Origin of the sequence: Streptomyces sp. NPDC051636 (assembly GCF_044453765.1) — a bacterium.
In the GTDB taxonomy this organism is placed as follows: domain Bacteria; phylum Actinomycetota; class Actinomycetes; order Streptomycetales; family Streptomycetaceae; genus Streptomyces.
The window spans coordinates 608,778-665,335 of the sequence record NZ_JBITDA010000002.1; the positions used below are offsets into that span (position 1 = coordinate 608,778).

48 protein-coding genes and 5 pseudogenes (1 of these 53 only partly in view) are annotated in these 56,558 nt (G+C 73.1%); 19 read left to right on the plus strand and 34 right to left on the minus strand.

Features of this window, described 5'->3' with window-relative positions:
• Positions 1-232 precede the first annotated feature (232 nt).
• Positions 233-904, plus strand: coding sequence for a class F sortase (locus ACIBBH_RS06580; RefSeq protein WP_399402545.1), 672 nt, complete (start codon positions 233-235; stop codon positions 902-904).
• Positions 905-916: 12 nt separating this feature from the next.
• Here ACIBBH_RS06580 and ACIBBH_RS06585 read toward each other — a convergent pair whose 3' ends face one another.
• Positions 917-1,759: a polysaccharide deacetylase family protein gene (locus ACIBBH_RS06585; RefSeq protein WP_399402547.1), complete on the minus strand. Its 843-nt coding sequence runs from the start codon at positions 1,757-1,759 to the stop codon at positions 917-919.
• A gap of 230 nt (positions 1,760-1,989) precedes the next feature.
• Between ACIBBH_RS06585 and ACIBBH_RS06590 the strand changes: the two genes are divergently transcribed.
• Both ACIBBH_RS06590 and ACIBBH_RS06595 read left to right on the plus strand, forming a co-directional pair.
• Positions 1,990-2,451: a universal stress protein gene (locus ACIBBH_RS06590; protein WP_399402549.1), complete on the plus strand. Its 462-nt coding sequence runs from the start codon at positions 1,990-1,992 to the stop codon at positions 2,449-2,451.
• Positions 2,452-2,601: 150 nt separating this feature from the next.
• Positions 2,602-4,014 (plus strand): amino acid permease, encoded by a 1,413-nt coding sequence (locus ACIBBH_RS06595; protein ID WP_399402551.1) that lies wholly within the window; start codon positions 2,602-2,604, stop codon positions 4,012-4,014.
• A 79-nt stretch (positions 4,015-4,093) separates the two neighbouring features.
• On the opposite strand, the gene ACIBBH_RS06600 is transcribed toward ACIBBH_RS06595, so the two are convergent.
• The gene (locus ACIBBH_RS06600; RefSeq protein ID WP_399402553.1) at positions 4,094-5,221 is read right to left on the minus strand and encodes a CapA family protein; all 1,128 of its coding nucleotides are present in this window, start codon (positions 5,219-5,221) and stop codon (positions 4,094-4,096) included.
• A 213-nt stretch (positions 5,222-5,434) separates the two neighbouring features.
• Between ACIBBH_RS06600 and ACIBBH_RS06605 the strand changes: the two genes are divergently transcribed.
• From ACIBBH_RS06605 to ACIBBH_RS06615, 3 genes are all read left to right on the plus strand, one after another.
• Positions 5,435-5,983: a sigma-70 family RNA polymerase sigma factor gene (locus ACIBBH_RS06605; protein ID WP_399402729.1), complete on the plus strand. Its 549-nt coding sequence runs from the start codon at positions 5,435-5,437 to the stop codon at positions 5,981-5,983.
• Positions 5,984-6,124: 141 nt separating this feature from the next.
• On the plus strand, positions 6,125-6,637 hold the full coding sequence (locus ACIBBH_RS06610; protein ID WP_399402555.1) for a hypothetical protein: 513 nt from the start codon (positions 6,125-6,127) through the stop codon (positions 6,635-6,637).
• Positions 6,638-6,787: 150 nt separating this feature from the next.
• On the plus strand, positions 6,788-7,453 hold the full coding sequence (locus ACIBBH_RS06615; protein WP_399402557.1) for an anti-sigma factor family protein: 666 nt from the start codon (positions 6,788-6,790) through the stop codon (positions 7,451-7,453).
• A gap of 24 nt (positions 7,454-7,477) precedes the next feature.
• On the opposite strand, the gene ACIBBH_RS06620 is transcribed toward ACIBBH_RS06615, so the two are convergent.
• Positions 7,478-8,341 carry an Fpg/Nei family DNA glycosylase gene (locus ACIBBH_RS06620; RefSeq protein WP_399402559.1) on the minus strand — a complete coding sequence of 288 codons (864 nt, stop codon included), beginning with the start codon at positions 8,339-8,341 and terminating at the stop codon, positions 7,478-7,480.
• 31 nt (positions 8,342-8,372) lie between these two features.
• Positions 8,373-10,454: a SpoIIE family protein phosphatase gene (locus tag ACIBBH_RS06625; protein ID WP_399402561.1), complete on the minus strand. Its 2,082-nt coding sequence runs from the start codon at positions 10,452-10,454 to the stop codon at positions 8,373-8,375.
• A gap of 187 nt (positions 10,455-10,641) precedes the next feature.
• Between ACIBBH_RS06625 and ACIBBH_RS06630 the strand changes: the two genes are divergently transcribed.
• Together ACIBBH_RS06630 and ACIBBH_RS06635 are read left to right on the plus strand one after the other, a co-directional pair.
• Positions 10,642-12,063 (plus strand): lipase maturation factor family protein, encoded by a 1,422-nt coding sequence (locus ACIBBH_RS06630; protein ID WP_399402563.1) that lies wholly within the window; start codon positions 10,642-10,644, stop codon positions 12,061-12,063.
• A gap of 195 nt (positions 12,064-12,258) precedes the next feature.
• Positions 12,259-12,603: pseudogene (locus ACIBBH_RS06635) on the plus strand (FadR/GntR family transcriptional regulator); the annotation flags it as partial.
• Between the two features lie 3 nt (positions 12,604-12,606).
• On the opposite strand, the gene ACIBBH_RS06640 reads toward ACIBBH_RS06635, so the two are convergent.
• Genes ACIBBH_RS06640 through ACIBBH_RS06665 form a run of 6 tightly spaced genes read right to left on the minus strand, consistent with a single transcriptional unit; the run spans position 12,607 to position 22,067 of the window.
• Positions 12,607-15,627 (minus strand): alpha-mannosidase, encoded by a 3,021-nt coding sequence (locus tag ACIBBH_RS06640; protein ID WP_399402565.1) that lies wholly within the window; start codon positions 15,625-15,627, stop codon positions 12,607-12,609.
• 38 nt (positions 15,628-15,665) lie between these two features.
• Positions 15,666-17,684, minus strand: coding sequence for an endo-beta-N-acetylglucosaminidase (locus ACIBBH_RS06645; protein WP_399402567.1), 2,019 nt, complete (start codon positions 17,682-17,684; stop codon positions 15,666-15,668).
• On the minus strand, positions 17,681-18,937 hold the full coding sequence (locus ACIBBH_RS06650) for a glycosyl hydrolase (protein ID WP_399402569.1): 1,257 nt from the start codon (positions 18,935-18,937) through the stop codon (positions 17,681-17,683). The genes ACIBBH_RS06645 and ACIBBH_RS06650 overlap by 4 nt, the downstream gene beginning before the upstream one ends.
• Before the next feature lie 33 nt (positions 18,938-18,970).
• A complete protein-coding gene (locus ACIBBH_RS06655) occupies positions 18,971-19,879 on the minus strand; it encodes a carbohydrate ABC transporter permease (protein ID WP_399402571.1) in 909 nt (302 codons plus the stop codon).
• Positions 19,876-20,769 (minus strand): carbohydrate ABC transporter permease, encoded by an 894-nt coding sequence (locus ACIBBH_RS06660; protein ID WP_399402573.1) that lies wholly within the window; start codon positions 20,767-20,769, stop codon positions 19,876-19,878. The genes ACIBBH_RS06655 and ACIBBH_RS06660 overlap by 4 nt, the downstream gene beginning before the upstream one ends.
• A 5-nt stretch (positions 20,770-20,774) precedes the next feature.
• Complete coding sequence (locus tag ACIBBH_RS06665; protein WP_399402575.1) at positions 20,775-22,067, minus strand: ABC transporter substrate-binding protein; 1,293 nt, start codon at positions 22,065-22,067, stop codon at positions 20,775-20,777.
• Positions 22,068-22,295: 228 nt separating this feature from the next.
• Between ACIBBH_RS06665 and ACIBBH_RS06670 the strand changes: the two genes are divergently transcribed.
• The 3 genes from ACIBBH_RS06670 to ACIBBH_RS06680 all read left to right on the plus strand — a co-directional run bounded on the left by ACIBBH_RS06670 (position 22,296) and on the right by ACIBBH_RS06680 (position 25,098).
• A complete protein-coding gene (locus ACIBBH_RS06670) occupies positions 22,296-23,342 on the plus strand; it encodes a LacI family DNA-binding transcriptional regulator (protein ID WP_399402576.1) in 1,047 nt (348 codons plus the stop codon).
• 81 nt (positions 23,343-23,423) lie between these two features.
• On the plus strand, positions 23,424-24,005 hold the full coding sequence (locus ACIBBH_RS06675; protein ID WP_399402578.1) for a hypothetical protein: 582 nt from the start codon (positions 23,424-23,426) through the stop codon (positions 24,003-24,005).
• 91 nt (positions 24,006-24,096) lie between these two features.
• A complete protein-coding gene (locus ACIBBH_RS06680) occupies positions 24,097-25,098 on the plus strand; it encodes an NAD-dependent epimerase/dehydratase family protein (protein WP_399402580.1) in 1,002 nt (333 codons plus the stop codon).
• A 157-nt stretch (positions 25,099-25,255) separates the two neighbouring features.
• Here the strand turns inward: ACIBBH_RS06680 and ACIBBH_RS06685 are convergent, their stop codons facing one another.
• On the minus strand, positions 25,256-26,368 hold the full coding sequence (locus ACIBBH_RS06685; protein WP_399402582.1) for a sensor histidine kinase: 1,113 nt from the start codon (positions 26,366-26,368) through the stop codon (positions 25,256-25,258).
• 2 nt (positions 26,369-26,370) lie between these two features.
• The gene (locus tag ACIBBH_RS06690; protein ID WP_399402584.1) at positions 26,371-27,129 is read right to left on the minus strand and encodes a response regulator transcription factor; all 759 of its coding nucleotides are present in this window, start codon (positions 27,127-27,129) and stop codon (positions 26,371-26,373) included.
• 115 nt (positions 27,130-27,244) lie between these two features.
• Here ACIBBH_RS06690 and ACIBBH_RS06695 point away from each other — a divergent pair, with 115 nt between their 5' ends.
• The 3 genes and pseudogenes from ACIBBH_RS06695 to ACIBBH_RS06705 form a co-directional block, all read left to right on the plus strand.
• Positions 27,245-27,964, plus strand: a complete 720-nt coding sequence (locus ACIBBH_RS06695) for a glycosyltransferase family 2 protein (RefSeq protein ID WP_399402586.1) — start codon at positions 27,245-27,247, stop codon at positions 27,962-27,964.
• Positions 27,961-28,578 carry a DUF2064 domain-containing protein gene (locus ACIBBH_RS06700; RefSeq protein WP_399402588.1) on the plus strand — a complete coding sequence of 206 codons (618 nt, stop codon included), beginning with the start codon at positions 27,961-27,963 and terminating at the stop codon, positions 28,576-28,578. The genes ACIBBH_RS06695 and ACIBBH_RS06700 overlap by 4 nt, the downstream gene beginning before the upstream one ends.
• Positions 28,575-29,261, plus strand: a pseudogene (locus ACIBBH_RS06705) (class I SAM-dependent methyltransferase); the annotation flags it as partial. The gene ACIBBH_RS06700 and the pseudogene ACIBBH_RS06705, both read left to right, overlap by 4 nt.
• Positions 29,262-29,440: 179 nt before the next feature.
• Here ACIBBH_RS06705 and ACIBBH_RS06710 read toward each other — a convergent pair.
• Together ACIBBH_RS06710 and ACIBBH_RS06715 are read right to left on the minus strand one after the other, a co-directional pair.
• Positions 29,441-29,908: a hypothetical protein gene (locus ACIBBH_RS06710; RefSeq protein WP_399402590.1), complete on the minus strand. Its 468-nt coding sequence runs from the start codon at positions 29,906-29,908 to the stop codon at positions 29,441-29,443.
• Complete coding sequence (locus tag ACIBBH_RS06715; RefSeq protein ID WP_399402592.1) at positions 29,908-31,137, minus strand: molybdopterin-dependent oxidoreductase; 1,230 nt, start codon at positions 31,135-31,137, stop codon at positions 29,908-29,910. The genes ACIBBH_RS06710 and ACIBBH_RS06715 overlap by 1 nt, the downstream gene beginning before the upstream one ends.
• Positions 31,138-31,250: 113 nt before the next feature.
• Between ACIBBH_RS06715 and ACIBBH_RS06720 the strand changes: the two genes are divergently transcribed.
• Positions 31,251-32,618, plus strand: a complete 1,368-nt coding sequence (locus ACIBBH_RS06720; RefSeq protein WP_399402594.1) for a hypothetical protein — start codon at positions 31,251-31,253, stop codon at positions 32,616-32,618.
• A 119-nt stretch (positions 32,619-32,737) separates the two neighbouring features.
• Complete coding sequence (locus ACIBBH_RS06725) at positions 32,738-34,081, plus strand: amidase (RefSeq protein ID WP_399402596.1); 1,344 nt, start codon at positions 32,738-32,740, stop codon at positions 34,079-34,081.
• Between the two features lie 9 nt (positions 34,082-34,090).
• Here ACIBBH_RS06725 and ACIBBH_RS06730 read toward each other — a convergent pair whose 3' ends face one another.
• The 5 genes from ACIBBH_RS06730 to ACIBBH_RS06750 all read right to left on the minus strand — a co-directional run bounded on the left by ACIBBH_RS06730 (position 34,091) and on the right by ACIBBH_RS06750 (position 41,051).
• Positions 34,091-34,576, minus strand: a complete 486-nt coding sequence (locus ACIBBH_RS06730; protein ID WP_399402598.1) for a GNAT family N-acetyltransferase — start codon at positions 34,574-34,576, stop codon at positions 34,091-34,093.
• Between the two features lie 61 nt (positions 34,577-34,637).
• Positions 34,638-34,811 carry a hypothetical protein gene (locus tag ACIBBH_RS06735; RefSeq protein ID WP_399402600.1) on the minus strand — a complete coding sequence of 58 codons (174 nt, stop codon included), beginning with the start codon at positions 34,809-34,811 and terminating at the stop codon, positions 34,638-34,640.
• A gap of 573 nt (positions 34,812-35,384) precedes the next feature.
• Entirely contained in the window at positions 35,385-36,866 is a 1,482-nt protein-coding gene (locus tag ACIBBH_RS06740) for an SDR family NAD(P)-dependent oxidoreductase (RefSeq protein ID WP_399402602.1), read from the minus strand.
• 355 nt (positions 36,867-37,221) lie between these two features.
• Positions 37,222-38,580 (minus strand): wax ester/triacylglycerol synthase family O-acyltransferase, encoded by a 1,359-nt coding sequence (locus ACIBBH_RS06745; protein WP_399402604.1) that lies wholly within the window; start codon positions 38,578-38,580, stop codon positions 37,222-37,224.
• A gap of 149 nt (positions 38,581-38,729) precedes the next feature.
• Entirely contained in the window at positions 38,730-41,051 is a 2,322-nt protein-coding gene (locus ACIBBH_RS06750) for a GH92 family glycosyl hydrolase (protein ID WP_399402606.1), read from the minus strand.
• Positions 41,052-41,217: 166 nt separating this feature from the next.
• Here ACIBBH_RS06750 and ACIBBH_RS06755 point away from each other — a divergent pair, with 166 nt between their 5' ends.
• Positions 41,218-41,595 carry a hypothetical protein gene (locus ACIBBH_RS06755; protein ID WP_399402608.1) on the plus strand — a complete coding sequence of 126 codons (378 nt, stop codon included), beginning with the start codon at positions 41,218-41,220 and terminating at the stop codon, positions 41,593-41,595.
• A gap of 22 nt (positions 41,596-41,617) precedes the next feature.
• Here ACIBBH_RS06755 and glgC read toward each other — a convergent pair whose 3' ends face one another.
• From glgC to ACIBBH_RS06770, 3 genes are read right to left on the minus strand one after another with little or no spacing between them, the layout of a single operon-like run.
• Complete coding sequence (gene glgC / locus ACIBBH_RS06760; RefSeq protein WP_399402610.1) at positions 41,618-42,874, minus strand: glucose-1-phosphate adenylyltransferase; 1,257 nt, start codon at positions 42,872-42,874, stop codon at positions 41,618-41,620.
• 50 nt (positions 42,875-42,924) lie between these two features.
• On the minus strand, positions 42,925-44,076 hold the full coding sequence (gene glgA, locus ACIBBH_RS06765; RefSeq protein ID WP_399402612.1) for a glycogen synthase: 1,152 nt from the start codon (positions 44,074-44,076) through the stop codon (positions 42,925-42,927).
• Between the two features lie 38 nt (positions 44,077-44,114).
• On the minus strand, positions 44,115-44,861 hold the full coding sequence (locus tag ACIBBH_RS06770) for a (2Fe-2S)-binding protein (protein WP_399402614.1): 747 nt from the start codon (positions 44,859-44,861) through the stop codon (positions 44,115-44,117).
• 227 nt (positions 44,862-45,088) lie between these two features.
• Here ACIBBH_RS06770 and ACIBBH_RS06775 point away from each other — a divergent pair, with 227 nt between their 5' ends.
• A complete protein-coding gene (locus ACIBBH_RS06775) occupies positions 45,089-46,342 on the plus strand; it encodes a DMT family transporter (RefSeq protein WP_399402616.1) in 1,254 nt (417 codons plus the stop codon).
• Positions 46,343-46,357: 15 nt separating this feature from the next.
• On the opposite strand, the gene ACIBBH_RS06780 is transcribed toward ACIBBH_RS06775, so the two are convergent.
• A complete protein-coding gene (locus ACIBBH_RS06780; RefSeq protein WP_399402618.1) occupies positions 46,358-47,524 on the minus strand; it encodes a transglycosylase family protein in 1,167 nt (388 codons plus the stop codon).
• Positions 47,525-47,809: 285 nt separating this feature from the next.
• On the opposite strand from ACIBBH_RS06780, the gene gndA reads away from it, so the two are divergent.
• The gene (gndA, locus tag ACIBBH_RS06785) at positions 47,810-49,249 is read left to right on the plus strand and encodes an NADP-dependent phosphogluconate dehydrogenase (RefSeq protein WP_399402620.1); all 1,440 of its coding nucleotides are present in this window, start codon (positions 47,810-47,812) and stop codon (positions 49,247-49,249) included.
• Between the two features lie 433 nt (positions 49,250-49,682).
• Here gndA and ACIBBH_RS06790 read toward each other — a convergent pair whose 3' ends face one another.
• The 11 genes and pseudogenes from ACIBBH_RS06790 to ACIBBH_RS06840 form a co-directional block, all read right to left on the minus strand.
• On the minus strand, positions 49,683-50,027 hold the full coding sequence (locus ACIBBH_RS06790) for a GNAT family N-acetyltransferase (protein ID WP_399402622.1): 345 nt from the start codon (positions 50,025-50,027) through the stop codon (positions 49,683-49,685).
• 23 nt (positions 50,028-50,050) lie between these two features.
• Positions 50,051-50,470, minus strand: coding sequence for an aspartate 1-decarboxylase (gene panD, locus ACIBBH_RS06795; protein ID WP_399402624.1), 420 nt, complete (start codon positions 50,468-50,470; stop codon positions 50,051-50,053).
• Between the two features lie 537 nt (positions 50,471-51,007).
• The gene (locus tag ACIBBH_RS06800) at positions 51,008-51,421 is read right to left on the minus strand and encodes a hypothetical protein (RefSeq protein ID WP_399402626.1); all 414 of its coding nucleotides are present in this window, start codon (positions 51,419-51,421) and stop codon (positions 51,008-51,010) included.
• 46 nt (positions 51,422-51,467) lie between these two features.
• A complete protein-coding gene (locus ACIBBH_RS06805; protein WP_399402628.1) occupies positions 51,468-51,998 on the minus strand; it encodes a protease inhibitor I42 family protein in 531 nt (176 codons plus the stop codon).
• On the minus strand, positions 51,970-53,553 hold the full coding sequence (locus ACIBBH_RS06810; RefSeq protein WP_399402630.1) for a peptidoglycan-binding protein: 1,584 nt from the start codon (positions 53,551-53,553) through the stop codon (positions 51,970-51,972). The genes ACIBBH_RS06805 and ACIBBH_RS06810 overlap by 29 nt, the downstream gene beginning before the upstream one ends.
• Before the next feature lie 11 nt (positions 53,554-53,564).
• Entirely contained in the window at positions 53,565-53,936 is a 372-nt protein-coding gene (locus ACIBBH_RS06815; protein ID WP_399402632.1) for a hypothetical protein, read from the minus strand.
• Between the two features lie 131 nt (positions 53,937-54,067).
• Positions 54,068-54,231, minus strand: a pseudogene (locus tag ACIBBH_RS06820) (aldehyde dehydrogenase); the annotation flags it as partial.
• 472 nt (positions 54,232-54,703) lie between these two features.
• Entirely contained in the window at positions 54,704-54,928 is a 225-nt protein-coding gene (locus tag ACIBBH_RS06825) for a hypothetical protein (RefSeq protein ID WP_399402745.1), read from the minus strand.
• A 53-nt stretch (positions 54,929-54,981) separates the two neighbouring features.
• Positions 54,982-55,275: pseudogene (locus ACIBBH_RS06830) on the minus strand (MFS transporter); the annotation flags it as partial.
• Positions 55,276-55,345: 70 nt separating this feature from the next.
• Positions 55,346-55,621, minus strand: a pseudogene (locus tag ACIBBH_RS06835) (MFS transporter); the annotation flags it as partial.
• A gap of 3 nt (positions 55,622-55,624) precedes the next feature.
• Positions 55,625-56,558, minus strand: partial view of a xanthine dehydrogenase family protein molybdopterin-binding subunit gene (locus ACIBBH_RS06840; protein WP_399402731.1) — the 3' end only. The gene runs 1,169 nt beyond the window's last position; only the last 934 of its 2,103 coding nucleotides appear in the window; its start codon lies off the right edge, out of view; its stop codon occupies positions 55,625-55,627.

Here is a 56,558-nt window from a genome sequence, read left to right on the forward strand (position 1 = left end):
AGAATGGTCCGTCCAGGTGAGAGCTCACCCCCCAAGAAAAGCGCACAATCCGATAATTTCGCAGGTCATGGGCCGTCAGAAATTTCCTGGGAACGGCAACTCGGATGGCGCACGAGAAAGCCGTTCGGGCCACCCGTTCGCCCGCCGCCCCGTCGCCGCCGACGCGCGGGGGATTTAGCGTTTTCCCATGCGCGAAGGACGTGGTGACGGCCGGGTCGAGAGGGGATGGCGCATGTCTGCGTCGGAACTGGCCGGCCTGGCCGAGGAGGAGGAGCGGCGGAAGAAGCGCGCCCCCTGGGGCGTGATAGCGCTTGTTCTGCTGACCGGCCTGGCGCTCATTCGCAACGGCTCGGGAGAATTCGACACGGGTCCGCCGCAGCCCGCGTCGGCCGCCGCCGCGGACAGCGCTGCCGTCGCCGGCACGTTCGCGGCCGCTCCGGCGCCGCTGCCGTTCTCCGTGGCCGACCGGGTCAGGATCCCCGCGATCCAGGTCGACGCCCCGGTCGTACCGGTGGGCCTGGACACGGACGGCTGGGTCGGCGCGCCGCCGCCGGACAACTCCAACCTGGCCGGGTGGTTCACCGGTGCGGTCTCCCCCGGGGAGAAGGGCACCGCCGTCATCGTCGGGCACGTCGACAACGCACAGGGACCGGCCGTGTTCTACGGGCTCGGGGCCCTGAAGAAGGGAAACCGGGTCGAGGTCGCCCGCCAGGACGGAAGGACCGCGGTGTTCGAGATCTACGGCGTCGAGGTGTTCGCGAAGAACGACTTTCCCGGCGACCGCGTCTACGCGTCGAAGGGCACGCCGGAGCTGCGGGTCATCACCTGCGGCGGCGGTTTTTCCAAACAGAACGGCTACGACGGCAATGTCGTCGTCTTCGCCCGTCTGGTCGAGGTCCACTGAGCGATTTCCCGGTCAGTTGGAGCGCCGCCGCGGGACGGTGAGGTGATAGCCGGAGTCGAGAAGGTAGGGCAGGTACCTGCGTACGGCCTTGACGCTCTGTGAGCGGTCGCCCCCGGCGTCGTGGGAGAGGACCACGACGCCGGGGCCGGCGCCGCCCTCGATACGGTCGACGATGGTGCGGGTGCCGGGAGTGGTCCAGTCGAGGGAGTCGACCGTCCAGGCGAGCGGCTCCATGCCCATCTCGGCGCCCAGTTGGAAGGCGGCACGGTTCCAGGCGCCGTAGGGGGCGCGGAACCACTGGGGACGTTCGCCGTAGGCGTCCTCGATGACGTCGCTGGTGCGCTCCATCTCGTCGCGGATCTCCGCGCGGCTCAGCTGGGTGAGCAGGGGATGGGTCCAGGTGTGGTTGCCGACCACATGCCCCTCGTCGGCCATCCTCGCCAGCAGTTCCCTGTTGTCGACGGCCATCTCCCCGCAGACGAAGAACATCGCGCGGACGTCGTACTTCGCCAGCGTGTCCAGGATGTGCGGGGTGTAGCGGGGGTCGGGTCCGTCGTCGAAGGTCAGCACCATGCTCCGGCCGCGTACGGGGAACTCCAGGATCGGTTCGCTGCGCACCGCCACCGGACGGGGCCGGGCGCGTGGCGGTCCGCCTCCGGTCAGGGGCTGCAGACGATAGGTGGACGGCTTGAGCGCGGCGCGCGCCTGCGGGCCAGGGGCGGGCGCGGCACCGGTCCGTACGGGTTCCTCGTCGTCCGTCCCCGCGACGAACAGTCCGGCCGTCCCGGCGGCCCCCACGGCAGCGGCGCCGACGAGCAGGAGCCGGCGGCGCGTGAGCAACTGGTCCTTCGTCATGACTCATCAGTCGCCCGACGCGGGTCGGCGCACCGCAACGACACCGATGTGGCGGCAGGAATCCACCCGCCCGGCGTAGGCGGTGCCCGGCCGCACCCGGAACCGACCGGCGAGGCGGCGCCGCCGGGGCGCCCGAGCGGTGGCGCGCGGCAGCCCCGGAGGCGGCGGGACGGCCCCCACCGTGGTCCCGGGCCGTGGCCGGAGCCCTGGGCTCCGATAACCTCGCGGCCGTGACGGAACAGCACTCGCACCAGTTCGAGCGGGGCACCGACGGGCCGAAGGTCATCGTGGTCGGTGTGGACGGCTCCGAGTCCTCCCTCCGGGCCGCCGCGTACGCCGGCGGTCTCGCGCGGCGGCAGCACGCCCTGCTCGCCGTCGTGTACGTACAGCCGGTGATGACGACGGGCGCCGCGCTCGGGGTGCCGGTCGCGGAGACGACCGACGAGATCGCCGATGACCTGGTCGCCCAGATCCGGGACGCGGCGGAGCGCCTCAAGGGCATCTACGACATTCGCTGGGAGTTCCACACCTTCCACGGCGACCCCTACAACGGCCTGGTGAAGGCGGCGGACGACCTCAAGGCCGACGCCGTGGTCGTCGGCGCCTCCGAACAGGCCGGCCACCGCATCATCGGCTCGGTGGCGATCCGCCTGGTGAAGGCGGGACGGTGGCCGGTGACGGTGGTGCCGTAGCGTCGCCGGCGGCGGGACGCGCAGGGCACCGGATCCGGACGCCGGGCGGACGGAGCCCGAGGTGTCCGTGCGTGGCGTCTTCCGTCCCACACCGCCCTGGGCCATCATGATCCGCCGTCAGCCGTTGCCGTCGGCGAAGAGGTGAGGCGCGTGGCCAGGCTCCGCACGGGTGAGGGCATTCTCCGCCGCAAACCCATCGAACACATCGAGGAGACCGAACTCGGCGAGGGCCCTCGCCTCGACAAATCCCTCGGCCTGTGGCAGCTCACCGCGATCGGCGTGGGCGGCATCATCGGCGCGGGCATCTTCACCCTGGCCGGCACCGTGGCCAACGGCACGGCGGGGCCCGCGGTACTGGTCTCCTTCCTCATCGCCGGCGTCGCGAGTGCCGCCGCCGCGCTGTCGTACGCGGAGTTCGCGGGAATGATCCCGAAGGCGGGCTCGGCCTACACGTACGGCTACGCGGTGCTCGGCGAGTTCGCGGGCTGGTTCATCGGCTGGGACCTGCTGCTGGAGTACACCGCGATCGTGGCGGTCGTGGCGATCGGGATCTCCGGATACTTCAGCTTCCTGGTCGAGGAGATGGGCGCGAACCTGCCCGACTGGATGCTGGGCGCGCCCGGCACCGGGCACGGCCACCGGGTCGACCTGTTCGCCGCCGTGCTGTGCCTGCTGATCGCCTGGCTGCTCAACCTCGGCATCCGCAGCGCGGCCCGCTTCGAGACGTTCGTGGTCGCCCTGAAGGTCCTGGTGGTGCTGCTGGTGATCGGCGTCGGCGTCTTCCACATCACCAGCGCCAACTACCACCCCTTCTTCCCGTACGGGATCGGCGGGGCGTTCACCGGTGCGGCGACGGTGTTCTTCGCGGTCTTCGGGTACGACGCGATGTCCACGGCGGCCGAGGAGTCGAAGGACGCGCAGCGGCACATGCCGAAGGCGATCGTCTACTCCCTGGCGATCGCGATGGTCCTGTACGTGGCGGCCTGCCTGGTGCTGACGGGCATGCAGAACTACAAGGACATCGACAAGGAGAGCGGCTTCTCCACGGCGTTCAAGTCGGTCGGGCTGAGCGGGCTGGCGGACGTGATCGCGGTGGGCGCGATCATCGGCATCCTCACGGTGATGTTCACGTTCATGCTGGGCGTCACCCGGGTCTGGTTCTCCATGTCCCGCGACGGACTGCTGCCCCGGTGGTTCGCCAGGACGCACCCGACGCGGCACGTACCGACGCGGGTGACGTGGATCGTCGGGGTGGCGTCGGCCCTGATCGCCGGGTTCGTCCCGATCGGGCAGGCGGCCGAGCTGACCAACATCGGCATCCTGCTGGCGTTCGTGGTGGTGTGCACCGCGGTGATCGTGCTGCGCTACCGCCGGCCGGAGCTGCCGCGCACCTTCCGCACACCGTGGATGCCGTTCGTGCCGGCGCTGGGCGTCGTCTTCTCGATCTGGCTGATCACGTTCCTGCAGTGGCAGACGTGGGTCCGGTTCGCCGTGTGGTTCGTGATCGGCTGCGTCATCTACTTCGGCTACTCCTACAAGCGGTCGGCGCTGGCAGGGCGCTAGGCCCGGTCGGCACATTCCCGTCGTCCGCCCGGAGGGCGGGCCCTGCGGGGACGACAGGGCCCAGGTGCGCTGTCCGGCGTCACTGGCCCATCATCAGCCCGTCCCTCGCCGCGCCCCGGCTGAGCACCACATCCCGGATCTCGTCGCGCACGGCGGTCAGGTCGGCGCCCTGGGCGATCGCCTGGTTCAGGTCGACGACGCGGCCGGCGTCGAGGTCGTACATCTGCGGGACGAACTCGGCCCGGGTCACCTCCCAGCGGCCGCCGGGCCGGACGGGCGGGGCGAAGGTGAAGCGGCCGAGGGTGGACTCGTTGCCGCGCGCATCCTGGACGCCCTTGCCGTTGTACATCTCGCCGGCGATCTGGTCGCCCAGGCCGTAGACCACCCAGGTGCCGTTGACCTTCTCGTAGGCCTGCGGGACGTGGGCGTGGGCGCCGAGGAGGAGGTCGATGTCCGGGCGGCCGTCGGTGCGGGCGGCGGTGAGCCGGCCGGCGAGGGTGAGCTGACGCCGGTCGGGGGCGTCCTGCCACTCGGTGCCCCAGTGCAGGGAGACCACGACCACGTCGGCGCCGGCCTGCCGGGCGGCCCGGGCGTCGGCGAGGATGCGGCCTTCGTCGATCAGGTTGACGGCCCAGGGCTGTCCGGACGGCGGCCTGATGTCGTCGGTGCCGTACGTGTACGCCAGGTGCGCGACCTTCGCCGGGCCCGCGGGCAGGATCGTGACGGTGCGCGCCTCGCCGTCGGTGCGCGCGGTCCCGGTGTGGCGCAGGCCCGCCCTGTCCATGGCGTCCAGGGTGCGCCGGATGCCGGGGGCGCCGTCGTCCAGGGAGTGGCCGGACGCGGTGGAGCAGCCGTCGTAGCCGGTGGCGACGAGACTCCCGGCCAGCTCCGGCGTGTGGTCGCCGCTCGCGCTGTGGAGGGTCTCCAGGTGACACAGCGCCAGGTCGGCCGCCGCGACGGCGCCTTGGGCACCGGCCAGCATCGGACGGAAGTCGTGGCCGGTGCCGCCGGCGTCGAACCGGGCCCGCTGGATGACGGCGGAGTGCGGCAGGACGTCGCCGGAGGCGACCAGGGTGAAGCCACGGGCGGCGGGCGGCGCAGGCCGTCCCGGCGGGGCGGGCTCCTGCCGTGCCTGGGCCTGGCAGGCGGCGCCCGCCGCGAGGAGCGCGGTCAGCGCCAGGGCCACCTGTCGTCTGCGTGCGATCATCGACTCACCCCACAGTTGGTCGCATTTACCGACAAATAGGTATGAAGCTGGCCGCGGTCGCAAACGGCACAGGCACCCTCATTGACCCGTCCGGTGTCGGCGGCGACGGCGGGCGGACCGTTCGTCGAACCGTTCGTCGACGCGATCGACCGTCCGCCGCAGATCCCTGTGCACCCCCTGTCCCCGGCCCGCGCCCTGCGGTGCCATACGGCCATGACGGCCGGAACCACCCTCCCCGCCGGGACGACGACCGCCGAGCACGAGCTCGCCGCGCTCCAGCGCGAGCACGGCCGACCGCTCTTCGCGCTGCTGCTGAGGCTGTGCGACGGGGACCGGCAGCGCGCCGAGGACCTCGTGCAGGAGACCCTGGTACGCGCCTGGCAGCATCCCGAGGCGCTGCGCGCCGACGACTTCGCCTCCGTACGGCCCTGGCTGCTGACCGTGGGCCGGCGGCTCGCCATCGACGCGCGGCGGGCCCGGCAGGCGCGGCCGCCGGAGGTGGGGGACGCGGTGCTGGAGAACGCCCGGGTGACCGGCGATCACGCCGAGCGGGCGGCCGCGATGCTCGATGTGCGCGAGGCTGTGAAGACACTCACTCCGGAGCACCGTGAAGTCCTGGTGCTGGTGTATTTCCAAGGGGCGAGTGTGGCGGAGGCCGCTCAGACCCTGGGGATTCCGCCCGGTACCGTGAAGTCCCGCGCGTACTACGCGCTGCGCGCCCTGCGCCGAGTGCTTCCGGGTTACGCGGCCGACCTGCGCTGAAACCAACAGTCGAGTCAAACCTCCGTAAAGCGCCTTGCTGCGGACCCCGGTTGAGCAATCAGCTGTCCTCATCCGTGTTCCGGACTGGGGGTTCGGGCGACGCGCGCCCGTACCGCACGGACCGGAGGAAGGCAGGAAGGGATGCTGCACAGAGGTCAAGAGAGCACCGACGGCGGCGGCGGTGAACTGACCGTCCCCATGGCCTGGCTGTACGCCGAGTACATCGCCGACGAGCTGCTGCGGACCGGCGACCTGATGCCGCCGACGTCCTTCGAGTTCCGGGCCGGCCGGGACGCGCTGGCGCTGACCATCTTCCTCTCCGACACCGAGGGCGAGCTCTCCGGGATCCGGGTCGTCTCCCAGCTGGAGACCTGGCTGTCGCTGACGGCGTACGACCAGCCGTGGCAGGACTGGGTGCGCGAGCGCCTGGCCCAGCTCACCGCCGAGACGGCGAGGGCGGGCACCCCCTCGCCGGACCTGGAGCTGGCCGCGGAGGCCTGGCGCTGGCTGGAGGAGACCGAGCTGCTCGCGCCCGATATGGACGCGGTGCCGGGCGGCAGGCCGGTGGTCGGCGAGGACGACGGACCGAAGGTGTGGACGCCCGCCTGGCAGCTCGGGCTGCCGCTCGGACACCTCGCCATCCATCTTTTCTGACTTTTCCGGAGTCGGACCAATCCGCAGGCCCGGCCGCTCCGAATCCGTTGGTTACGATTCTGTGTGCGCCTTGAGTGATTCGACTGTCCGGTGCGTACGGGTGGGAGCAAGGAGTAACCCCACCCGCACCCACTGGCATGAGGATTCGGCATGAGGTCCCTGGAACGGCATCGCGATGTCGGCGCCTACGCGCTCGGCGTGCTCGACGAGGCGGAGGCGTTCCGCTTCGAGGACCACCTCATGGAGTGCCCCCGCTGCGCGGCACACGTGACCGAATTCGGGCCCCCGGCACGGCAGTTGATGCTGTACCGGCGAGCGACCCCGCGCTTCGTGCACCCCGTGGCGCAGCCCGGGCCCCGGATGCTGGACGGCCTGCTGGCCGCGGTGACCTCCCGGCGGCGGGCCGGCCGCCGGCGCTTCCTGTACGGCCTGGCCGCCTCGGTGGTCTTCGCCGTGGCCGGCCCCGGGATCGCCATGTACGCGGGCCACGCGAGCGGCGCCGGCGAGAGCACCGTACGGGTCACGGCGGCGACCGACGCCCACTCGAAGGTGTGGGCCCAGGTCACCACCGAGGACGAGGACACGGGCAGCATGGTCCAGCTGAAGATCAAGGACGGTGCCGGCCCCCGCTCCTGCCGGCTCGTCGCCGTCGGCCGCGACGGCTCCGAGCAGATCCTGACCAACTGGACCGTGCCCGGCCACGACGCGGGCATGAAAACCGTCGAGGGCGGCTCCACGATGCACCCCGACGAGATCGCCCGCTACGAGGTGCGCACCGCGGACGGGGACCGGCTGGTGACGCTCGAGTCCCGCTAGGGGGTGTCGTCATCCGACGGCTGTCTACTTCAGCAGCCGCGACATCCTTCGGTCCGCCAGCGGCTTCCCGCCCGTCTGGCAGGTCGGGCAGTACTGGAGCGAGGAGTCGCTGAAGGAGACCTCGCGGATGGTGTCACCGCAGACCGGGCAGGGCTCGCCGGTGCGGCCGTGGACCCTCAGGCCGCTCTTCTTCTCCGCCTTCAGGCGGCCGGCGGCCAGGCCGCGGGAGCGTTCGACCGCCTCGGTGAGGGTGGTGCGCAGGGCGGTGTGGAGGGTGCCGACCTCGTCCGGGGTGAGGGAGGCGGCCGGCTTGAAGGGGGACATCTTCGCCGTGTGCAGGATCTCGTCGCTGTAGGCGTTGCCCACGCCGGCGATCAGGCTCTGGTCGCGCAGGGCGCCTTTGAGCCGGCGCCGCTCGTCCTTCAGCAGGGCGGCGAGGCGGTCCGCGTCGAAGTCGTCGGCGAGGGGGTCGGGGCCGAGGCGGGCGATGCCCGGGACCTCCTGCGGGTCGTGCACGACGTACACCGCGAGGCGTTTCCGGGTGCCGGCCTCGGTGAGGTCGAAGCCCTCGCCGGTCTCCAGGGCCACGCGCAGGGCGAGGGGCCCCTTGCCGGGGCGGGGCGGGCCGTCCGGCAGCCGGTCCTTCCACTGCAGCCAGCCCGCGCGGGCCAGGTGCGTCACCAGGCGGGGGCCGCCGTCCGTCACGATGTCGAGAAACTTGCCGTGCCGGTGCACGGCGGTGACCTCGTGGCCCTCCAGGGCGGTGAGCGGAGGGTCGTACGTCTTCAGGACGCTGATCGCCACGGGCAGCACCCGCACCACCTCGTGGCCGGCCAGGTGTTCGGCCAGGAAGTCCTTCAGTGCCTCGACCTCGGGCAGTTCCGGCATACGTCCAGAGTGCCATCCGGGGCCGCAGTGGTCAGGCCGGCTCCGTTCCCGGCACCAGGAACTCGCACCACACGCACTTGCCGCAGCCCCGTGCCTCCACGCCCCACACGTCGGCGAGGCGGTCGACGAGGAGCAGGCCGCGGCCGGAGACGCCGCAGTCGCCCGCGTCCCGGCGGCGGGGCAGGGCGCTGGAGGAGTCCTCGACCTCGACGCGCAGGCGGCGGTCGCTGCCGCTGAGGGCTCTCAGGGTGACGATCGCGGAGCCCTCGGTGTGCATCAGGGCGTTGGTGATCAGCTCGTCGGCGACCAGCTCGATCTCGTCGGCGCGTTCGACGGCGCCCCAGGCGCCGACCGTCGCGTGGATCATGTGCCGGGCGAGTCTGAGGGCCTCGGGGTCGCCGGGGGCCACGTGCTGCTGGAGCCGGCCGCCGCTGCGCGGGGTGTCCAGGCAGCGGCGGCGGAGCAGGAGCAGGGCCACGTCGTCGTCGCCGCCGCGTTCCTCGGCCACGTCGATGAGCCGGTCGGCGAGGTCGCGCACGTCGTCCGGGCCCGTCTCGATGAGCGTGGTCAGCGTCCGCAGCCCGTCGTCGAGGTCGGTGCCGGGCTCTTCGACGAGCCCGTCGGTGCACAGCAGCAGTGTCTGGCCCGGGTCGAGCTCGACGGTGGAGACCGGGTACTCCAGGCGGCCGAACTCGGCGGACAGGCCCAGCGGCAGGCCGCCCTCGACGGATATCCGGCGGCAGGAGCCGTCGGTGTGCCGGATCAGCGGGTCGATGTGGCCGGCCCGGACCACCTGGACCACGCCGGTGGACAGGTCCGCCTCCGCGTACAGGCAGGTCGCGAAGCGGTCGGTGTCGAGTTCGTGCAGGAAGACGGAGGCGCGGGCCATCACGGTGGCCGGGGTGTGCCCTTCGGCGGCGTACGCGCGCAGCACGATGCGCAGCTGGCCCATGACGGCCGCCGCGTGCGTGTCGTGTCCCTGGACGTCGCCGATGACCGCGCCGACCCGGCCACCGGGCAGCGGGATGAGGTCGTACCAGTCGCCGCCGATGTCCCGGCCCAGGGACGCCGAGCGGTAGCGCACCGCCACGTCCGCCCCGGGCACGCTGGGGATCGTGCGGGGCAGCATCGCCTGCTGGAGGCCCTGGGCGAGGTCCTTCTCCTGCTCGTAGAGCATGGCCCGTTGCAGACTCTGCGCGATGCTGCTGCCGAGCGCGACCAGGACGGTGCGCTCCTCGTCCGAGAAGCCGCGCCGGTCGCCGTAGAGCAGGCCCATGGCGCCGATCGGCCGGGCCTGGGCGATCAGGGGCAGGTAGGCGGCGGAGGTGATCGCCAGGTCGGTGATGTGCGGCCAGAGGATGGGGTAGCCCTCGGCGAACTCCTCCGGGGACTCGATGAAGCGCGGGACGAGGGTCCGCACGACCTCGCTCATGGGGTAGGGCTCGTCGATCCGGGTGACCTTGGTGCCGGGTACGCAGCTGCCCTCCGGCCCCTCGGCGATCATCCGGATGCGGCCGGCCTCCACCAGGCCCATGACCAGGCTGGCCGCGCCGAGGTGCCGGACGCCGTGGGTGTCCAGGAGGACGTCGATGACGTCCTGGACGCTGCGGGCGTGCGAGAGGGCCGCGGTGATGACCTGCACGACGCCGGTCTGCCGCCGGACGGCCGCGTCCTGGGCGGCGCGCAGGCTGCGTGCCTCGCTCTCCGCCAGCTCCTGCGTGGCGTCCCGGACGATGCCGATGACCCGGCGCGGGCGGCCGGTCCCGTCGCGCCGGATGTAGCCCTGGGTGTGCGTCCAGCGCCGGGTGCCGTCGCGGCAGCGGATGCGGAAGTACGCCCCGTAGTTCTCGCTGCCGTCCTTGATGGCCTGGGCCACCACGGCGTCCAGCCGGCTGGCCTCCGGCGGGGGTACGCGGACGGCGAGGGTCTCGGGCCGGCCGTCGTACTCCTCCGGGAGTACGTCGAAGACCTCGTGGGCCTGGGCGTCCATGTGGAACAGACCGGTGTCCAGGTCCCAGTCGAAGGTGCCCATGCGGTTGAGCACCAGGATCGGATCCGGGTGGGCGGTCCAGTCGTCCGGGGGTGACAGGGCGCTCGCGCCCCGATCGGCCATGGAGCCACCTTGCCAGGGTTTGCCGGATTCTTCGAGTGGGGCGACGACGGCTGCCGCTCGGACGGGCCTCCCCGCCCGGCCTCGCCACATGGGCCGCCTCACTCTCCCGGGTTACGCGACCGGTGGCGTGCGGTACACAGAGTGACGGACACCTCCGGCGTCACGATGGAGGGAGGAGCACACGGCCGTGGACTGGTTCACCGCACCCGACTACTGGCTGAGCCGGCTGGTCTTCCAGCGGGCGCTGGCCGGCGTGTATCTCGTCGCGTTCCTGGTGGCGGCCCTGCAGTTCCGGGCCCTGCTGGGCGAGCGCGGCATGCTGCCGATCCCCCGCTTCGTGGCGCGGGTGCGGTTCCGGCAGGCGCCGAGCCTGTTCCACCTGCGCTACTCGGACCGCTTCTTCGCGGCCTGTGCCTGGACGGGCTGTGCGGTCTCGGTGGCGCTGCTCGCGGGCGCGGACTCCCAACTGCCGCTGTGGGGCGGCATGCTGCTGTGGCTGGTTCCCTGGGCGCTGTATCTGTCGATCGTCAACGTGGGCCAGACCTGGTACGCGTTCGGCTGGGAGTCGCTGCTGCTCGAGGTCGGTTTCCTGGCCGTGTTCCTCGGCAACGACGAGGTCGCCCCGCCGGTCGTGGTGCTCTTCCTGCTGCGCTGGGTGCTGTTCCGGGTGGAGTTCGGCGCCGGTCTGATCAAGATGCGCGGGGACGCCTGCTGGCGGAAGCTGACCTGCCTGGACTACCACCACGAGACCCAGCCGATGCCGGGCCCGCTGAGCTGGTTCTTCCACCACCTGCCGGGGCCGCTGCACCGGATGGAGGTGGCCGCCAACCACGTCACCCAGCTGGTGGTGCCGGTCCTCCTCTTCCTCCCCGAGCCCGTCGCGTCGGCCGCCGCGTCCTTGATGATCGTCACCCAGCTGTGGCTGGTGCTGTCCGGCAACTTCTCCTGGCTGAACTGGATCACCATCGTGGTGGCCCTGTCGGCGGTCCGGTTCCCCACGACCGCGCCGTCCGTGCCCGCGGCGCCCCTGTGGTACGAGATCGTGGTCCTCGCCGTCGCCGCGCTGCTGGTGTTCCTCAGCTACCACCCGGTGGTGAACATGATCTCCCGGCGCCAGGTGATGAACCGCTCCTTCGACCCGCTCCACCTGGTCAACACCTACGGTGCGTTCGGCAGCGTCAGCCGGATCCGGTACGAGGTGGTGGTGGAGGGCACACGGGACGCCGTACCGCGCGAGGACTCCGACTGGCGGGAGTACGAGTTCAAGGGAAAGCCGGGCGATCCCCGGCGCTGGCCGCGCCAGTTCGCGCCCTACCACCTGCGCCTGGACTGGCTGATGTGGTTCGCCGCGCTGTCGCCCGGGTACGCCGGCGCCTGGTTCGGCGGTCTGGTGGAACGCCTGCTGGAGAACGATCCCGACACCCTCCGGCTCCTGCGCCGCTCCCCCTTCCCGCCCGACGAGCCCCCGCGCTACCTCCGCGCCCGCCTCTTCCGCTACCGCTACACCACCTGGCGGGAGCTTCGGGAGACCGGCGCGTGCTGGGAGCGGACCTATGTGCGGGAGTACCTGCCGCCGACGCGTCTGGCGGGGGTGGCCCAGCGGTCGTGAGCGGTCAGGCGGGCGTGTACTGGTCGTTCATGTCGAGGGCGTAGCTGCCGGGCCGCGTTGCACGGACCGACCTGCGCCCAGTTGCAGCGGCGGTGCTGGAGGCCGAACCCCGCGAAGGCCGGCCCGCCACCCACCGCGACGGCAGCGCCGTTCAGAGGCGGTACACGCGCGCGGCGGTCCGCTCGAACACCTCCCCTCACCCCGGACCAGCTCGCCGAGGTCGACAAGCACCTGGCGGCGATGAACGCCACCGACGACCCGGAGGAGATCCTCGCCCACGACCTGGCCTTCCACCGCGAGATCGCGGTGGCCGCGGGCAACGAGACCATGGCGGCCATCCTGGAGGGCCTGTCCCCCCGCACGTTCCGGGCCCGCGTCTGGCGCGGCTACCAGGGGGAGGGCGCCTTCGCCCGCACCCGCCGCGAACACGCCGCCATCCACCGCGCGCTGGCCGCCCGCGACCCGGATGCGGCCCGCGCGGCGGCGGCCGCGCACGTGGGCGAGGTGGAGGAGTGGCTCAGGGCTCAGTTGGGGTCCTGAGGATCACGCCCTGCGCAGACGGAGCGTCATCAGCTCGAAGGGACGCAGCCGTACGGCGATGCGGTCACCGTCGCGCTCCGGTGCCGCCGCACCGGGCAGCGTGCGTTCCAGCAGGTCCGTCACCGCGACGTCCGCGACCTCGAACCCGGCTGTCAGGGTCGCCCCGACCCGTCCCCCGTGCGCCTCGTGGAAGCGGACCACCACGTCCCCGCTGCCGTCGTCGGCCAGTTTCACCGCCGTGATCACGACCGCGTCCCGGTCGGCCGTCACCAGCGGCGCCACCTCCCCGGCCCCGGTGAGCCGCCGCTCCGGCAGGTTGATCCGCCAGCCCTCACGGACCGCGTCCCCGATCGACGCGCCGGGGACGAGGGCGTGCCGGAAGCGGTGGACGCCCTGGTCTGTCTCGGGGTCGGGGAAGCGGGGGGCGCGCAGAAGGGAGACGCGGACCGTGGTGGTCGTACCCCGGTCGCCGTCGGTGCGCACGGTGCGGGTCACATCGTGGCCGTACGTGGAGTCGTTCACGACCGCGACGCCCCAGCCGGGCTCCTCCAGGTGGACGAAGCGGTGGTTGCAGGCCTCGAACTTGGCCGCCTCCCAGGAGGTGTTGGTGTGGGTGGGGCGGTGGACATGCCCGAACTGGGTTTCCGAGGCGTAGCGTTCGGCGTGCACGTCGAGGGGGAAGGCGAGCTTGAGGAATTTCTCCGTCTCGTGCCAGTCGATCTCGGTGTCGAGGACCAGCCGGCGCTCCCCGGGCGGCAGCGACAGCACCTGGGTGACGCGGGAGGCGCCGAAGGACCGTACGATCCGCACGGACGCGCCGTCCTCGCCCGCGGTCACCTCGTCGGCGTCGGTCAGGTCGGTGACCGTGTTGCGGTAGAACTCGTCCACGTCCCAGGCGTCCCACATGTTCGGGAAGTCGGGGTGGAGCTGGAGGAGGTTCGCCGCGCTTCCCGGGGCGATCGTCTCGCGGCCGGCCTCGGGGTCGTACGCCGACACCACCAGGCCCCGGTCGTCGATCCCGATCCGCAGCAGGCCGTTGTCCAGGACGTACCCGCCGTCCGCCCGCGGGGTGAGCGTGGTCCGGCCCTCGGTGACCGGTGCGGCGGCGCCGCCCGCCGGGACGCCCGAGCGGGAGTGCGGGGCCGCGTTGAAGACGAGCGGCGTCGTGCCCTCGCCCGCCAGGGCGCGCTGGGCCGCGTCGATGATCCCGGTCAGCTCCCCGGCGAGCCGCTCGTACGTCGCCCGCGCCTCCCGGTGCACCCAGGCGATGGACGAGCCGGGCAGGATGTCGTGGAACTGGTGCAGCAGGACCGTCTTCCAGACGCGGTCCAACTCCTCGTACGGGTAAGGGAATCCGGTGCGGACGGCGGCCGTGGCCGACCAGAGTTCGGCCTCGCGCAGGAGGTGTTCGCTGCGCCGGTTGCCCTGCTTGGTCCTGGCCTGGCTGGTGAAGGTGGCGCGGTGGAGTTCGAGGTAGAGCTCGCCGACCCAGACCGGCGGGTCGGCGTACTCGGCCTCGGCCTCGGTGAAGAACGCCTCGGGGGTCTCCCAGACGACGGTGGGCGAGCCTTCGAGGTCGCGCAGCCGGGCCGCTTTGGCGACCATCTCCCGGGTGGTGCCGCCACCCCCGTCGCCCCAGCCGGTGGGGGCGAGGGAGCGCCGGGCGCGGCCCTTGTCCTTGAAGTTGCGGGCCGCGTGGGCGAGTTCGCTGCCCTTCATGGAGCAGTTGTAGGTGTCGACGGGCGGGAAGTGGGTGAAGATCCGGGTGCCGTCGATGCCCTCCCACCAGAAGGTGTGGTGCGGGAACCTGTTCGTCCGGGACCAGGAGATCTTCTGCGTGAGCAGCCACCGGGAACCGGCCGCCCTGATGATCTGCGGCAGGCCCGCGGCGAAGCCGAAGGTGTCCGGCAGCCAGGCCTCCTGGTTCTCGATGCCGAACTCGTCGAGGAAGAACCGCTTGCCGTGCACGAACTGCCGGGCCATCGCCTCCGAGCCCGGCATGTTCGTGTCCGACTCCACCCACATCCCGCCGGCCGGCACGAACCGCCCGTCCGCCACCGCCCTCTTCACCCGCGCCCACACCTCGGGCCGGTGCTCCTTCACCCACGCCCACTGCTGGGCCTGCGACATGGCGAAGACGAAGTCCGGCTCGTCCTCGATGAGGGCGGTCATGTTGGCGGTGGTACGGGCCACCTTGCGGACCGTCTCGCGCAGCGGCCACAGCCACGCCGAGTCGATGTGCGCGTGACCGACGGCGCTGACGCGGTGGGCGGAGGGGACGGCGGGGGCGGCCAGCACGTCCGTCAGCCGTGAACGGGCAGGCTCCGCCGTCGCGCCCACGTCCTGGAGGTCGATCGCGTCCAGTGCCCTGTCCACCGCCCGCAGGATCTCCCAGCGCCGCGCGGAGTCCACCGGCAGCTCGGCCATCAGCTCGCCGAGCACCTCCAGGTCGGTCACCAGCTGCCACACGGTCTCGTCGAAGACGGCGAGGTCCATCCGGGCGAGGGTGTACTGCGGCTCGCTGCCCGCGGTCTCCTTGTCGCCGAGCCTGGTCGGCAGGAAGGGGTGGTAGTCGAGGATGACGGGGTTGGAGGCCGCCTCGATGTGCAGCCGCACCTGCTCGCCGCCCTCGACGGGCGCGCCGATGCGGACCCACTGGTTGCGCGGGTTGAGGCCCTTCACGGGGGTGCCGTCGGGCCGGTAGACCAGGCCCTCGCACTGGAAGCCGGGCATGTTCTCGTCGAAGCCGAGATCGAGCAGAGCCTCGACGGTCCTGCCCGCCCAGGCCTCGGGTACGGTCCCCGCCACCCGGAACCAGCTGGTTCCCCAGGGAGCACCCCACCGGGCGCCCACCTCGATCGGCTCGGGCTCGGCCGCGAGGCCCTCGGCGACCGGCACGGGTTCGCCGGGCGCGTGCCACACCGCGACGTCCAGCGGCACGGACTCGGGGTACACGGCGGGGCGGACACGCTCGTCGAGGACACGCTTGAGGCGGGCTTCGACCAGGCTGCGGTCGTCATGCATGCGGGTGCTCCAAGACTGGGGGCGGGACGGGGGATCGGTTACCAGGGATGGGTCACGGCCACGGGAGCCGACGAGGTGTACAGCTCCCCCACGGCACGCAACTCGAACCGTGCGGCCCGTTCGCCCTGTTCGGGCTGGAGGCCGGAGACGAAGTACGCCCGCTGGCAGGTTCCGCCGAGGAAGCGGCGGGAGCCGCCGGGCAGCAGGCGGTGCAGGGTGTAGTGGCGCACCTCGCCGGGCGCCGGGTTCCAGGCCAGGCGCAGGTCTCCTCCGGAGGCCGCGGTGATCCGCAGGCCGAAGGGGGCGGCGGGCGTGGTGACCGCGTCCCGGACGGTGAGTCCGCCGAGCCGCCAGCGGACGGGACGGCCGGTCGCGGTGAGCCGGACGCCGATCGCGTGAACCGTGCCGGTGCCGGACAGCCCCGTGAGTCGCACAGTCGAGGTCTGCCACCTGTTGACCTCGTTCACAGGCGTCACCGGCAGATACCTGTACGGCGGTGTCGCGCCGGCGCCGCTCGGCTCGGCGGTGGCGACAGCGAGCTCGACGTTCACACTCCCGGCGTCGGTCCGGTGCGTCAGCTCGACAACCGTGTCAACAGTGATCGGCAGCCGTGTCGCGTACAGGTCCAGGACCGCCGGTTCGTCCAGTTCACCGTCCACCAGCACGCTGCTCCCGCCTCGCCACGCGCCCGTGAAGTCGAGGGTGACGGCCGGCCGCTCCCCCTCCGTGCGCACCACCCATCGCCGCGACGGCAGCCGGTCCTGCAGCCCGAGGTGGCTCCACGGCGCGTCCGAGGTGGCCTCGCCGTCCTCGTACCACCTCAGACCGTGCCCGGTGTTGAAGACGCTCGCGAACGGCAGCGCGGAGACCGCCGACCGGTCCGCGACCCACACCGCCGGCGCCCGCCAGGGGTCCGTGCCGTCCGGCCGCGACGGATCCAGCGACCGCCCGGTCCAGAACCGGTCGTCGGCGGCGTGGAAGTCGCCCGGAGTGCGCCCCTCGGGCAGGTGGTTGCGGGTCCACTCGGGCCGGTAGAGGCCGATCGAGGTGACGTGCGCCTTCCCGGTCGGCACGATCGCGTCCCAGTTCACGGACGTACCCGAGCCGGCCGACTCGACGTCGACGCCCGCCCACAACTCATAGGGGCCGCGTCCGAGTTGCTTCGCCTTCTGTCCGGAGGCGGCGAGCGTGGCCGCGCTCCACCGGAAGTCGACGAACATGTCGTCGGCGGCCTGGAAGAACGCCTGGTTCTGGCTGTTCAGCGCGCCCTGCCAGCCCACCGTGCCGTTCACCGTCATCGCGTCGTACCAGGTGACCCGTTGCCCCCGCGCCGCCGCGAGGGACTTCAGCTCCCGTACGAAACCGAGCATGTCGGTGCCGAGCGCGGTGTTCCCACCGCCGGTCTCGGCGTTGACGAACCATCCGTCGAAGCCGTACGCGCCGGCCACGGCGACGAGTTGCGCGGCCAGCGGGTGGTGCCCGGCGGAGTCCTTCTGCACCAGGTCGCGGGTCCACCGCAGCTGGCCGCCGTAGGCGGTGGGCGGCAGGAAGACGGTGCCGAGGACGGGCACGCCGTGCCGGTGGGCGGCGTCCACGATCGGCGCGTTCGGGGCGAGGATCAGGCCCTCGCCCGCCGAGCCGCCCCAGAACACCAGCTCGTCCAGGTACGCCCAGTGGGTGAGCGCGTAGGTGTCGGCGGTGGCCGAGCCCTGGGACGGGTTGGCCGAGGTGGGCCCGAAGGAGACCAGCGCCTGGACACGGGCCTGCCCGGAGCGGGCCGTGGTGTTCGCCGGGGTGGGGGTGAAGCGGGGCGCGAGCGGCACGGAGGCGGCGTTGAAGGCGAGATCGGTGTCGTCGGCCGCCCGCCAGGCCTTCAGGCTGCGCCAGGTGATGCCGGTGCCCGGGGTGCCGGGGGGCAGGGAGTCCGGATACCAGTAGGAGGCGTACGGCGGAGCCGCGGCGGTGGCCTTGGGGGCCGCCGCGGCGGACGGGACGGGCAGCAGGGCCGCCGCGGCGCCGGCACCGGCGACGAGGACGGTGCGTCTGGAGGGGTTCACGAGCGGGTGCCTCCTTGCGGGGTGGGGAGTACCTGGTCCGGAGTGACGACCTCGGTGATGCCGCGGGCGGCGAGGTGCTCCTCGTCGTCCGCGCGCGCGTCGAGGACGGTGGTGGGGCGGGCGCCGTCGGCGGTCAGCCGGAAGAAGGCGTCGAAGACGTCCCCGCCGGGGGCGCAGCGGGAGCGGACGGCGGGGTCGGCGGGCACGACGAGCGCGGTACTGCGGGGCGAGGGCGCGGCTGGGCGTTCCCGGGCCGCGCGGGCCAGCGCGAGGGCGGCGTCCTTGGGCCGCCGGTCGTTGGTGAACAGGCCGAGCCCGTACTCGTGTTCGGGGAAGTCGGCGAGGCCGCGGCTGACGTCGTGGGAGCACCACCAGGTGATACCCCACAGGTCGGGGCAGTCCACGGCATGGGCGACGGTCGCCTCGGTGAAGGCGGCCGCGTGCTCGGCGGGGATGAGGGGCGCGGGCGCGCCGACCTCCTGGAGCCACACCGGCCGGTCCGGGCTGCCGGCCCAGGCCTTGCTCAGCTCGACCAGGTAGGCGGCGTGGTGCTCGGTGGGCACGGAGGTGCGGCCGTGGCGCTGGGCGGTGCCGTTGAACACCCAGGAGTGCACGGCGGTGGCGTCGCCGAGCCGGGCCGAGTGCTCGGGGGTGAAGGGCTGGTCGTCCTGGTACCAGGCGGCGTCGTAGGAGGCGTGCAGGTGGAGCCTGCCGGGCGCGCCCTCGGCGCAGGCGGCCAGCAGCCGGCTCAGCCAGCGCTCGGCCTGCGCGGAGGTGATGCGGTCGGGGTCGGGGTGCGGGCCGGCGGCGAACTGGTTGACCTCGTTGCCGACCGTCATCCCGAGGAAGTTGGGCCGGTCGGCGAGCGCGGCGGCGAGGGTGCGCAGGTAGCGGGCCTCCGCGTCGACCACGTCCGGGGCGGTGAAGAGGTTGCGCCGGTGCCAGGTCCGCGTCCAGGCGGGCAGGAAGTCGAAGCTGCTCAGGTGGCCCTGCAGGCCGTCCACGTTGACGTCCAGCCCGGACTCGGCGGCGATGTCGACCAGTTGGCCGAGCTGCTCGACGGCCCGGGGGCGGATCAGCGCGCGGTCGGGCTGGAAGTAGGGCCACAGCGGGAAGACCCGGATGTGGTCCAGGCCGAGCGCGGCGACCGGGTCGAGGTCGGAGCGCACGGAGTCCGCGTCGAAGTCGAGCCAGTGGTGGAACCAGCCTTCGCTGGGGGTGTAGTTGACGCCGAAGCGCAGGGCAGAGGGCATGGACGGAGATCCCTTGGGACTGGGCGGCGGACTTCAGCCCTTGACGGCGCCCTCCCCGACGCCGCGGAAGAAGTACCGCTGGAGGCAGGCGAAGAGGGCGATCAGCGGGGCGACGGCGATGACGGTGCCCGCGGCGACGAGCCGTTCGTCGCCCGCGAAGGTGCCGTGCAGATAGTTGAGTCCGATGGTCAGGGTGAACTTCGACGGGTCGCTGAGCACGACGAGCGGCCACAGGAAGTCGTCCCAGGCGCCCATGAAGGCGAAGATCGCGACGACGGCGAGGGTGCCCTTCACCGAGGGCAGCGCGATGCGCAGGAAACGCTGCCAGGCGTTGGCGCCGTCGACGAAGGCGGCCTCCTCGATCTCGTAGGGCAGGTCGCGGAAGGCGCCCCGCATCAGCAGCACGTTCATGGCGCCGACGCAGCCCGGCAGGACGACGCCGACGAGGGTGTTGTTGAGGCCGAGTGCCCGCATGGTCGTGAACTGGGCGATGATGATGCCCTCGACGGGCACGAGCATCGCCAGGACGAAGACGAGGGTGGCGACGCGGCGGCCCCGGTAGCGCAGCCGGGCCAGGGCGTATCCGGCGAGGGCCGAACCGACGCAGTTGGTGATGACGTTGGCGGTGGCGACCTTGAGCGAGTTGAGGGCGTAGTCCCAGACGGGGATGGTGTTCGCTACCCGCTCGTAGTTGTGCGGGGTGGGGTGGCGGGGCAGGAAGGCCGGCGGGGAGCTGTAGATGTCCTCGGTGGGGCCCTTGAGCGAGGTGGACAGCTGCCACAGGAAGGGGCCGGTGGTCAGGGCGAGGACGGCGAGCAGCAGGACGTAGCGCAGGACGAGTTCCCAGGCCCGGACGCGGCGGCCGTGCTCGTCGGTGACGCGGGGTTCGCGGACGACGGCCGGCCGCGGGGACGCGGGCCGTACCTTCTCGGCGACGCTCATGCCTCGTCCCTCCGGTCGGCGCGCAGCACGAGCAGCATCAGCGCGACGGTGACGACGAAGACGACGGCCGAGAGGGCGGAGGCGTAGCCGACGCGGCCGGTGAGGCCGGTGCCGGTGCGCTGGACGAGCATGACGAGGGTGGTGTCCTCGCCGGCCGGTCCGCCGCTCGGGCCCGCCATCAGATAGACCTCGGAGAACACCTTGAACGCGGCGACCGAGGAGAGCGCGGCGACCAGGACCATGGTGGAGCGGACGGCGGGCACGGTGACCGTGAGGAAGCGCCGGACCGCGCCGGCGCCGTCGACGGCGGCGGCCTCGTGGAGTTCGCGCGGCACGTTCGCGAGCGCCGCCAGATAGATGATCATGTAGTAGCCGAGGCCCTTCCAGACCGTGACGGCCATCGCGCTCAGCAGGAGCAGCCACTGGTCGCTGAGGAAGCCGGCCCGGCCGGCGCCGACCGTCTCCAGCAGGGAGTTCACCAGACCACGCTCGTCCAGCAGCCATACCCAGATCAGCCCGACCACGACGATCGACGCGACGACCGGGGTGTAGAAGGCGGACCGGAAGAAGGTGATGCCGGGGATGTTCTTCTGCACCAGCAGGGCGAGCAGCAGGGGCAGGACCACGAGCGCGGGGACGACCCCGAGGACGTAGAGGGTGCTGTTGCGCAGGCCGGTCCAGAACATGTCGTCGTGGAGCAGCTCGCGGAAGTTGGCGAGGCCCACGAAGTGGCCCGGGATCAGGGTACGGCGGTCGGTGAAGGCGTTGGCCAGTGTGGAGACGAAGGGGTACAGGATGAACGCGCCGGTGATCAGCAGCCCGGGGGCGGCGAACAGCCACGGGCTGATGGTGAGTTGGCGCCGCACGCGGGTGACGGTGGACGAGGTCATGCGAGTTACCCCTGCTGCTTCAGGAGCGTGTCGCAGGCCTTGACAGCGTTGTCGAGAGCCGCCTTGGGGCTCTCCTTGCCCTGGAGCGCCTTGGCGACCTCGTTGCGCAGCGCGGTCTTCATCTGCTCGCTGAACAGCACGGGCGTGTAGTTGACCGCGTTCTCCAGGGACTTGGCGGCGGCGATCCGCACCCGGGTCCCGTCGGTGCCGTCCTCCTGGGTGAAGTACGGGTCGTCCAGCGAGCCGGCGGTGCTCGGGAAGACGGCGACCTGCTTCGCGAACGACATCTGGTGCTCGGCGTCGGTGACGTAGTGCGCGAAGGCGACGGCGACGGGCGTGTGCCTGGTCCTGGAGTTGACCATCACACCCATCACGTACATGTTGACGTGGCCGGTGCTGGTGATCTGGTGCGTGATGCCGATGTTCTTGTACAGGCTCGGCGCCTGCTTCCTGAAGTTGTCCAGGTCGAGGGCGCTGCCGGGGTTCATGGCGACGGCCTGGGTGAGGAACTTCTTGCCGGACGACTCGGGGGTGGCGGTCAGCGCCTGCGGGTCGAGGGCCCTGGCGTCGTACAGCTCCTTGTACCTGCTGAGGAGTTCGGCACCCTTGGCGTCGTTGAAGGCGAAGGCGGTGCCCTCCTCGTTCATGAGCTGGACGCCGTAGCGGCCGAAGTCCTCGATGGTGGGCACGTTGGCGAGTGTGGCGACCTTGCCGTCACTCCTCTTCGCCAGTTCCAGGGCGTCGGCGAAGAGTTCACCGTACGTCTGCGGGGGCTTCGCGGGGTCGAGTCCGGCCTTCTCGAACAGGGACTTGTTGTAGAACAGCGGCCCGGTGTTCAGGTACCAGGGGAAGGCGTACGTGCCGCTCATGCCCGGTATCCGATGGCTGGCCCAGGCCCCCTCGAGGTACTCCTTCCTGTAGGTGGCGGCGGCCTTGTCGAGGTCGAGCGCGAGCCCGGCCTTGGCGAGCGGGGCGACCAGGTCGGGGGAGACGTTGACGACGTCCGGCAGGGTGCCGCCGGCCGCGTCGGCGCTGATCTTGTCGGCGTAGCCCTCGGCGGGCTGGTCCACCCACTTCACGTGGGTGCCCGGGTACTTCTTCTCGAAGCCGGCGATCAGGCCCTCGAAGTACGGCTTGAAGTTGGCGCGCAGGTTCCAGGTCTGGAAGGTGATGTCTCCCTCGACCTTGCCGGAGGCGTCCGCCGAGCCGCCGCCGTCGTCCGAGGAGCCGCACGCGGTCAGCGGCAGGACGAGGGCGGCGACGGCGGCGACGGCGAGTGCTCTGGGGGATGTGGGCACGGTGACACGGCTCCCTTGGGGCATCGGTGGCGGTGACGCGAAGGACCATGCCCGGCCGCTTCCGGGAAAGTCAATGCCTCCACCTGGAGTAAAGAAAACGGCCCTTCATCAGGCCTGGTCAGAACCCTGTGGGCGAGAATTGGCCAGTTTCGGCTAAAGCGCTTTAGACTGTCCGCGCTCAAGCGCTTTAGCCTCGGCAGCCGCCGCGGCGGAGAAAAGGGGAGGAACGTGCCAGCCAAGCGGTCCCCCGCGCGCCGGCCGACGATGAAGGACATCGCGCGGCGTGCCGGGGTCTCCGAGAGTGCGGTCTCCTTCGCGCTCAACGGCCGTCCCGGGGTGTCGGAGGTGACCCGCGACCGGGTGCGCCGGGTCGCCGAACAGCTGGGCTGGCGGCCCAGTACGGCGGCGCGCGCGCTGTCCGGGGAGGGCGCGGCGACGGTCGGCTTCGTGCTCGCCCGGCCCGCCCACACGCTGGGCGTGGACTCCTTCTTCCTCCAACTGGTCTCCGGCATCCAGGAGGTGCTGGCGCGGCGTCACCTCGGGCTGCTCTTCCAGGTGGCCGAGGACGTCGCCGACGAGTGCGCGGTCTACCGGCGCTGGTGGGCCGAGCACCGGGTGGACGGCGTGCTCGTCGTCGACCCGCGCACCGACGACCCGCGCCCTGACCTGCTCGACGAACTGGGCCTGCCCGCCGTGGTGATCGGCGGCGCGCCGGACGAGCGCCATCCGGGCCTGTCCACCGTCTGGGCGGACGACGCCGGCGCGATGGCGTCGGTGGTCGACGAGCTGACCGCCCTGGGCCACCGCCGGATCGTGCACATCGCCGGGCTGCCCGGCCTCGCCCACACCGCGCGCCGGGTGCGCACCCTGCGCGCGGAGGCCGAGCGGCGCGGTCTGACCGAGGTGCGGTCCGTGACCACCGACTGCTCGGACGCCGAGGGCGCGGCCGTCACCCGCCGGGTCCTGAGCCGCTCCCCCGCCCCGACCGCCCTGATCTACGACAACGACGTGATGGCCGTCGCCGGGGTCGCCGCCGCCGCCGAGCTCGGCTTCTCGGTGCCCGGGGACGTGTCGGTGGTCTCCTGGGAGGACTCGGCGCTGTGCCGGATGGTCAAGCCCTGGCTGTCCGCCCTGTCCCGGGACAGCGCGGAGTTCGGCCGCACGGCGGCGACGGAGCTGACCGCGCTGCTGGACGGGGGCCCGGCGCGGACCGTACGGGTGCCGGTGCCGCGGCTGATCGGGCGGGACAGCACGGGGGTGGCGCGATCCGGCTGATCCGGGGGTGCCCGAGGCCGCGTTCGGGCGGACACTGAGAGAGATGGGCCGGAGTGCCGGTGCGCGCGAGGGGGTGTGGTCATGGCCAGGACCCGAAGCGGCAGCGCGTGGGCGTGGCGGTGGCGCCGCAACCCGCTCCGGCGGCGCAGCGACGTCGTCGAGGCCTGGATCGTGCTGGCCGCGTGGCTGGTCGCCCTGGTGGGCGGCCTGCTCGCCGGGCTGGTGACGGCGGACACCGTGATGCGGGACCTCGAGCGGCAGCGGGCGGAGCGGCGTCCGGTCGCGGCCGTCCTCACCGGCCGGGCCCCCGGCCCGACCTCGGCGCGGAGCACCGACGACGGCCGTGTCTGGGTCGCCGTCCGCTGGACGACGCCGGACGGCGCGGTGCACACCGGCCGGACGAAGGTGCGTCCCGGCATGGCGTCGGGCACCCGGATCACCCTGTGGACGGACCGGCAGGGACGGCCGGCCTCGAAGCCGCTGTCGGCCGGCGAGGCGGGGTTCCGGGCGGTGTGGACGGGCATGCTGGTCGCGACGGGCACGGCCGGCACGGTGTTCGGCGGTGCCCAGCTGGCGCGCGCCGGCCTGGAGCGGCGGCGTCTGCGGCAGTGGGACGACGAGTGGGCGCGCGTCGACACCCGGAGGGGCGGGAAGACCGGCTGATACCGCACCGGCGTCCGCCGGGTCTTACGGAGTGGTGACGCGGCGGCGCCGGTCATGCGCTCGGGTGCGGCCGCGGACCTAGCCTGGCCGCATGCGCGTACTGGTCACCGGCGGTGCCGGGTTCATCGGGTCCCATGTCGTCGAGGCGCTGTCGGCGCGTGGGCACGAACCGCTCGTGTTCGACGTGCGGGAGACTCCGGGCGCCGACGTGCGCAACCCGGCGGCGGTCGCCCGCGCGCTGCCCGGCGTGGACGCCGTGTGCCACCAGGCGGCGATGGTCGGTCTCGGCACCGGGTTCGCCGACGCGGCGGAGTACGTCTCCCGCAACGACCTCGGCACGGCCGTCCTGCTCACCGCCATGGCGCAGGCGGGCGTACGGCGCCTGGTCCTGGCCGGGTCGATGGTCGTGTACGGGGAGGGGTGGTACGAGTGTCCCCGGCACGGGGTGGTGCGGCCGGGCCCGCGCGCCGTCGCCGACCTGGACGCGGGCCGCTTCGAGCCGCCCTGCCCGCGCTGCGGCACGGATCTGTCCCCCGGCCTGATCGCCGAGGACGCCCCGGCCGACCCCCGGAACGTGTACGCGACGACCAAGCTGGCCCAGGAGCACCTGGCGGCGGCGTGGGCGCGGGCCACCGGCGGCTCGGCGGTGTCGCTGCGCTACCACAACGTGTACGGACCGGGCATGCCCAGGGACACCCCGTACGCGGGCGTCGCCTCCTTCTTCCGCTCGGCGCTCGCGCGCGGCGAGGCCCCGCGGGTGTACGAGGACGGCTGCCAGCGGCGGGACTTCGTGCACGTACGGGACGTTGCCGCGGCCAACGTGGCGGCGCTGGAGGCAGGTTCGCCCCAGGGAGCGCTCACGGCGTACAACACCGGCAGCGGCGAGCCGCACACGGTCGGCGAGATGGCCCGCGCGCTGGCGGCGGCGTGCGGCGGCCCGAAGCCCGTGGTGACCGGCGAGTACCGCCTGGGCGACGTACGGCACATCACGGCGGACTCGGCACGGTTGCGGGCGGAGCTGGGCTGGAAGCCGGAGGTCGGATTCGAGACGGGGATGCGGGAGTTCGCGCGGGCCCGGCTGCGCGGGGAGTGACGGACGGGGGCACCGCCACCGGACGGGCGTCAGGGCGGTCGGGAGGCCGGACGCTCGCCGGCCGGCCACCCCGGATCGCGCCGGCGGCCCTGTTCGTGCCGCCCGCGGTTCCATGGGCGACTGCCTGAGCGACGTTCTGAACGCCGGTGAAGGCCCCTCACGCCTCGGCGGCCGGGAGCGTCACCTCGAACCGGCAGCCGCCCGGGATGTTGCGTACGGTGGCCCGTCCCTGGTGGGCTTCGACGATGCCGCGCACGATGGCGAGGCCCAGGCCCGCGCCGGCGGGGGGTGTGCGGGCGTGGGTGCCGCGCCAGCCGGTGTCGAAGACGCGGGAGAGGTCCTCGTCGGGGATGCCGCCGCAGCCGTCGGTGACCGACAGGACCACGCCCTCCCGTGAACGTTCGGCGGCGACGGCGACGGTGCCGTCGGCCGGGGTCCGGCGGATCGCGTTCACCAGCAGGTTGCCCAGGACGCGGCTCATCTCCTTGCCGTCCACCTCGACCGGCACCGGCTCGACGCGGTCGCCGACGAGGCGTACGCCGTGCTCGCGCGCGAGCGGGTCCGCGCCGGCGAGGGCGTCGCCGACGAGGTCGTACACGGAGATCCGGCTCGGGCTCAGCGCCAGCGTCCCCGCGTGGATGCGGGAGAGTTCGAAGAGGTCTCCCACCATGTCGTTCAGCCGCTCCACCTCGGTGCGGATCTGCGTGAGATAGCGCGCCGGATCGGCCGCCACGCCGTCCTCCAGCGCCTCCGACATCGCTCTGAGGCCGGCGAGCGGGGTGCGCAGGTCGTGCGAGATCCAGGCGACGAGCTCGCGCCGGGAGGCCTCCAGGGCCCGTTCGCGCTCCCGGGACTCGGCGAGCCGGGCGCTGGTCGCGGCCAGCTCCCGGCTGAGCGCGTCCAGTTCGGCGGTGGCCGGGTGGGCGGGCGCGGCGAAGGCGCCGCCGTCGCCGAAGGAGCGGGCGGCGAGGGCGAGTTCCCGGCTGCGGGCGACGACCCAGCGGCCCAGCAGCAGGGCGGTGACCAGGGACACGACGGCCGCCATCGCGGCCACGGTCGTCACCACGCTCAGGTCGTGCGCGGACAGGAACATCGCCTGCGCCACCGCCATGGTGCCCGCGAGCATCGCGAACACGCCCACCGCCGCCACCACGCCGAGCGACGCGGTCAGCGACCGCCGCCGGATCAGCCGCAGCACGGCCGCGCCGGCCAGCCCGGTGGCGGCGGCGCCGAGGAAGGCGTACAGGGCGATGAGGAGGGTGTCGCGCATGGTCACTCCTCGCCGTCGGCGGTCGTCCCGGCCGGGTCGAAGCGGTAGCCCACGCCCCACACGGTCTGGATCAGGCGGGGCCGGGCCGGGTCGTCCTCGACCTTGCCGCGCAGCCGGCGGACGTGGACGGTGACGGTCGACAGGTCGCCGAAGTCCCAGCCCCACACCTCGCGCATCAGGTCCTCCCGGCCGAAGGCCCGGCCGGGATGCCGCAGGAAGAACACGAGGAGGTCGAACTCGCGCAGGGTGAGGGCGAGTTCGGTGCCGTTCCTGGTGGCCCGGCGGGCGGCGGGGTCGACGCTCAGGCCGGCCGAGCTCAGCGTGGGCGCCTGGGCGGCGGGCCGGGTGCGGCGCAGCACGGACTCCACGCGCAGGACGAGTTCGCGGGGGCTGAAGGGCTTGGTGACGTAGTCGTCGGCGCCCACCTCCAGGCCGAGGATGCGGTCGTCCTCGTCGCCGCGGGCGGTGAGCATGATGACCGGCACGGACCCGTGGGCGCGGAGGCGGCGGCACACCTCCAGGCCGTCCATGCCGGGCAGCATCAGGTCCAGCACGACCAGATCCGGCCGGTGCGCGGCGGCGCGGGTGAGTGCCGTGGGGCCGTCGTCGGCCCGGTCCACCACGTAGCCGGCGCGGCCCAGGTACCCGGCGACCACCTCGGCGACCGTGGGGTCGTCGTCGACGACCAGGACCCGGGCGGGGGCGGGCGGCGGGGGCTCGGCGGGGGTCTCCGCCTGCGCGTACTCGTACGGCTGCTGCATGCGTCCAGCCTCGCACCGCCTCCCCCGCCCGCGCCGCCGCGGGACCCTCCGGGGGCCGTGACGTCCGCGTTTCGTAAGGAGCAGGAGTCCGGTATGCCCGTTTCGCGTTCGTAGGGTGAGAGCCGTGACGACCACTCCCACACCTACAGGGGTCGACGTGGTGCTCCCCTGTCTCGACGAGGCCGAAGCCCTGCCCTGGGTCCTGGCCCGCATCCCGCCCGGCTGGCGCGCGCTGGTCGTGGACAACGGCTCCACCGACGGTTCGGCGGAGCTCGCCCGCGAGCTCGGCGCGACCGTCGTGCACGAGCCGCGCCGCGGTTTCGGCGCCGCCTGCCACGCGGGGCTGACCGCCGCCGACGCCGGCATCGTGTGCTTCTGCGACTGCGACGCCTCGCTCGACCCGGGGCTGCTGGTCCCCTTCGTGCGGGAGGTGTACGCCGGGGAAGCCGATCTGGTGCTGGGCCGGCGGCGTCCGCAGGGCCGCGGTGCCTGGCCCGCGCACGCCCGCGCCGGCAACCTCGCGCTCGCCCGGATGCTGCGGCGCCGCACCGGAGTGCGCCTGCGGGACATCGGTCCCCTGCGCGCCGCCCGCCGCGAGCCGCTGCTCGCCCTGGACCTCACCGACCGGCGCAGCGGCTACCCCCTGCAGATGGTCGTGCGCGCCGCCGACGCCGGCTGGCGCATCACCGAGCACGACGTCCCCTACCGGCCGCGCACCGGCGCCTCGAAGGTGACCGGCACCTGGCGCGGCACCTGGCAGGCGGTACGGGACATGAGCCGCGTTCTGGCCGAACCCCCCGCCCAGGCGCCCGTCCGAGGAGGCACCTCGCGGTGATCACGCTGCTCGTCATCGCCAAGGAGCCACGGCCGGGCCGGGTCAAGACCCGGCTGACCCCGCCGTTCACCCCCCGGGAGGCGGCTCGGCTCGCCGAGGCGGCCCTCGCGGACACCCTCGACAGCGTGGCCGCGGCACCCGCCGGCCGCCGGGTCCTCGTCCTCGACGGGGAGCCCGGACCCTGGCTGCCGCCCGGCTTCGACGTCGTACCGCAGTGCGCGGGCGGGCTGGACGAACGCCTGGCCGCGGCGTTCGCCGGATGCGACGGGCCCGCCCTGCTCATCGGCATGGACACCCCGCAGGTGACGCCGGAACTGCTCACCGTCGGCTTCGACGACTGCGACGCGTGGTTCGGCCCGGCCGAGGACGGCGGCTTCTGGGCCCTCGGCCTGGCGGAACCCGACCCCCGCCTGCTGCGCGGCGTGCCCATGTCGACACCGGTGACGGGTGCCGTGCAGCGGGCCCGGCTGGTCACCGCGGGCCTGCGGGTGCGCGACCTGCCCCGGCTGCGCGACGTCGACACCGCCGCCGACGCCCACGCGGTCGCCGCCCGTGCCCCGCACGGCCGCTTCGCCGCCCACCTCGCCCGGCTCACAGCGGCGGCGGGCCGATGAGCACCGCCCACGAGATCGCCCGGCCGGGCAGGGCACGGCGGGGCGGGCAGACCACCGCGGAGGCCTGGCCGGCCGACGACGCGTACGTACCCGCGCCCGCGGGGCCGACGGAGGGCTCGTGCTCCCCCGCACCCGAGCGGCCGCCCGCCGACGCCGGTCTTGCCCCACCCATCCGATCGGCCGACGGCACCTGCCCGACCGCCCCCGCCGACGGCGCCTGCTCCCCCTCACCCGCAGCGCCGGCCCCCGTCCCCGCCGCGCCCTCGCCTCCCTGGTCCACCGACGACTCCTACTCCGCCGCCCTGCGAAGCGGCCGTGGCCCCCTGTTTCTGCGGCGGGCCGACGGGTGGCTGTTGCCGTTGGAGGTGGAGCGCTGGTGCGCCCGGGCCGACGCGGTCGACCTGGATGTGCTGGCCCGGTGTGAGGGTGCCGTGCTCGACGTGGGGTGCGGGCCCGGGCGGCTGGTGGCCGCGCTCGCGGCACAGGGGCGGCGCGTGCTCGGTATCGACGTCAGCGAGGTGGCGGTCGCGCGCACGGTCCGGCGGGGCGGGAGCGCGCTGTGCCGTTCCGTCTTCGAGCCGCTGCCCGGCGAGGGCGGCTGGGGCACGGCGCTCCTGCTGGACGGCAACGTCGGCATCGGCGGGGACCCGGGCGCGCTGCTGGACCGGCTGGCCGAAGTCCTCGCTCCCGGTGGGCTGCTGGTCGCCGAGACCGCGCCGGTCGACGTCGACGAGCGGGCCCGGGTGCAGGTCGTGGACGCGGCCGTCGCGCCGGGGCCGGCCACCCGCCCGTTTCTCTGGGCGCGGCTCGGCACGCCGGCCCTGCTGCGCCGGGCGGCGGAGGCGGGCTGGCGTGCCGAGGATCAGTGGGCGGCGGGCTCCCGCCGCTTCGTCTCCTTGCGCAACCGCACCGGCCGCAGCGCCAGCAGCACCGCCGAGCCGCCGAACAGCACGGCCGTGATCAGCAGCCAGCGGGACAGGAAGCCGTCCGCCGAGAGCCCCGCGGCCGACCGGTAGCGCTCGCTGACCTGGCCGCTGATCAGCGGGAACCACACCAGGAGCAGCAGCCCGGACAGGGCCGCCGGCACCCGGACGTACCCCGTCCGCGTACGGTGGCCGGCCGCGCCCAGCAATCGCGTGACGGCGCGGTCGGCCATCGCGTAGAGCGGCAGCAGCACCAGGTCGTGCAGCAGCGCCGCCCCGACGAACCACAGCGCCACCCCGAACCAGTCGCCGGCGAGGAGCCGCAGGCCCGCGTATCCGGCGAGCGCGAACGAGCAGGCGAGCAGCAGCAGTTGGAGGGGGCTGCCGAGCGGGATCCGGCGGGGCATCACAGGTCTCCGAAGGTCATCCGGGCCACCCACTTGGTGTTGAGCACACCGGGCGCCGCGGGCACGATGACGCGCGCGGGGTAGCCGTGGTCGGGGGTCAGGTCCTCGCCGTTGACGGACAGGGCGAGCAGGGAGCGCGGGTCGGCGACCTGGTTGGCGCGCAGGGCCGCCCGGCGGAAGGCGCCGTGCCGCTGGAGCGACTCGACGAGGACGTCGGGCGGGTCGTCGTACCCGACGAGGGCGGCGAGGTCACGCAGCCGCACGCCCCGCCACCACTGGTCGGAGGTGGACCAGCCCTCGACGCAGGCGATGGGCAGCGCCGAGCTGCGCAGCGGCATGCGCAGCAGGTCGGCGCGGGTGAGCCGGACGGTGCCGGTGCGGCCGGTGACGACCAGCCGCCACGCCTCCTCGCTGGCCTCCGCCGCGTCGATGCGCGCGTACGCGGCCGTCTTGTTGATCTGGAAGCCGCCCGGCCCGCCGCCGGGCTCCGCGCCGCCGTGCGGGGTGAGGAGGGCGGTCCGGCGCAGCGGTCCGTCGAAGCTGCGGCCCGCGCTGGTCAGGAACAGCAGCAGCGAGCCGCCGCCGACCAGCCACAGCGCCCCGCGCCGCGAGACGGTGGGCGGTCCGGGCCGCGGCGGGACCAGGTCTCCCCGCTCCTCCCGCGTGCGGCGACGTACGTTCCGTACGGCCGTGGGCAGCTTCAGCACGGCGTGGGCGACGAAGGCGGCGAAGAAGACCCAGGCGCCGTAGAAGTGCAGCGGGTAGAAGGAGCCGGGGAAGACGTAGTCGAGCTGGACGTTGAGCACACCGGTGGTGAACTCGAACAGGCCGCCGCCGACCAGCAGCAGCAGGGAGATCCGCTCCAGGGCGTGGGCGAGCGAGCGGGCCGGCGGCAGGGCGAACAGCCTCGGCACGACGGACCACAGCTTGGCCAGCAGCACCGGGACGAGGGTGATGCCCAGTGTGACGTGGACGCCCTGGGTGAGCCGGTACAGCCAGTAGGGGTTCGTCGGCCAGGCGAATAGGTAGAAGCCGAGGATTCCCTTGTCCGGGGTCTGGTCGTTGACCGCCGAGAGACCCGGGTTGTAGGCGGCGTAGGACACCAGTCCGGTCACGAACAGCACGGTGATGCCGACGAGGAGGACGAGGCCGAGTACCGAGGTGAACCAGGGGCCGCGCAGCGGGCTGCGCCAGAAGCCGGGCGAGGTGGGGAGCCGTGGATCGCTCATGTCCCGACCGTAGGCCGGTGGGGCCCCGGTGCGGGGGCCGCGACCCATGACGAAACGCTGACGTCCGCCCCGCGCACCGGACCTTGGCCCGCCGTGCGGCCTAGCGTTCCGGTGTGACCCGCACTCTCCCGCGCGACCGGTACGCCGTCGCGGCCGCCGTCCTGCTCGTGCTGACCGCCGTCGTCGTCGGCCGCCGCATCGAGGACGGCCGCCACACGCTGTTCGTCCACTGGCCCCCGCTGTTCGCCGACTGGGACCCGCACGCCGGACCGGGCACACCGGCCGCCGTCCTGGTGGCGGTCGCCGTGGTGGCGTACGGGCCCGGGCTCGCCGCACGGCTGCGGCCCGGAGCGCTGCTCGGCGCGGCCTGGGCCACGGCCATGGCCTGGATCTGGTCGCTCGCACTGATCGACGGCTGGCACCGGGGCGTCGCCGCCCGGCTGACCACCCGCAACGAGTACCTCCGGGTCGTCGACCGCTTCCACGACATCCCGGCCGCCCTGCGCGACTTCACCCACCACATCGTCAGCGGTACTCCCGGTCCCTGGCCCGCCCACATCGCCGGGCACCCTCCGGCCGCGACGCTCACGTTCGTCCTCCTCGACCGGATCGGGCTGCGCGGCGGCGGCTGGGCCGGGGTCTGGTGCATCACGGTCGGTGCCACGGCCTGCGTGGCGGTCCTGGTCGCGCTGCGCGCGCTGGCCGGGGAGGACCTGTCGCGGCGTGCGGCGCCGTTCCTGGTCCTGTCCCCGGCCGCGGTGTGGCTGGGTGCCTCGGCCGACGCGTACTTCGCGGCCGTCGCCTCCTGGGCCGTAGCCCTGCTCGCCCTCGCGGTGACCGGCCGGCCGGTGGGGTGGGCGGCGGGCTCCGGGCTGCTGTTCGGCCTGACCTGCTACCTGTCGTACGGCCTCACGCTCTTCGCGCTGATCGCGGCGGCGGTGCTGTTCCTCGGCCGGCACCGCGTCCGCGAGCGCCCCCTGCTGCCGGTGGCCCTGCTCGCCGGAGCGGCGGTGGTGCCCGCCGCCTTCACCCTCGCCGGGTTCGACTGGTGGGAGGCCTACCACCTGCTGGTCACGCGCTACTACCAGGGGGTGGGCGGCACCCGGCCCTACGGATACTGGGTCTGGGCGAACCTCGCCTGCACGGTGGTGATCACCGGCCTCGCCACGGTGGCCGGCGTGCGCCGGGCCGGCGGCGCGCTCGTCCGCGCACCCCGCGGCCTCCTCGACCGCCCGGCGCCCGGCACTCCCCCGGTGGCCGCCGCCGAGGCCCGTCTGGCCCTGCTCACCCTGGCCGCTCTGCTGGCGCTGCTCGTCGCCGACCTGTCCGGCATGAGCAAGGCCGAGACGGAACGCATCTGGCTGCCCTTCGCGATGTGGCTCCTGCCGGTCTGCGCGTTCCTGCCCCGGCCCCGGGCCTGGCTGGCCGCGCAGGCCGTGCTCGCCCTGCTGGTCAACCATCTGCTGCTGACCGGCTGGTGAGGTGTCCGCGGTGGCCTCTCGACGCCGGGCGGTCGACCGGGCACAGTTCTCCCTGCGTCCTGATCCCTACTGGCCGGTACGCGCCCGTGTCCGCACCTCGTCCCCCTCCAGGAGCCCCCGTGACCAGCTGGGCCGGCCGGACCGCCGCCGAGATCGCCGCCGCCGTACGCGAGAAGCGGGCCACGCCCCGCGAGGTGGTGGCACAGCACCTCGCCCGGATCGAGCGGCTCGACGCCCGTACCGGCGCTTTCCGCACGGTGCGCGCCGGGGCCGCCCTCGTGGAGGCGGACGAGGTGGCGGGCCGGCCCGGCCTGGCGGAACTCCCGCTCGCGGGCGTGCCCGTGGCGGTCAAGGACAACCTGGCCGTGCGCGGCGAGAGCACCCGGAACGGCTCGGCCGCGACCTCCGAGGCGCCCGCGGACGGCGACCATGTCACCGTGGCCCGGCTGCGGGCGGCGGGCGCGGTGGTCGTGGGGCTGACGAACGTGCCCGAGCTGTGCGTCTTCGGTACCACGGAGGGCGTGCACGGCACCGCGCGCAACCCGTGGGATCTCTCGCGCACGGCGGGGGGTTCCTCGGGCGGCAGCGCGGCCGCGGTGGCCGCCGGCCTGGTCCCGGTGGCCCTCGGCAACGACGGCATGGGCAGCCTGCGCATCCCGGCGGCCAACTGCGGCCTGGTCACGCTGAAGCCGGGGCCCGGGGTGGTGCCGGCGGGGATCGGCAACGGCGACTGGTTCGGCATGTCCGAGAACGGGCCGCTGGCGACCACGGTCGAGGACCTGCGGCTGGTGCTGTCGGTCCTCGCGGACACGGAGTTCGTACGCTCCCGGGACACCGCCTCCCGGAGGATCGCCGTCGCGCTGCGCAGCCCGCTGCTCGGCGTCAGCATCGGCAAGCCGTATACGAACGCGGTCCGCGAGGCGGCGGGGCTGCTGGCCGGGGCGGGGCACCGGGTGCGGCGTGCCGAGCCGCCGTATCCGGTGTCGCTGGGCGTCACCGCGCTCCAGCACTGGACGGCGGGCACCGCGGTGGACGCCGCGGGCCTGGACCCGGCGCGGCTGGCCCGGCGCACCCGGGCGCACGCGGCGGTGGGGCGCCGCTTCGTCGGGACGGTCCGCACCGGTGAGGGGCGCGCGCGGCTGCGCCGCCGCCTGGAGCCGTTCTTCGCCGAGCACGACGTGCTGCTCACCCCGGCCCTCGCCCGCCGCTCGCCCAAGGCCGGGCCCTGGCACGAACGGGGCTGGCTGCGCAACGTCCTGGCCAACACGAACCACTCGCCGCTCACCCCGCCGTGGAACCTGACCGGCTGGCCCGCGCTGTCGGTCCCGTTCGGCACGCTGCCCTCGGGCGCGCCCTGCGCCGTACAACTGGTGGCCCGTCCGGGTTCGGAGGCGGTGCTGCTGGAGCTGGCGGAGCAGTTGGAGGGCCTGCGCCCGTGGCAGCGGACCGCGCCGCTCGGCTGAGTGCCCCGCTCAGAGCAGCGATCTGTACATGATGTGCAGTCCCACCCGGCCGTGCCGGGGATGGTCGAACGCCTCCGGCACCGTGCCGAGGATCGTGAAGCCGAGTGAGGTCCACAACTGCACGGCGGGGTTGGTCTCGACGACGGCGTTGAAGACCATCGCCCGGTAGCCGGCGTCCTGCGCGGCGGCGAGGATGTGCTCGGCGAGGGCGCGGCCGATGCCGCGGCCGGCCTGGTCGGGGTCGACCATGAAGCCGGCGTTGGCGACATCGGCGGCCCGGCCGCCGTAGTTGGGGGTGAGGTAGGCCGATCCGACTACGGCTCCGCCGGGGTCCTCGGCGACGTAGACGCGTTTGGCCGGGTTCATCCACAGGGCGCGGGCCGCCTCCTCGGAGGTGTCCGGGTCCCAGGTGTAGGTCTCGGCGGCGACGACGATCGCGTGCCAGAAAGGCCAGATGCGTGGCCAGTCGTCGGCCACGGCTTCCCTGATCAGCATGGGCGTGAGTCTGGCACGCCCATGCCGTGGGCGATCGCGACGGGTCCGACCCTTCGCAGGGTCAGTCCACGCTCGGCAGGATGTGGTCTTCGGCGAGGTCGTCCTCGTAACCCGCGAGGCGGATCGGGGCGGACCGGGCCCACACGTCGAGGCTGCCGAGTTCTGCGGGCCTGCGGCCCGAGCGCTCCGTGCGTTCCTTGGGGCGCTGGTCGCGATTCGTCTTCTCCGGTGTCACCGCGCACTCCTTATGTGTCGGGTCACCCTCAGGGCGTACCGGTCAGTCTGCGATCCGCCGCCTGACGCCCGCTCGGGTCTGGATAGAAGGCCAGTTCGGACGCGGTGGCGCCGGTCACTCGTACGAGAGCAGGCCGGTGTGCACCGGCTCGCCCCGGGACGGACCGTGGGTGTGGGTGGGACCCCGTTGCTGCTGTCCGTCCGCTTCAGATTAACCAAATGAGCGGGGGTCCGCTCGATAGGGAGTGCAAACAAGGTGTAACTTTCGCGCGTCACTTGGCCGCTCACCGGCCCCGTTTCCACGCGCTTGTTACATAATGTGCGGTTTGAGATCCACCCACTCGGCCTACATGGACGAACACATCTTCGACTCGCCGATGCCGCGCCGGGTGCCCGAGGTCGGGTCGGTGACGCGGTTGCCCCCGGAGGGCCACAGACCCGAGGTGGGTGGACCTACGAAGAACGCGTGACCTGCGCACCGGGCACTCGGCGCTCGCACCTCACGGTAGGCCGCCGCGCCCGAACAGGCCAGCGGATTAACGCCGGTTGGGCCCGCTCGGACGCTCCGGCCGTGTCACCACTTGCCCGGCGCGTAGTCCTTCAGGAAGACGCCGTACAGGTCCTCGCCCGCCTCACCGCGCACGATCGGGTCGTAGACGCGGGCCGCGCCGTCGACGAGGTCGAGAGGAGCGTGGAAGCCGGCCTCGGCGAGGCGGACCTTGTCGGGGTGCGGGCGTTCGTCGGTGATCCAGCCGGTGTCGACGGCCGTCATGAGGATGCGGTCCTTGTCGAACATCTCCTGGGCGCTGGTGCGCGTGAGCATGTTCAGGGCGGCCTTGGCCATGTTGGTGTGCGGGTGGCCGGCGCCCTTGTAGCCGCGGGCGAAGACGCCCTCCATGGCGGAGACGTTCACGATGTAGGTGCGGCGGGCCTGGGACGCGGCCATCGCCGGGCGCAGACGGCTGATCAGGATGAAGGGGGCCGTCGAGTTGCACAGCTGCACTTCGAGCAGCTCGACGGGGGTGACCTCGTCCACCGTCTGGATCCAGCTGTTGGTGTCGTGCAGGTCGGGGACGAGCCCGCCCGCGTCGATCGCCGTGCCGGCGGCGATGCGCTCCAGGGACGCCGAGCCCGACACCAGCGCCAGGTCGGTCACCTCCTGCGCGGTGAGGGCGCCGCCGCCCGCGACCGGGAGCGCGGCGACCGCTCCGGAGCCGAAGGTGCCGATCACCTCGGCGGCGGGCAGCTCACCGGCGGGCAGCGGCGCCGACTCGGCGGCGACCAGCTCGCTGTAGGCCTGTGGGGAGCGCCGTACGGTCTGCGCCGCGTTGTTGATCAGGATGTCGAGGGGGCCCTCGGCGGACACCGAGTCCGCGAGGGCCACGACCTGGGCGGGGTCGCGCAGGTCGATGCCGACGATCTTCAGCCGGTCGATCCACTCCGCGCTGTCGGGCTGGGCCTTGAAGCGGCGGATGGCGTCGTTCGGGAACCGGGTCGTGATCGTGGTGTGGGCGCCGTCGCGCAGCAGCCTCAGTGCGATGTACATGCCGATCTTGGCGCGGCCACCGGTGAGCAGCGCCCGCTTGCCGGTGAGGTCGGCGCGGGCATCGCGGCGGGCCCGGTTCTCGGCGGCGCAGTTCTGGCAGAGCTGGTGGTAGAAGTAGTCGACCTCGACGTACCGCTGCTTGCAGACGTAGCAGGAGCGCGGGCGCTGGAGGATCCCCGCGATCCGCCCCTCGTCCGTGCGCGACGACGGCAGGATGCCCTCGGTCTCGTCGTCGACGCGCTGCGCGGAGCCGGTCGCGGTGGCCTCCGTGACCGCCTTGTCGTGGGCGGTCTTGGCGGCCCGGCGCTCCTGGCGGCGGCGCTGCTTGACCGTGCGGTAGATGTGCGAGGTCGCCCGGCGCACCGCGATCGCGTCCGGGTGGTCGACGTCCAGCTCGTCGAGTTCCTCGAGCACGCTGAGGCAGACGGCCAGGCGCTCCGGGTCGATCCCGGGTCCGTAGACCATCTCGTCCATGTCCATGGACGCCGAGCCGTCCTCTGTCACCGTCATCGCGCTGCCGTTTCCCTGATCACCCGCGCAGCGCTCCGACTCGCGCCCGCTTTCGAACGGGGGATTTTACGGCAGCGCCCGGCCCCACCGCCAAACCGCTCCGCTCGGGGGCGCAGACCGGGATCGGCGTCCGCGTCTCGTCCGTCCTCGCCCGGGCCGGCCGGCCGGGGTCCGGCACGCCTCAGCGCCGGCGCCCGGCCCGTAGCGGCCACGCCCGCGACAGGCCGGGACCGCCACGGCGGAGGACCGCCCGGGCGGAGCGGGGCCGTCTCCACCCGCGCGAGCCGGGCGAGGTCCGGTACCGCAAGGAACCGGCGAAGACGCGGACGACGGACGCGCCCCGCCCCGCTGACCGTCAGGGATCACAGACCGCGATCAGCGTCTCCACCTCCGCCGTCACCGCCCGGGCAAGCCGGTCCAGGTCCGGCACGGCCTCGGCATCCGCGACGAGACCGTAGTGAACGCGACCGCGGTACGTCGAGACCGCCACGGCGAGGGACTGGCCGGGAGCGAGGGGGGCGAAGGGGTAGACCGCGGTGAGGGAGTGACCGCCGAGCCTGAGGCCGAGGCCGGGGAGCGGCACGCTGGTGACCAGGATGTCGAACCACAGCCGGGCGGCCTGCCCGACCAGCGGTCCGCCGAGCCGGTGGCCGAGCGCGGGCACGTGGTCGGCGAGCAGGGCGACGGCTCCCGCGCCCCGGTTGGGGCCGGCGTCCTTGTTGCGGTCCATCGCCGTACGGACCCGGTCGAGGCGCGCGAGCGGGTCGGGGTCGCCCACCGGGAGCCGTATCAGGTAGCCGGAGAGCCGGTTGCCCTGTGGGTGCGCGGTGCGCGGACGGCGCCGGGAGACCGGGATCAGGGCGCGGGGCGCCACGCCCTCGCTGCCGTCGCCGCGCTCGTCGAGCCAGCGGCGCAGGGCGCCCGCGACGACGGCGATGAGGACGTCGTTGACGGTGCCGCCGACGGCCTTGCGGACCCGGTGCACGTCGTCGATGTCCAGGACGACCCCGGCGGTGCGGCGGGTGCCGCTGGAGCCGGCGGTCAGCGCGGCGGAGGAGCGCACGCCCAGGGTGGACAGGGCGACGGAGGCGCCGATGTCCAGGGCCCGGCCCATGTCGGACAGCGCGCCGCGCAGCAGTCCGGGCAGCCGGCCGGGCAGTCTGCGCACGTCGGCCAGCAGCCCGCGGGGCGGCTCGATGGGCGCGGGGCGGCGCTCCGGCATGTCCATCGGGTCCAGGACGGCGGCGGCGAGCGTCAGCGCCTTCAGGCCGTCGGCCAGCGCGTGGTGGAACTTGAACAGGACGGCGAAGGAGACCCCGTCCTCGCCCGGCAGGACGTGCGCCTCCCAGGGCGGCCGGTCACGGTGCAGCGGGCGCTCCATGAGCCGTCCGGCGACGGTGTGGAAGTCGTCGGTCGGGGCGTGCAGCCGGACGTGGTTGAGCGGGTCGAAGCCGGGGTCGGCCTCGCGGGTCGCGCCGCCGAAGGAGCCGAGCGACAGGGGCCGGCGCAGGTCGAGCGGCTGCCAGACGTTCCGGATGCGCATCCGGAGGCCGGGCACGGCGACGGCACGGGCGGCGAGCAGGTCGGCGGCGTGGGCGCCGGCGGTGGGCGAGTGCGCGGCGAAGACGCCGAGGGCGCCCAGGTGCATCGGGTGCCGGTCGGACTCGATGTTCCAGAACGCGAGATCGAGAGGTGCGAGCGGGTCACTTGTCAATGGCTTGCCTCGCGTCGACGACGGACGGGGGTGAGCAAGCAGTCAATCCCGTACCGACGATTACGGTCAAGTACGATCAGGCTACGTACAGTTAACAGCAGATTAAGCCCGCCCCTCCGAAAGAGGCGGGACACATGGGACACCTGAGGTCACTTCAGTGCCGGGGGCGCCGCCTGGGGTGATGTACCCCACTCTGACGGGCGCGGGCCGACCGTGAACGCGAGCGAGCGCAGGGAACGCAGCTCACGGGTCGTCAGGTACGTCCGGTCGTGGCGCGCCGCGTCCGTGTGGACCGCCTGGACGTAGCGGTCGGTGGCCGAGGTGCCGGGCGCGGTGACCGTCAGGCCGCCGCCGGGCCAGAAGCGGCGGTCCAGGATGAGGTCGACGCGGTCGAAGACGGGCGTGGACAGGCCCCACGTGCCGTAGCCGGGCTGCACCGGGAAGATCCCGATCGACGACAGCACGTGCCAGGCGGACATCGTGCCCAGGTCGTCGTTGCCGGTCATGCCGGTCGGCCCGTCGGTGAACAGGGTCAGCGCGGCGTGCACCACGTCGGTGGTCTTCCAGGGCTGCCCGGTCGACAGGTAGGTGTACGGGGCGATGAGGTCGGGCTCGTTCTGCGGGTTGTAGACGGCGGCGTCGTAGTAGGCGTACGGGTCGCCGTGCACCCACACCTCGCGCGCGGTGCGCGCCGGGTCCGCGCGCAGCCGGTCGTATGCGAAGAAGGCGTCGAGCCGGTCGTCGGCCGCACGCTCGCCGCCGATCAGGCCCACCATGCCGGGCACGTCCTGCGGCACCAGCCACTGGTACTGCCAGGCGGTGCCCTCGTGGAAGCCGGCGCTGCGGGCCGGGTCGGCCGGCCCGGTGAAGGCGCCGGACGCGTCACGGGCGCGGAAGAAGCCGGTCGAGGGGTCGAAGACGTTGCGGTAACTGCGCGACCGGGCGGCATAGCGGGCCGCGTCCTCCTCGTGACCGAGCCCGCGGGCCATCTGGGCGAGCATCGCGTCCGACAGGGCGTACTCCAGGGTCACGGAGGCGCCCTGGTGGTAGTCCGAGTCGCCCGTCTTGGTCTGCGGGCGGCCCTTGACGTAGGGCGCGAAGCCGTGGGCGATGTACTCCGCGTTGGCCTCCCGGCCCACCCCGGGATAACCGGCGGGCGGCACCCCGTCGGCGTTCTTCCTCAGCGCGCGGTACGCCCGCTCCTCGTACCCGCCGAGCAGGCCCAGCTGGTAGGCGGTGGTCAGGAAGGGGGTCACCGGGTCGCCGGTCATGATGTTCGTCTCGACCGGACCGTAACCCCACTTGGGCAGCCAGCCCCCGTCCTCGTCGACCTTGATCACCGAGATCGCCATGTCGCGGGCCTCTCGGGGCGCGAGCAGGGCGAGGAGCTGGCACTGGGTGCGGTAGGTGTCCCACAGCGACCAGTTCTGGTAGTACGTGAAGCCCCGCGCGCGGTGCACACGGCGGTCCCAGCCGGTGTAGCGGCCGTCGGCGTCGCTGCCGGTGTTGGGCGCCAGGAACGAGCGGTACAGGGACGAGTAGAAGGTGCGGCGCAGGCCGGTGTCGCCGCCCCGGACGCGGACGGCGGCCAGGCGGCGCTCCCAGGCCCGCCGGGCGGCGTCCCGGACCTGCCGGAAGGAACGGCCGCCCTCGGCGCGCAGGTTGACCTCGGCGCCGTGCGCGTCGACGTACGACAGGGCGGTGGTCGCCTCGACGGTGCGGTCCCGGGTGGTGTCGAAGCGTACGTAGGCGCCGCCGTGCCCGCTCCGGGAGCCCGCGGTGACGGTGGGGCCGTCCCAGGTGCCGTACGCGGTGAAGGGCCGGGAGAACCGGGTGACCGTGTACACGGTGTACGGGCCGGTGTCCCGGCAGAAGCCGTGGCCGGTGATCTCGGTGCGCACGGTCCGGTCGTCGAGGATCTCCACCGTGCTGGTGACCGGCTTGTGCAGCGCCTGGGCCGCGTTGAGCAGGACGTTGGCCCTGCCGGTGGCGGGGAAGGTGTAGCGCTGCACACCGGTGCGCTCGGTGGCGGTGAGCTCGGCCTCGATCCCGGAGTCCAGGCCGACGCGGTAGTAGCCGGGACTCGCCGTCTCGTCCTCGTGGCGGAACCCGGCCGCGTACCGCGCGTAGTCCGTCCGCGTGACCTCCCCCGTCGTCGGCAGCACTGGCAGGTCTCCGCCGATGCGGCAGCCGACGCCCGAGAGGTGGACCAGGGAGAAGCCGCGGATGTGGTTCTGGGAGTGGTCGTAGCCGGTGCTGTGCCCCGTGTCGGGCGAGAGCTGCACCATGCCGAAGGGCACGGCCGCGCCGGGGAAGGTGTTGCCCTCGTTCTGGCTCCCGATGAAGGGGTTGACCAGGCCGGTGAGGTGGCCGTCGGGCGGCTCGGCGGCCCGTGCGGCGGGGATGGCGAGCAGCGCGGACGCCGCCATCGCCCCGGCCAGGCACAGCCGCGGGCGCCGGGTCCCTCTCATGTGACCTCCGGAGGTTCGACATCGTTGTCCGCATCCTGCGGGCCTCAGGCCGCGAAGCCGGGGATGCCGCGCGGATCGCGCGGAACGCGTCGTGCGCGAACAATGGAGACAGCCACACCCTCGGCCGGGGGGAGACGGCACCCTCAGCGGAAAGAAGGCGAGGACGATGCCGAAGGTTTCCAGGGAGACCGCCACCCAGGGCGGCGACTACGGACCGGTGGTCGACCACTCGGAGGACCTCGAGCCCTACACGGTGGATTTCCTGACGTTCCGCGAGGACGTGGACCACACGCCGCTGCTCCAGGGCCTGCCCGACCACCAGTGCCAGTGCCCGCACTGGGGCTACGTCTTCAAGGGCGAGCTGGTCTTCCGCTACCCCGACCACGACGAGGTCTACCGCAGCGGGGAGGCGTTCTACGCCCCGCCCGGGCACGTGCCCGTCCACACCGAGCCGGGCAGCGAGTACCTGCAGTTCAGCCCCGCCGACGACCTGCGCCGGACGAGCGAGGCCGTCATGACGCACTTCCCGCCGCTGACCGGCTGAGCGGACCGCCGCGTTCCCGCGCCTACGGCACCCGCTGGCCCTTCCCCAATGCGATCACCCCGCCCTTGGACACGGTGTACAGCTCCGCGTCCCGCTCCGGGTTGACGCCGATCGTCGCGCCGGGCGGCACCTCGACGTTCTTGTCGAGGACCGCGCCGCGCACCACCGCGCCCCGGCCCACGTGGACGTTGTCGTGCAGCACCGAGCCCTGGACGACCGCCCCCGGGTCGACCCGGACGCCCGGGGACAGCACGGACCGGGTGACCTGGCCGCGGATCAGGCAGCCCGCGCTGATGATGGACTCGCTCGCGATGCCCCCGGCGTTGAAGCGGGCGGGCGAGAGCTGGCCGGAGTGGGTGTAGACGGGCCACTGGCGGTTGTAGAGGTTGAAGGCGGGGCGCTCGGCGATCAGGTCCATGTGGGCGTCGTAGTAGGCGTCCAGCGTGCCGACGTCCCGCCAGTAGCCCTGGTCGCGGACGGTCTCGCCGGGGACGTGGTTGTCGCTGAAGTCGTACAGCCGCGCCTCGCCGCGCGCGGTGAGCTGGGGCAGGATCGAACCGCCCATGTCGTGCACCGACTGCTCGTCCTCGGCGTCCCGGTGGAGGGCCTCGATCAGGGCCTTGGTGGTGAAGATGTAGTTCCCCATCGAGGCGAACACGCGCTCCGGGTCGTCGGGCAGGCCCGTCGGATCGACGGGCTTCTCCAGGAAGCGCTCCACCGTCTGCCCGTCCGAGCCCGGGCTGATCACCCCGAAGGAGGAGGACTCGTCGCGCGGGACCCGGATCCCGGCCACCGTCACCCCGGCACCGCTGTCGATGTGCTGGGCGAGCATCTGCCGCGGATCCATGCGGTACACGTGGTCGGCGCCGAACACCGCGATGTACTCGGGCTGTTCGTCGTGCACGAGGTTGAGCGACTGCAGGATCGCGTCGGCGCTGCCCAGGTACCAGCGCGGGCCGAGCCGCTGCTGGGCCGGGACCGGGGTGACGTAGTTGCCGAGCAGGCTGGACATCCGCCAGGTGGTGGTGATGTGCCGGTCCAGCGAATGCGACTTGTACTGGGTCAGCACGCAGATGCGCAGAATGTCGCCGTTGACGAGGTTGGACAGCACGAAGTCGACGAGGCGGTAGGTACCCCCGAAGGTGACCGCGGGTTTGGCGCGGTCCGCGGTCAGCGGCATCAGGCGCTTGCCCTCTCCGCCCGCCAGCACGATTCCGAGCACCGAAGGACCTCCCCCACGCTCGGCTTCGCCCGAGCGGGGGTACCCCCATCGACGCATGGCAGCTCCCCTCACCCTGGTTGAACCATGGTTGCCCCGAGCAGCGCCCCTTAAGCCTGCTTGAGGACCTCCTCGTACAACCGCACCGTCCGCCGGGCCACCGCGTCCCAGCCGAACTCGCCCACCGCCCGCTCCCGTCCGGCCTCCCCCATCCGCCGGGCCGCCTCCGGGTCGCCGAGGACGGTGTCCAGCGCGCGGGCGAGGCCCGTCTCGAAATCGCCGCCGGCGGGGACGAGCAGGCCCGTCCTACCGTCCTCGACGACCTCGGGGATGCCGCCGACCCGGGAGGCCACGACGGGCGTGCCGCAGGCCATCGCCTCCAGGTTGACGATGCCGAGCGGTTCGTACACCGACGGGCAGACGAACACCGCGGCGTGCGTGAGGAGTTGGACCACCTCCGCGCGCGGCAGCATCTGCGGGATCCAGTGCACGCCCGCGCGGACGCGGCCGAGCTCCTCGAACAGGTCGCGGAACTCCCGGTCGAGCTCCGGCGTGTCGGGCGCGCCCGCGCACAGCACGACCTGCGCCGCCGGGTCGATGTCCCGGACCGCGCGCAGCAGATGGGGCACGCCCTTCTGACGGGTGATGCGGCCGACGAACAGCACGTACGGCCGGTCGGGGTCCAGGCCGACACGGCGCAGCACGTCGGTGGCGGGGTCCGGCCGGTACAGGCTGGTGTCGATGCCGTTGTGCACGACGTGCACCCGGGCCGGGTCCAGCGCCGGGTAGCAGCCGAGGATGTCCTCGCGCATGGCGCCGGACACGGCGATCACCGCGTCGGCGGCCTCGACCGCGGTGCGCTCCGCCCATCCGGACAGCGCGTATCCGCCGCCGAGTTGCTCGGCCTTCCAGGGGCGCAGCGGCTCCAGCGAGTGGGCGGTCACCACGTGCGGGACGCCGTACAGGAGCTTGGCGACGTGCCCGGCGAGATTGGCGTACCAGGTGTGGGAGTGGACGAGCTCGCGGCCCTCCAGGGCGGCGGCGACGGCCAGGTCCACGGAGAAGGTGCGCAGCGCGTCGTTGGCGCCGTCCAGCACGGACCACGGCCGGTGGCGTACGACGCCGACCCCGCGGCCCTCGCCCCAGCAGTGCACCTCCAGGTCCACCAGGGGCCGCAACTCCCGGGCGAGGAACTCGACGTGGACGCCCGCGCCGCCGTACACGTCCGGGGGGTACTCCCGGGTCAGCAGTCCCACTCGCACCCGCAACCCCCTGGTCTCACCCGGCAGTCATCCCATGGTCACCCAGATGCGGCGCGCGGGGAAGGGCGCGGCGGTCGTGGGAAGCAACAGTCACCGCAGACACCTCCGCCCGGGACGCGGTAGTAGAGGCAGCAGCTGCGGCGCCGGAAGGCGGTGCCGGTGAGGGTGCCGGTCGGGCTCAGCAGGGGGTGGGTGAAGAGGGCGGCGGTGAGTGGGCGGGCCCGGTCGGCGACCTCGGTACGGCCGTTCGCGCGTGCCCAGCGGTCCAGTTCGCGCGCCGCGCCGGCCAGCGCCGAGCCCGCGTTGCCCCGCAGCAGGCCCGTCGCGAGGCCGTAGCGTGCCCGCAGTGCGGCCGCCAGAGGTTCGAGATGACCGTGCAGGACGGTGTCCACGAGCGTGGCCGCGTCCCCGGGCAGCGGGCGCAGCCCGGTCAGCCACAGGTCGTCGGGGGCGGCGGCGCCGGCGTCCCAGCGCAGCAGGGCCGGATCCAGGTCGGGGACGCGGCCGTACAGGGCGGCGCAGCCGAGGGCGGCCGACCACAGGCGCGCCGCGAGCCCTTGGTGGGCGATCGACGCGGCGACCCGCGGCTCGGGGGCGCGCAGCCGGCGGGCGACCGTCTCGACGCGAGAGGCCAGGGCGTCCCGGCGGGCATCGGACGGGGTGCCCGCATAGCTCTCCGCGAGCGTCGGCAGCGGGCCGGGCGGTGTGGCGTCGGCTCCGGTGGTGCGCAGGGCGAAGAAGCCGCCGAGCGGGCGGAGGGCGGCGAGTCCTGGCTCGAGGTCCACACGAGAGTAGTACCAGTACCGATGGAGGCCCGGGGGAGGAGGCCTCCGCCTTCTGTCGCCCACCTTGGGGAGGATCGGGCCCCCCGCGTACTCCATCGGCAGTAGGACCCATTGCCTGCTCAGGGACGACGACGGGAACACCCCGACGAAGGCAGAGTGTTGTCCATGCAAGCCGACCGTTCGCCGCGCCGGGCCCCGGGCCCCGGCCCCTCGCAGAGGAGTCGCTGATGAGCGCCCTCGCGTTGTCCGTGCTGCTGTCGTTCGTCTCCGCCGTCGCGTACGCGGGCGGGGCGATCGTGCAGGAGCAGGTCGCGCTGTCCTGCCCCGACGGCCAGTACGCGCCGCTGCGCCGGCCGAGCTGGTGGGCGGCGGTGGTGCTGAACGGCCTCGGCGGACTGCTGCACGTCGTGGCGCTGGCCTACGGTCCCCTCAGCCTCGTGCAACCGCTGGGCGCGCTGACCATCGTGTTCGCGCTGCCCATGGCCGCCCTGTTCGTCGGCCGCAAGGCGGGCGCGGCCGCCTGGCGCGGCGCCGTCATGGCCACGGTCGGTCTCGCCGGTGTGCTCTCCCTGGTCGGCACGTCCGACGGCCAGTCGCTCGACACGGCCCAGCGGGTCGGCGTCGCCCTGGTCACCGGCGCAGCGGTCGTCGCTCTGATGATCGCCGGCCGGGCCGCGCACCGGCACCCGGCGGTGCGCAGCGTGCTGCTCGCCACCGCGTCCGGCACAGCCTTCGGCATGTCCTCGGTGTTCACCAAGACCGTCGCGGTCGACTGGACCGGCGGCGTCTCGGCCGCGGACCTGCCCTCCCTCGCGGTGATCGGCGTCTTCGCGGTGGCCGGCGTGCTGCTGTCGCAGGCCGCCTACCGCGGCGGCGGCCTCGCGGCGCCGCTGGCCACGCTGACGGTCGTGAACCCGGTGCTGGCCGCCGCGGTCGGCATCACGATGTTCGGCGAGACCTTCCGGTACGGCACCACGGGCACCGCGCTCGCCCTGAGCTGCGGCGTGGTGGCGGCGGGCGGCCTGACCCTGCTGACCACGGAGCGACTGGAACCCGCGCCGCACACCGGGGAGACGGCGCCGCAGGCCGCGGCCGAGCCGGAGTTCCCGCCCGCGGCGGAGCTCCCCGCCGAGCCCGTGGCAGCCGCCGGGCGGCCGTTCACCGAACTGCCCCGGCAGCGCTCCGCGTCGGTCCTGGAGGACTCGGTCCGGGCGGACGTGGCCAGGGCCGGAGCGGCGCTGGAGGACTCGGCGTTGGCGGACGCCGTCCTGGCGGACGTGGCTCTCGCGGACGCGGCGGCCTTGGGGGACGTGGCCGAAGCGGACGCGGCGTTGCAGGAAGCGGCCCTGGCCGGCACCGTCGTGGCCGGCGCCGTCCTGGCGGACGCGACGCTGAGGGAAGCCGTGCCGGACGACATCGAGGGGCTGGTCCCGGCCCCCTCCCCCTACACGGGCCTGTGTGTCCCGCTGCCGGTCCTCTGACGGCACGCGCGCGGGTCAGACCTTGACGCCGCCGGCCCGGAGATAGGCGACCGGGTCGAGGTCCGTGCCGAAGCCGGGCCCGGTCCGCACCTCGAAGTGCAGGTGAGGGCCCGTGACGTTCCCGGTGGCCCCGGAGCGGCCTATGCGCTGACCGCCGCTCACCGTCTGCCCGGCCTTCACGGAGATGGCCGACAGGTGGGCGTACTGGGTGTAGCGGCCGTCGGCGTGCCGGATCACCACCTGGTAGCCGAACGAGCCGCCCCAGCCGGCGGCGACCACATGGCCGGCGGCGACCGCCTTGACGGAGGTGCCGGTGGGCACGGGGAAGTCGACGCCGGTGTGGTAGCCCTTCGACCAGTGCGAGCCCGCCGCGTGGTAGGGCGTGCCCATGGCGGCGTTGACGGGGGCGATGAGGGAGTGGCCGGTCGTTGGCGTCTTGTGCGTGCTCGGCGTGCGGGTCTTCTTCTCCGAGGGGGCTTTTTGCCGCGCGGTGCCGGCCGGGGTGCGTGTCGTGGGCGCCTGCCTGGCGGTCAGGCTCAGCCGCTGTCCCGGCATGATCAGGTCGGGATCGGAGCCGATCGTCGCGCGGTTGCTCTCGTACAGCCGCTGCCAGCCGCCCTGGACGTGGTGCTCGCCGGCGATGCCGGAGAGCGTGTCGCCGTGCACCACCGTGTACATCTCGGCCTTGCCCGCCCGGGACTGCGGCGTGGTCTGCGGCTGGACGTCCCGCACGGAGCTCTTGGCGTGCTGCGGGCCCGCCGCGTGCCGGGTGGCCGCGCTTTCCGTGTGGACGCCCGAGCCGCCGTCCCGGGTGAGTCCGGCGTGCACCGAGCACACCGGCCAGGCTCCGGGACCCTGCCCGTCGAGGACCTTCTCGGCGACGGCGATCTGCTGGTCCCTGGTGGCCAGGTCGGCGCGCGGGGCGTACCGGGTGCCGCCGTAGGCCTCCCAGGTGGACTGGGTGAACTGCAGCCCCCCGTAATAGCCGTTGCCCGTGTTGATGCTCCAGTTCCCGCTGGACTCGCAGGCGGCGACCTTGTTCCAGGTGGACGCGTCGGCCGCGTCGGCGCTGCCGGCCGCCACGAGCGGGATGGCGAGGCCCGCGCCGCCCGCCGTGACGGTGAGTGAGGCGCGGTTGATCCTGTTCGGCTGATACCGGCGGTGCCGGCCGCGTACGGCCATGTCTGAAGCCCCCTCGCCCTGCGTCAGGAGCGGCAAAAGTAAGCGCGGCGAACAGGCCATGACAAGACGGCAATCAGCCTCCTGGGCACCTCAAGTGGCCGGGAATCGGCCCTCCTTCCACCGGATCGGCCGGACCGCGCTGAGGCGGACGGCCCTTCCGTGCGTAATCAAGCCTGGCGGGTCGGATATGCGCTCGCCGGACCGGCACGTCAGGATGGGCGAGGGGCAATACTGACGGGGCCGTACTCACGAGCCATTTCACGAGCCATTTAGGGAGCAGGCGGTATGAGCACTTCAGCCCAGATCGGCGTCACGGGACTCGCGGTCATGGGCCGCAACCTGGCCCGGAACTTCGCGCGCAACGGCTACACGGTCGCGCTGCACAACCGGACGGCGTCGCGCACGCACGCCCTGGTGGAGGAGTTCGGGCACGAGGGCGACTTCATCGCGGCCGAGACCGCCAAGGAGTTCGTGGCGGCGCTGGAGCGGCCGCGCCGTCTGGTCATCATGGTCAAGGCCGGTGACCCGACCGACGCGGTGATCCAGGAGTTCGCGCCGCTCCTGGAGCCCGGTGACATGATCATCGACGGCGGCAACGCGCACTTCGCCGACACCCGGCGCCGCGAGCGGGACCTGCGCGAGCAGGGGATCCACTTCGTCGGCATGGGCGTGTCCGGCGGCGAGGAGGGCGCGCTGCACGGGCCGAGCATCATGCCGGGCGGTCCGAAGGAGTCGTACGACTCGCTGGGCCCGATGCTGGAGAAGATCTCCGCGAAGGCGGCGGACGGGGCGCCCTGCGTCACGCACGTCGGCCCGGACGGCGCCGGGCACTTCGTGAAGATGGTGCACAACGGCATCGAGTACGCCGACATGCAGCTGATCGGCGAGGCGTACCAGCTGCTGCGCGATGTCGCCGGATACTCCCCCGCGCAGATCGCGGACATCTTCCGTACGTGGAACACCGGCCGGCTCGACTCCTACCTCATCGAGATCACGGCCGAGGTGCTGTCCCACGTGGACGCGGCGACCGGCAGGCCGTTCGTGGACGTGGTGGTGGACCAGGCCGAGCAGAAGGGCACCGGTCGCTGGACCGTCCAGATCGCCCTGGACCTGGGCGTGCCGGTGTCCGGCATCGCGGAGGCGGTCTTCGCACGCTCGCTGTCGGGCCACGCCGCGCTGCGGGAGGCCTCGCGGGGCCTGGCCGGGCCGAAGCCGGCCGCGCTGAGCGAGTCGGAGGCCGGGGCCTTCGCGGACCGGGTGGAGCAGGCGCTGTACGCCTCGAAGATCGTGTCGTACACGCAGGGCTTCCACGAGATCGCCGCGGGCAGCGAGGAGTACGGCTGGGACATCGACCTGGGCGCGGTCTCCTCGATCTGGCGCGGCGGCTGCATCATCCGGGCGGCGTTCCTGGACCGCATCAGGGCCGCGTACGACGCCCGGCCCGACCTGCCGAGCCTGCTGTCGGACGAGACGTTCGCCCAGGAGATCGCGGCGGCCCAGGACGACTGGCGCGAGGTTCTCGTCGCCGCCACCCGGCAGGGCGTGGCCACGCCCGGCTTCGCCGCGGCCCTCGCCTACTACGACGCCCTGCGCGCCGAGCGGCTGCCCGCCGCGCTCACCCAGGGGCAGCGGGACTTCTTCGGCGCGCACACCTACCGGCGGGTGGACCGGGACGGGGCGTTCCACACGCTGTGGGGCGGGGACCGTTCCGAGGTGTCCGCATAGCGGCATCAGGTACGACTGGTGGGCGGCCCGAGTGGCCGCCCACCGGCGTGTTCCGCCCCTGCCGGTTCAGCTCAGCGGCGGTCCCGGCTCCGGGTTCGGAACCGGCTCCGGGCCCGGCGGGATCGGGGACGGGGAGGGCTCCGGCGGGCCGCCCGGCTGGGGCGTCGGCTGCGGAACCGGGTTCGGCCCGGGGGCGGGCGGCGGCCCGGGGGCGGGCGGCGGCTCGGGCGGCGGGACCGGGTTCGGGGGTGGTTCCGGGGGCTGCGGGCCCGGCGTCGGTCCGGGCGGGACCGGGTCGGGGTACGGGTTGGTCATGGTGTCCTCCGGCCAGTCACTCGACGTCGGCTCTGGACTACTCCCCCGCCTACCCGACGGCCGCTCCACCACTCACCCGCCGGGGGGATGCCGCAGGGGCCGGGTGGGCGCCCGTCCCTCAGAACCGCCCCGGATGCGCCACCAGCCACGCCTCCGCGGCACGCAGCAGTTCCGGGTCGGGCGCCGGGGCCGCCTCGGGGTGCCGCTCGGCCCACTTGACGACGTACGGACACAGCGGCGCCACCCGGACGCCCTCGCGCTCGGCGACGGCGTACAGCTCGCGGGCGAGGGAGCCGGCGATGCCCTTCCCCTCGTGGGCCGGCTCCACGATCGTGTGGACGGGGACGAGCGCGCGCTCGGGCGCGTCGAGGACGAAGTACTCGATGTGTCCGACGACTTCAGCGCCGCCCACCGCCTCGAGACGCCCCACCACCCGGTCGTCGCGGATCTGTGTGTCGCTCATGGGCGCGCTCCTGGCGGCGTCGGTCAGGCCGGTACGGCCTGCGGGCTGCGCTCCTGGTCCGAGCCCGGCACCGGCTCGGACGGATCGGCGCCGAGGGCCACGATCCGGTTGTCGCGGTCGACGTGCACGATCCGCGGCGTCAGCGCCCGCGCCTCGGCGTCGGTCACCTGAGCGTAACTGATGATGATCACCAGATCACCGGGGTGGACGAGATGGGCGGCGGCTCCGTTGATCCCGACGACACCGGAGCCGCGCTCGCCCTCGATGACGTACGTCTCCAGGCGCGCGCCGTTGGTGATGTCGACGATGTGCACGAGCTCGCCGGGCAGGAGGTCGGCGGCGTCGAGCAGGTCGGCGTCGATGGTCACCGATCCCACGTAGTGCAGGTCGGCCTGGGTGACGGTGGCCCTGTGGATCTTGGACTTGAACAGAGTACGAAGCATTCAGAACTCCCGAAATTGGCTCCCTGCCTGCTTGCTTGCAGGTCAAGGGCTGTTTTCTCAGCTTACAGCGGCTCGTCCTCCACCTCACGCCCGTCAGTCCGACGGAGGATTTACGCTGACCGCTTGCTGAGTCCTCTGGCAGGTCGCCAGTCAACTGTCGAAGACTTCTCACGGCCAGAATATGGACCGGGGCCTGGAAGCCGCATCGAGATCCTCGTCACGTCACGAGGGGGACAGGAGTGGGGAGATCATCGCAAACCTTCAGCAACTCCGCCCCCTCGGCCGCGCTGCCGGAGTGTGCCGTCAAGGCAGTTCATGACGAATGGCGTGGGCCATGCGGGTCCGCCGGCACCACGAACACACTCACGGCGGGTACGGCGACAGTCAGCGAGGGCGGTCGGCCCCACCCACTCCGCGGGGGTGCGCTCGTGGCCGGCGCCGGGTTCGGGGGCGGGACGGCTCTTCTCCGTAAAGCCCACGGTAGGCAGTCGCCCGGTGGCCCCACACCCGCCGCCGTACTCGGATCGGCTGCTCAGATCACGTACGCCGGCCCCGCGCCCGGGTCAGCTGCTTCAGTTCGATGATGGTCGCGACGGAACGCAGCCAGGTGGCCGCGGTGTCGTCGGCGGCGATCCCGCCCACGAGTTCGGTGCCGGCCCGCAGCCACTCCCGTACGAGGACGGCCGCCTCCCGGCGGGGCAGGGGCTCGGGCAGCTCCGCCGCGCGGACGAGTCCGCCGGCGCGCACGATGTCGGCGAGGAAGGCGACCGAGCGCGGCTCGGTGCCGAGGCGGTCGAGGATGACGGCCGCGGCCGCGGCACCGTCGCCGAACAGGGCGGTGCGCCGGGTGCCGGGCTCGGCGGTGAGGCCGTAACGCAGCAGCACGGTGATGTCGAGCCGGGCCAGCTCGTCGTCCGTGCGGTCCGGCGGGTAGGGGGCGTCGTCGTTCATGGCGGGGCCTCGGGTGTCTCGTCTCATCCGACTGGTTCGCTGCGGCTCAGTCGACGGTGACGGTATAGGTGATGCGCTCGGGGGCCGGGGAGGGACTGGCCGCACCCGTGCTCGGGGTGGTGGAGGGTCCGGTCGTCTCGGGGGGCCGGGTGGAGGTGTTGCCCTGGCAGGTGGTGAACGTGCAGTGCAGCAGCGTGAACCGGGTGGTCCCCTTGCCCTTCGCCTCGAAGGTGAAGGTGAGCCGGCCGCCGGCACCGGGCATCGGCTCGTCGCCGGAGTCCGACGCGTAGTCCTGGCCGCGGCTGACCAGCACCGAGCTGTCGGGCTCGGGGTCGACCAGGTACCAGTACTCGCGGGTGGAGGCGTTCTGGTGGACGGTGATCGTGAAGCGCTCACCCGGCTCGGCGGTGATGCTGGTGTCCTTCACCGGGTGGCTGGTCGGACGGCCCGCGGTGCTCGTGGAGCCGCCGGCCGGTTCGTCGGTGCCCGAGCCGCAGCCCGTGGCGAGAGCGAGGAGCGCGGCCGCCGCGATCGCGGCACCGCCCCTGCTACCGCGGAAGATAGACGCTGTACGCATTGGGGAGTTCACTCTTGGATGCCTTGCCCATGTGGCCGTTGATGAAGTCGTCCTCGCTGACCCAGGTGGTCGAGCCCCAGGGGTTGTACACCTGAAGCATGTCACCCTCCTGGGCGATGATGGTCATCGCGTGGGCGCCCTTCTCGCCGTTGACGTCGACCGGCACCGGATACCCCTGCGCCACCGACTTCTCGACCTCGGTGAGGACCGCCCTGCGGTCGGCGGCGCTGTTCAGGTCCTGGCGCTGGTAGTCACTGCCGGTGGCACTGCCGACGGCGGCGTCGTTGATCCGTTCCTGCCCCTCGGGCCCCATGCCGCCCCAGTTCGCGCCGCCGTCGCCTTCGGTGTGCAGCCGGTGCTGTTCGGCCACCAGGCGCTGCTTGAAGGCGTTGGGGTCGTCCTGCTGCCCGTCGGGGCCGCCGGTGAGGTCGAGCGCGTACAGGGGGTCGACCATGGCGCGGGACGTGACGGTGGACGAGGCCACGCAGGTGCCCTCGGAGCCGTCGCCACCCTGGATCCACCGCTGGCCGTCGAACGTGACGTAGTCCTTGTTGTTGTTCGAGCCGTCCGGCGCCAGGCCCTCGTCGTTCATGCTGTCCGCGGCGGTGACCACCGGAGTGAGGTGCCGGCGCAGCCAGTCGGGGTCCTTGCCGTGGATCTTGTCCTGGAACGTCCCGATCTCGGCGACGCTGTGGCCGGCGGCCAGGGCCTTCATCAGGTAGGCCCGCTCCTGCGGGCTGTCCGACTTCGCCAGCATCCGCTCCATGGCCATCTCGTCGTCGAGGCTCAGCAGGTCCATACGCGTCGACGCGCGCGCCAGGTCGCCGGCCGTGAGGATCTCGTTCAGCTCGGTGTCGGCGCCCGCGACACCGGTCTCGGCGAGCATCAGCTTGTCGACTGCGGTGAGTTCGCTGGTCTCCATCTTCCCGGCCCGTGCCTCGGCGGCCCACTTGTTCAGGTCCCGGGCCGCGACGCGGGTGGCCTCCTGCGCGTCGGAGACCGCGGCGTGCATCAGGTCGACCGCGTAGGAGCCGAAGTGGGCGGCGTTCTTGCGGTCCCACTCCTCCTCGTCGTTCTCGTGCAGGTCGTCGAAGAAACCGTCCTTGCCGCCGAGCATCTTCTTCTGTTCCAGCAACTGCCCGCGGCCCTGCTCGTCCTTGCGCTGCGCGGCGCCGATCGCGTCGGCCAGCGTCAGCAGCACCGTCGCGCAGCCCTGGAACACCTCGCTCATCCGGGTCACGGACCGCGCGGCGGCGTTCACCACCTCGGAGGCGAGGACGCTCGTGTCGCCGACCCACACCTCCGGAAGACCCTTGCGGCCCACCCGGTCGACCTGGTCGAAGACGCTGCCGACCTGGTCGACCTGGCCGCGGTAGAGCCTTGCCAGGCCCTCCAGCACGCCCTGGTCACCGCCCGGTTCGGGCACCGAGAGGGCGTCGTCGATCAGGTCGAGGAGCTCGTTCTTGCTCCCGGCAGCGAGCATCTTCTTGGACAGCCCGGCGAGCCAGGCGAGGCGGAAGGAAGGGGAGTCGAGGGGAGAGGAGAAGAACGACACCGGCCCGTTCCTCAGTAGCTCGACAGGGCCGAGGCGAGCCCGCCCTGCGTCGATGTGCCGGTGAGGCTGCTCGTGCCGCCGGCGGGGACGCTGTCCACGTGCGTCTTCACCAGGCCGTCGGTGCCGTGGTAGGTCTTCTTGGCCAACTGCACCTTGCCACCGAGCTCGTGCAACGCCGCCGCCAGTGTCTTCGCCTCCGCCTCCCAGGCCTTGACGAAAGCGTTCAGCGCGGACGCGGCGTCGTCGCCGCCGACATCGCCGTACGAGTAACTCGTGCGGGACTTGACGGCCGAGCTGACGCCGTCCATGTCCGTGCCGGCGTCGTCGAGTTGCCGGGCCTGGCCGGTCATGCCTGCCCTGACCTGGTAGCCGTCCGAGCCCACCGTGCCTCCCCCGTATGTACTCGATCGTGACCGCGGGCAGGCTAACACGCACTTGGATACAAAGGATCACACGCCGGCCGCCACACACACCTCCTCCACATCACCGTCCCACGGCACGCCTGGGCGCTCGTCCCGGCCCAGGCGATCGGCTGCAACTCGCCGCAGGCGTACAGCGCGTACGAGCCGACGCCGCCCGCCCGCAGCCACCGGGCTACGCGGAAGGTCGGGTCACGTCGCCCGACCGGACGTCGTCAATCAGGCCGTGGTCACTGTCGTTGGCGAGAGCTACGGCCTCCAGCCCGCAGGAGCCGGTCGTCCTGCGGATGGCCCCGGCCCCGAATCTGCAGTGCACCTCCGAGCGGGCACTCATACGCAACGAGTTCGCCGCCGCGCCCTGCCTCGCCACGATCGCGGCTCTGGTTCCGTGGATGCGCCGCGTCGGGACTCTGTCCGTGCGAAGGCGTGCTCAATGGCGGCCCGGACCCTGGGGCCTCAGGAGCTGTGTTCTCCTTTTCAAGCCGCAAGTCCCTTGTGGCCGCGCTCGCGTTCGTCCCCGTCGCCAGGAGCCCCGGCATACCTGAGACCACTGCCTACCGGTAGTGCTCCCAGAAGACGGTTCCCTGCCCGTTTGCTTTCAGGTCAAAGGCGTAGGAGCCGGCGCCGGCCGCTGAGCTGGCCCGCCGCGGACGGCCGGCGCCGGCCTGCGCAACGGCTTTGACGAGACGTTCGTGACCATCACCACAGCCCGTCGGCCCGCCCAGCTGGTCTCACCGGTGGCGTGCGCGTCCCAGCGCCGCTGCCGCCGTCAGCGGCACGGTCAGCAGCGCCGCGAGCCAGAACAGCGGCCGGTAGGCGTGGGCCTGAGCGGTCGAGGCGGCCAGGCCGCCGGCCAGGGCGCTCCCCAGGTAGAGCGCCACACCGAACATGGCCACACCGGTGGCGCGGGCCGTCGGGGACAGGGCCGTCGCCCAGGACTGGATCGTGGAGTGCATGACGACCAGCCGCCACCGAGCAGCAGTGCCACCAGGACGAGCACCCCGGTCGACTGGCTGTATCCGGCGAGGAGGTACGCGACGGCCATCTGGCCACCGCCGGCCACGATCAGGCGGACCGGGGACCACTGCCCGACAAGCCGTTTGACCACCTGTGCCGCCGTCATGGACCCGACCCCGTACAGGGCCGCGACCGCACCGGCCGAAGTGGCGGGAACCCCGTGCGCCTCGAGGGCGGGCGCCAGGTAGGTCAGGAAACCGAGCAGCACGGCTCCCTCCAGCATGGCCACCGCCATGACGTACCACTGCCACGGCGACGACAGCACGACGCGGAAGGGCGACAGCAAGGACCCGGAGCGCTCCCGCTCGGGCTCCGGCAGGCGGCGCAGCGCGACCGCCAGGCAGGCAGGCGGCGAGCACGCCGGGCACGGCGAACACCAGCCGCCAGCTGAGGTAGTGGGCCAGCGCCCCGGCGACGACCGTGGCCACGGCGGTGCCCGCCGCGAAGGCGGTCATCAGTTCGCTGAGCGGGCGTTGCCGCACCGCGGCGGGCACCGTGTCGCCCACATAGGTCAGGGAAGCGGCGATGGACGCGGCGAAGAACGCGCCGGCCAGGGCGCGGGCCCCGATCAGCACCGGACCTGCGACGGCTCCAGGGCAGGCCGGTGGCACCGCGGTACCACCCGGGCGCACCGCTCAGGCCAGACCGGCCAGCACCCGGTCCGGGGTGAGCGGCAGTGCGCGGAAGCGGACGCCGGTGGCGTGGTGGACCGCGTTGCCGATGGCCGCGGCGGTGCCGACGATGCCGATCTCGCCGATGCCCTTGCTGCCCATGGGGTTGAGGTGGGGATCGTCCTCCTCGATCCAGTGCGCCTCGATGTCGGGCACGTCGGCGTGCGCGGGCACGTGGTAGGAGGCGAGGTCCGACTCGGCGAAGTCGCCGAAGGCGGCGTCCATGGTGCTGCCCTCGGTGAGCGCCATGCCGAGGCCCATGGTCATGCCGCCGACGAACTGGGACCGGGCGGTACGGGCGTTGAGGATCCGCCCGGCCGCGTAGACACCGAGCAGCCGGCGCACCCGGACCTCGCCGGTGACCATGTCGACGGTGACCTCGGCGAACTGGGCGCCGAAGGCGTGCCGCGCGTACGGGCTGTCGGCGTCGGCGCGGCCCGTGGTGTCCGCCCGCTCGACGAGGCCGGTGCCGGGCAGCGGCCCGGTGTGGCCGGCCAGGCGGTCGGCCAGCCGGGTGCACGCCTCGTGCACGGCCCAGCCCCAGGAAGCGGTGCCGGAGGAGCCGCCGGCCAGCGGGGCCGACGGCAGGTCGCTGTTTCCGACCTCGGTCCGTACCCGCTCGAGCGGTACGCCGAGGGCGTCGGCCGCCACCTGGGCGAGCACGGTACGGGCGCCCGTGCCGATGTCGGCGGCGTTCACCCGTACCAGGAAGGTGCCGTCCGGCAGCGCGTGGGCCGCCGCGGTGGACGGGGACACCATGACGGGGTAGGTCGCCGCGGCCACGCCCGTGCCGGCCAGGAGGGAGCCCTCGGCGCGGGACCGGGGGCGCGGGTCGCGGCGTGCCCAGTCGAAGCGGCGGGCGCCCTCCCGCAGGCACTCCACGAGATGTCTGCTGCTG

Bases quoted from the DNA above. Each gene is read 5' to 3' on its own strand.
- ACIBBH_RS06680 (WP_399402580.1), top strand. From the start codon at position 24,097: ATGCGCGTACTGGTCACCGGCGGTGCCGGGTTCATCGGGTCCCATGTC.
- panD (WP_399402624.1), bottom strand. From the start codon at position 50,470: ATGCTTCGTACTCTGTTCAAGTCCAAGATCCACAGGGCCACCGTCACC.
- ACIBBH_RS06690 (WP_399402584.1), bottom strand. From the start codon at position 27,129: ATGCAGCAGCCGTACGAGTACGCGCAGGCGGAGACCCCCGCCGAGCCC.
- ACIBBH_RS06825 (WP_399402745.1), bottom strand. From the start codon at position 54,928: ATGCACTCCACGATCCAGTCCTGGGCGACGGCCCTGTCCCCGACGGCC.
- ACIBBH_RS06655 (WP_399402571.1), bottom strand. From the start codon at position 19,879: ATGAGCGTCGCCGAGAAGGTACGGCCCGCGTCCCCGCGGCCGGCCGTC.
- ACIBBH_RS06605 (WP_399402729.1), top strand. From the start codon at position 5,435: ATGACGGCCGGAACCACCCTCCCCGCCGGGACGACGACCGCCGAGCAC.
- ACIBBH_RS06650 (WP_399402569.1), bottom strand. From the start codon at position 18,937: ATGCCCTCTGCCCTGCGCTTCGGCGTCAACTACACCCCCAGCGAAGGC.
- ACIBBH_RS06780 (WP_399402618.1), bottom strand. From the start codon at position 47,524: ATGGCCGTACGCGGCCGGCACCGCCGGTATCAGCCGAACAGGATCAAC.
- ACIBBH_RS06660 (WP_399402573.1), bottom strand. From the start codon at position 20,769: ATGACCTCGTCCACCGTCACCCGCGTGCGGCGCCAACTCACCATCAGC.
- ACIBBH_RS06805 (WP_399402628.1), bottom strand. From the start codon at position 51,998: ATGCGTACAGCGTCTATCTTCCGCGGTAGCAGGGGCGGTGCCGCGATC.
- ACIBBH_RS06750 (WP_399402606.1), bottom strand. From the start codon at position 41,051: ATGAGAGGGACCCGGCGCCCGCGGCTGTGCCTGGCCGGGGCGATGGCG.
- ACIBBH_RS06640 (WP_399402565.1), bottom strand. From the start codon at position 15,627: ATGCATGACGACCGCAGCCTGGTCGAAGCCCGCCTCAAGCGTGTCCTC.
- gndA (WP_399402620.1), top strand. From the start codon at position 47,810: ATGAGCACTTCAGCCCAGATCGGCGTCACGGGACTCGCGGTCATGGGC.
- ACIBBH_RS06740 (WP_399402602.1), bottom strand. From the start codon at position 36,866: ATGACGGTGACAGAGGACGGCTCGGCGTCCATGGACATGGACGAGATG.
- ACIBBH_RS06580 (WP_399402545.1), top strand. From the start codon at position 233: ATGTCTGCGTCGGAACTGGCCGGCCTGGCCGAGGAGGAGGAGCGGCGG.
- ACIBBH_RS06715 (WP_399402592.1), bottom strand. From the start codon at position 31,137: ATGAGCGATCCACGGCTCCCCACCTCGCCCGGCTTCTGGCGCAGCCCG.
- ACIBBH_RS06600 (WP_399402553.1), bottom strand. From the start codon at position 5,221: ATGATCGCACGCAGACGACAGGTGGCCCTGGCGCTGACCGCGCTCCTC.
- ACIBBH_RS06755 (WP_399402608.1), top strand. From the start codon at position 41,218: ATGCCGAAGGTTTCCAGGGAGACCGCCACCCAGGGCGGCGACTACGGA.
- ACIBBH_RS06730 (WP_399402598.1), bottom strand. From the start codon at position 34,576: ATGCTGATCAGGGAAGCCGTGGCCGACGACTGGCCACGCATCTGGCCT.
- ACIBBH_RS06775 (WP_399402616.1), top strand. From the start codon at position 45,089: ATGAGCGCCCTCGCGTTGTCCGTGCTGCTGTCGTTCGTCTCCGCCGTC.
- ACIBBH_RS06685 (WP_399402582.1), bottom strand. From the start codon at position 26,368: ATGCGCGACACCCTCCTCATCGCCCTGTACGCCTTCCTCGGCGCCGCC.
- ACIBBH_RS06620 (WP_399402559.1), bottom strand. From the start codon at position 8,341: ATGCCGGAACTGCCCGAGGTCGAGGCACTGAAGGACTTCCTGGCCGAA.
- glgC (WP_399402610.1), bottom strand. From the start codon at position 42,874: ATGCGTCGATGGGGGTACCCCCGCTCGGGCGAAGCCGAGCGTGGGGGA.
- ACIBBH_RS06625 (WP_399402561.1), bottom strand. From the start codon at position 10,454: ATGGCCGATCGGGGCGCGAGCGCCCTGTCACCCCCGGACGACTGGACC.
- ACIBBH_RS06710 (WP_399402590.1), bottom strand. From the start codon at position 29,908: ATGCCCCGCCGGATCCCGCTCGGCAGCCCCCTCCAACTGCTGCTGCTC.
- ACIBBH_RS06800 (WP_399402626.1), bottom strand. From the start codon at position 51,421: ATGAACGACGACGCCCCCTACCCGCCGGACCGCACGGACGACGAGCTG.
- ACIBBH_RS06615 (WP_399402557.1), top strand. From the start codon at position 6,788: ATGAGGTCCCTGGAACGGCATCGCGATGTCGGCGCCTACGCGCTCGGC.
- ACIBBH_RS06585 (WP_399402547.1), bottom strand. From the start codon at position 1,759: ATGACGAAGGACCAGTTGCTCACGCGCCGCCGGCTCCTGCTCGTCGGC.
- ACIBBH_RS06675 (WP_399402578.1), top strand. From the start codon at position 23,424: ATGGCCAGGACCCGAAGCGGCAGCGCGTGGGCGTGGCGGTGGCGCCGC.
- ACIBBH_RS06790 (WP_399402622.1), bottom strand. From the start codon at position 50,027: ATGAGCGACACACAGATCCGCGACGACCGGGTGGTGGGGCGTCTCGAG.
- ACIBBH_RS06610 (WP_399402555.1), top strand. From the start codon at position 6,125: ATGCTGCACAGAGGTCAAGAGAGCACCGACGGCGGCGGCGGTGAACTG.